The organism is Streptomyces sp. SD31 (assembly GCF_052068475.1).
In the GTDB taxonomy this organism is placed as follows: Bacteria; Actinomycetota; Actinomycetes; order Streptomycetales; family Streptomycetaceae; genus Streptomyces.
In genome coordinates this window covers 111,790-169,460 of record NZ_JBQHCX010000017.1, presented here as the reverse complement: position 1 = coordinate 169,460, position 57,671 = coordinate 111,790, and the positions used below count along the sequence as shown (strand labels likewise).

The 57,671-nt window shown below is 71.7% G+C and carries 44 protein-coding genes and 3 pseudogenes (2 of these 47 only partly in view); 15 read left to right on the top strand and 32 right to left on the bottom strand.

Annotated features, from left to right (window positions below):
• The 3 genes from ACTMVF_RS32125 to ACTMVF_RS32115 form a co-directional block, all read left to right on the top strand.
• On the top strand, positions 1-1,169 hold the 3' portion of the coding sequence (locus ACTMVF_RS32125; protein ID WP_441274591.1) for a sensor histidine kinase. Its footprint begins 1 nt before the window's first position; the window shows 1,169 of its 1,170 coding nt (coding positions 2-1,170); its start codon straddles the left edge of the window (only 2 of its three bases are visible, at positions 1-2); its stop codon occupies positions 1,167-1,169.
• A gap of 14 nt (positions 1,170-1,183) precedes the next feature.
• On the top strand, positions 1,184-1,846 hold the full coding sequence (locus ACTMVF_RS32120) for a response regulator (protein ID WP_274237332.1): 663 nt from the start codon (positions 1,184-1,186) through the stop codon (positions 1,844-1,846).
• A 186-nt stretch (positions 1,847-2,032) separates the two neighbouring features.
• On the top strand, positions 2,033-3,190 hold the full coding sequence (locus ACTMVF_RS32115; RefSeq protein ID WP_441274590.1) for an ROK family protein: 1,158 nt from the start codon (positions 2,033-2,035) through the stop codon (positions 3,188-3,190).
• A gap of 105 nt (positions 3,191-3,295) precedes the next feature.
• On the opposite strand, the gene ACTMVF_RS32110 is transcribed toward ACTMVF_RS32115, so the two are convergent.
• A complete protein-coding gene (locus ACTMVF_RS32110) occupies positions 3,296-4,057 on the bottom strand; it encodes a GntR family transcriptional regulator (RefSeq protein WP_441274589.1) in 762 nt (253 codons plus the stop codon).
• Positions 4,058-4,228: 171 nt separating this feature from the next.
• Positions 4,229-5,113 carry an RNA polymerase sigma-70 factor gene (locus ACTMVF_RS32105; RefSeq protein WP_302002563.1) on the bottom strand — a complete coding sequence of 295 codons (885 nt, stop codon included), beginning with the start codon at positions 5,111-5,113 and terminating at the stop codon, positions 4,229-4,231.
• A gap of 214 nt (positions 5,114-5,327) precedes the next feature.
• Here ACTMVF_RS32105 and ACTMVF_RS32100 point away from each other — a divergent pair, with 214 nt between their 5' ends.
• Positions 5,328-6,158 (top strand): alpha/beta fold hydrolase, encoded by an 831-nt coding sequence (locus ACTMVF_RS32100; protein WP_441274588.1) that lies wholly within the window; start codon positions 5,328-5,330, stop codon positions 6,156-6,158.
• Between the two features lie 93 nt (positions 6,159-6,251).
• On the opposite strand, the pseudogene ACTMVF_RS32095 reads toward ACTMVF_RS32100, so the two are convergent.
• Positions 6,252-7,040, bottom strand: a pseudogene (locus ACTMVF_RS32095) (EamA family transporter); the annotation flags it as partial.
• Between the two features lie 47 nt (positions 7,041-7,087).
• Between ACTMVF_RS32095 and pdxR the strand changes: the two are divergent.
• The 3 genes from pdxR to ACTMVF_RS32080 all read left to right on the top strand — a co-directional run bounded on the left by pdxR (position 7,088) and on the right by ACTMVF_RS32080 (position 11,964).
• A complete protein-coding gene (gene pdxR / locus ACTMVF_RS32090) occupies positions 7,088-8,614 on the top strand; it encodes a MocR-like pyridoxine biosynthesis transcription factor PdxR (protein WP_441274587.1) in 1,527 nt (508 codons plus the stop codon).
• A 149-nt stretch (positions 8,615-8,763) separates the two neighbouring features.
• Entirely contained in the window at positions 8,764-10,338 is a 1,575-nt protein-coding gene (locus ACTMVF_RS32085) for an alkaline phosphatase D family protein (RefSeq protein WP_441274586.1), read from the top strand.
• Between the two features lie 189 nt (positions 10,339-10,527).
• Positions 10,528-11,964 carry a GNAT family N-acetyltransferase gene (locus tag ACTMVF_RS32080; RefSeq protein ID WP_441274585.1) on the top strand — a complete coding sequence of 479 codons (1,437 nt, stop codon included), beginning with the start codon at positions 10,528-10,530 and terminating at the stop codon, positions 11,962-11,964.
• Between the two features lie 12 nt (positions 11,965-11,976).
• Here the strand turns inward: ACTMVF_RS32080 and ACTMVF_RS32075 are convergent, their stop codons facing one another.
• Positions 11,977-13,200 (bottom strand): trans-sulfuration enzyme family protein, encoded by a 1,224-nt coding sequence (locus ACTMVF_RS32075; protein ID WP_441274584.1) that lies wholly within the window; start codon positions 13,198-13,200, stop codon positions 11,977-11,979.
• Between the two features lie 59 nt (positions 13,201-13,259).
• Here ACTMVF_RS32075 and ACTMVF_RS32070 point away from each other — a divergent pair, with 59 nt between their 5' ends.
• The gene (locus ACTMVF_RS32070; protein ID WP_441274583.1) at positions 13,260-13,751 is read left to right on the top strand and encodes an Lrp/AsnC family transcriptional regulator; all 492 of its coding nucleotides are present in this window, start codon (positions 13,260-13,262) and stop codon (positions 13,749-13,751) included.
• 32 nt (positions 13,752-13,783) lie between these two features.
• Entirely contained in the window at positions 13,784-15,472 is a 1,689-nt protein-coding gene (locus tag ACTMVF_RS32065) for a DUF885 domain-containing protein (protein WP_441274582.1), read from the top strand.
• Positions 15,473-15,486: 14 nt separating this feature from the next.
• On the opposite strand, the gene ACTMVF_RS32060 is transcribed toward ACTMVF_RS32065, so the two are convergent.
• From ACTMVF_RS32060 to ACTMVF_RS32050, 3 genes are all read right to left on the bottom strand, one after another.
• On the bottom strand, positions 15,487-16,320 hold the full coding sequence (locus ACTMVF_RS32060) for an SDR family oxidoreductase (protein WP_441274581.1): 834 nt from the start codon (positions 16,318-16,320) through the stop codon (positions 15,487-15,489).
• A gap of 64 nt (positions 16,321-16,384) precedes the next feature.
• Positions 16,385-16,900, bottom strand: a complete 516-nt coding sequence (locus ACTMVF_RS32055; protein ID WP_441274580.1) for an immunity 21 family protein — start codon at positions 16,898-16,900, stop codon at positions 16,385-16,387.
• A gap of 57 nt (positions 16,901-16,957) precedes the next feature.
• On the bottom strand, positions 16,958-17,434 hold the full coding sequence (locus ACTMVF_RS32050; RefSeq protein ID WP_441274579.1) for a rhodanese-like domain-containing protein: 477 nt from the start codon (positions 17,432-17,434) through the stop codon (positions 16,958-16,960).
• Between the two features lie 141 nt (positions 17,435-17,575).
• Between ACTMVF_RS32050 and ACTMVF_RS32045 the strand changes: the two genes are divergently transcribed.
• Positions 17,576-18,022 (top strand): Lrp/AsnC family transcriptional regulator, encoded by a 447-nt coding sequence (locus ACTMVF_RS32045; protein WP_441274578.1) that lies wholly within the window; start codon positions 17,576-17,578, stop codon positions 18,020-18,022.
• A 64-nt stretch (positions 18,023-18,086) separates the two neighbouring features.
• Here ACTMVF_RS32045 and ACTMVF_RS32040 read toward each other — a convergent pair whose 3' ends face one another.
• The 3 genes from ACTMVF_RS32040 to ACTMVF_RS32030 form a co-directional block, all read right to left on the bottom strand.
• Entirely contained in the window at positions 18,087-21,344 is a 3,258-nt protein-coding gene (locus tag ACTMVF_RS32040) for an NB-ARC domain-containing protein (protein ID WP_441274577.1), read from the bottom strand.
• Positions 21,345-21,907: 563 nt separating this feature from the next.
• Positions 21,908-23,233 carry a DUF6777 domain-containing protein gene (locus tag ACTMVF_RS32035; protein ID WP_441274576.1) on the bottom strand — a complete coding sequence of 442 codons (1,326 nt, stop codon included), beginning with the start codon at positions 23,231-23,233 and terminating at the stop codon, positions 21,908-21,910.
• Between the two features lie 29 nt (positions 23,234-23,262).
• Positions 23,263-23,823 (bottom strand): LGFP repeat-containing protein, encoded by a 561-nt coding sequence (locus tag ACTMVF_RS32030; RefSeq protein WP_441274575.1) that lies wholly within the window; start codon positions 23,821-23,823, stop codon positions 23,263-23,265.
• Positions 23,824-24,024: 201 nt separating this feature from the next.
• Here ACTMVF_RS32030 and ACTMVF_RS32025 point away from each other — a divergent pair, with 201 nt between their 5' ends.
• Positions 24,025-25,980: a histidine kinase gene (locus ACTMVF_RS32025; protein ID WP_441274574.1), complete on the top strand. Its 1,956-nt coding sequence runs from the start codon at positions 24,025-24,027 to the stop codon at positions 25,978-25,980.
• Entirely contained in the window at positions 25,968-26,612 is a 645-nt protein-coding gene (locus ACTMVF_RS32020; protein WP_441274573.1) for a response regulator, read from the top strand. The genes ACTMVF_RS32025 and ACTMVF_RS32020 overlap by 13 nt, the downstream gene beginning before the upstream one ends.
• Before the next feature lie 42 nt (positions 26,613-26,654).
• Here ACTMVF_RS32020 and ACTMVF_RS32015 read toward each other — a convergent pair whose 3' ends face one another.
• The 17 genes and pseudogenes from ACTMVF_RS32015 to ACTMVF_RS31935 form a co-directional block, all read right to left on the bottom strand.
• Positions 26,655-29,708, bottom strand: a complete 3,054-nt coding sequence (locus tag ACTMVF_RS32015; protein ID WP_441274572.1) for an AAA family ATPase — start codon at positions 29,706-29,708, stop codon at positions 26,655-26,657.
• Entirely contained in the window at positions 29,705-30,868 is a 1,164-nt protein-coding gene (locus ACTMVF_RS32010) for an exonuclease SbcCD subunit D (RefSeq protein WP_441274571.1), read from the bottom strand. Before ACTMVF_RS32010 ends, ACTMVF_RS32015 begins: the two co-directional genes overlap by 4 nt.
• 140 nt (positions 30,869-31,008) lie before the next feature.
• Complete coding sequence (locus tag ACTMVF_RS32005; protein ID WP_441274570.1) at positions 31,009-31,635, bottom strand: YigZ family protein; 627 nt, start codon at positions 31,633-31,635, stop codon at positions 31,009-31,011.
• A 47-nt stretch (positions 31,636-31,682) separates the two neighbouring features.
• Complete coding sequence (locus ACTMVF_RS32000) at positions 31,683-32,225, bottom strand: SixA phosphatase family protein (RefSeq protein WP_441274569.1); 543 nt, start codon at positions 32,223-32,225, stop codon at positions 31,683-31,685.
• A complete protein-coding gene (locus ACTMVF_RS31995; protein ID WP_441274568.1) occupies positions 32,222-32,980 on the bottom strand; it encodes a hypothetical protein in 759 nt (252 codons plus the stop codon). The genes ACTMVF_RS32000 and ACTMVF_RS31995 overlap by 4 nt, the downstream gene beginning before the upstream one ends.
• 228 nt (positions 32,981-33,208) lie before the next feature.
• A pseudogene (mshA, locus tag ACTMVF_RS31990) lies at positions 33,209-34,595 on the bottom strand (D-inositol-3-phosphate glycosyltransferase).
• Positions 34,592-35,449, bottom strand: a complete 858-nt coding sequence (gene fdhD, locus ACTMVF_RS31985; protein WP_441274567.1) for a formate dehydrogenase accessory sulfurtransferase FdhD — start codon at positions 35,447-35,449, stop codon at positions 34,592-34,594. Before fdhD ends, mshA begins: the two are co-directional and overlap by 4 nt.
• 54 nt (positions 35,450-35,503) lie before the next feature.
• Positions 35,504-36,338: pseudogene (locus ACTMVF_RS31980) on the bottom strand (GTP 3',8-cyclase MoaA).
• A 38-nt stretch (positions 36,339-36,376) separates the two neighbouring features.
• On the bottom strand, positions 36,377-37,759 hold the full coding sequence (locus ACTMVF_RS31975) for an L-serine ammonia-lyase (protein WP_441274566.1): 1,383 nt from the start codon (positions 37,757-37,759) through the stop codon (positions 36,377-36,379).
• A gap of 67 nt (positions 37,760-37,826) precedes the next feature.
• Positions 37,827-39,086, bottom strand: a complete 1,260-nt coding sequence (glyA, locus tag ACTMVF_RS31970) for a serine hydroxymethyltransferase (RefSeq protein WP_441274565.1) — start codon at positions 39,084-39,086, stop codon at positions 37,827-37,829.
• Entirely contained in the window at positions 39,083-39,520 is a 438-nt protein-coding gene (gene gcvH / locus ACTMVF_RS31965; RefSeq protein ID WP_441274564.1) for a glycine cleavage system protein GcvH, read from the bottom strand. The genes glyA and gcvH overlap by 4 nt, the downstream gene beginning before the upstream one ends.
• Positions 39,517-40,698, bottom strand: a complete 1,182-nt coding sequence (locus ACTMVF_RS31960) for an NAD(P)/FAD-dependent oxidoreductase (RefSeq protein WP_441274563.1) — start codon at positions 40,696-40,698, stop codon at positions 39,517-39,519. Before ACTMVF_RS31960 ends, gcvH begins: the two co-directional genes overlap by 4 nt.
• A 221-nt stretch (positions 40,699-40,919) precedes the next feature.
• Complete coding sequence (locus ACTMVF_RS31955) at positions 40,920-42,053, bottom strand: aromatic ring-hydroxylating oxygenase subunit alpha (RefSeq protein ID WP_441274562.1); 1,134 nt, start codon at positions 42,051-42,053, stop codon at positions 40,920-40,922.
• A gap of 139 nt (positions 42,054-42,192) precedes the next feature.
• Positions 42,193-44,640 (bottom strand): GcvT family protein, encoded by a 2,448-nt coding sequence (locus ACTMVF_RS31950; RefSeq protein WP_441274561.1) that lies wholly within the window; start codon positions 44,638-44,640, stop codon positions 42,193-42,195.
• Between the two features lie 59 nt (positions 44,641-44,699).
• A complete protein-coding gene (locus tag ACTMVF_RS31945; RefSeq protein WP_441274560.1) occupies positions 44,700-45,332 on the bottom strand; it encodes an MBL fold metallo-hydrolase in 633 nt (210 codons plus the stop codon).
• Positions 45,329-46,414 carry an S-(hydroxymethyl)mycothiol dehydrogenase gene (locus tag ACTMVF_RS31940; RefSeq protein WP_441274559.1) on the bottom strand — a complete coding sequence of 362 codons (1,086 nt, stop codon included), beginning with the start codon at positions 46,412-46,414 and terminating at the stop codon, positions 45,329-45,331. Before ACTMVF_RS31940 ends, ACTMVF_RS31945 begins: the two co-directional genes overlap by 4 nt.
• A 383-nt stretch (positions 46,415-46,797) precedes the next feature.
• Positions 46,798-48,207 (bottom strand): MFS transporter, encoded by a 1,410-nt coding sequence (locus ACTMVF_RS31935; RefSeq protein WP_441274558.1) that lies wholly within the window; start codon positions 48,205-48,207, stop codon positions 46,798-46,800.
• A 274-nt stretch (positions 48,208-48,481) separates the two neighbouring features.
• On the opposite strand from ACTMVF_RS31935, the gene ACTMVF_RS31930 reads away from it, so the two are divergent.
• The 3 genes from ACTMVF_RS31930 to ACTMVF_RS31920 all read left to right on the top strand — a co-directional run bounded on the left by ACTMVF_RS31930 (position 48,482) and on the right by ACTMVF_RS31920 (position 50,527).
• Positions 48,482-48,652, top strand: a complete 171-nt coding sequence (locus ACTMVF_RS31930) for an IclR family transcriptional regulator domain-containing protein (RefSeq protein ID WP_441274557.1) — start codon at positions 48,482-48,484, stop codon at positions 48,650-48,652.
• Positions 48,653-48,735: 83 nt separating this feature from the next.
• The gene (gene purU / locus ACTMVF_RS31925; RefSeq protein WP_441274556.1) at positions 48,736-49,608 is read left to right on the top strand and encodes a formyltetrahydrofolate deformylase; all 873 of its coding nucleotides are present in this window, start codon (positions 48,736-48,738) and stop codon (positions 49,606-49,608) included.
• 121 nt (positions 49,609-49,729) lie between these two features.
• The gene (locus ACTMVF_RS31920) at positions 49,730-50,527 is read left to right on the top strand and encodes an IclR family transcriptional regulator (RefSeq protein ID WP_441274555.1); all 798 of its coding nucleotides are present in this window, start codon (positions 49,730-49,732) and stop codon (positions 50,525-50,527) included.
• A gap of 143 nt (positions 50,528-50,670) precedes the next feature.
• Here ACTMVF_RS31920 and folP read toward each other — a convergent pair whose 3' ends face one another.
• The 5 genes from folP to ACTMVF_RS31895 all read right to left on the bottom strand — a co-directional run.
• A complete protein-coding gene (gene folP / locus ACTMVF_RS31915; protein WP_441274554.1) occupies positions 50,671-51,612 on the bottom strand; it encodes a dihydropteroate synthase in 942 nt (313 codons plus the stop codon).
• Between the two features lie 110 nt (positions 51,613-51,722).
• Positions 51,723-52,325, bottom strand: coding sequence for a sarcosine oxidase subunit gamma (locus ACTMVF_RS31910; RefSeq protein WP_441274553.1), 603 nt, complete (start codon positions 52,323-52,325; stop codon positions 51,723-51,725).
• On the bottom strand, positions 52,318-55,590 hold the full coding sequence (locus tag ACTMVF_RS31905) for a sarcosine oxidase subunit alpha family protein (RefSeq protein WP_441274552.1): 3,273 nt from the start codon (positions 55,588-55,590) through the stop codon (positions 52,318-52,320). Before ACTMVF_RS31905 ends, ACTMVF_RS31910 begins: the two co-directional genes overlap by 8 nt.
• Positions 55,591-55,602: 12 nt before the next feature.
• Positions 55,603-56,835 (bottom strand): sarcosine oxidase subunit beta family protein, encoded by a 1,233-nt coding sequence (locus ACTMVF_RS31900; RefSeq protein WP_441274551.1) that lies wholly within the window; start codon positions 56,833-56,835, stop codon positions 55,603-55,605.
• 70 nt (positions 56,836-56,905) lie between these two features.
• A protein-coding gene (locus ACTMVF_RS31895) for a bifunctional methylenetetrahydrofolate dehydrogenase/methenyltetrahydrofolate cyclohydrolase (protein WP_441274550.1) crosses the window boundary here: on the bottom strand, positions 56,906-57,671 show its 3' portion. 95 nt of this gene lie beyond the right edge of the window; the window shows 766 of its 861 coding nt (coding positions 96-861); its start codon lies off the right edge, out of view; it ends in the stop codon at positions 56,906-56,908.

Genomic DNA, 57,671 nt, shown 5'->3' with positions numbered 1-57,671 from the left:
TGGTCCGCTTGCTGCGCCCGTTCGGCCGGGCGGTGACGTACACACGATTGCTGCATCTGTTCATCGCCATCGTGTGGCCGTCGATGCTGCTCTTCATCGAGGAAGCGTGGTGGACCTGGGCGCTGGCGGCCGTGCTGCTCGCCCCCGCCGGGCTGGTGCCCGCGATGCGCACCGTGGAGGGGATGCAGGCAAGGCTGCTGCTGACCGGTCACCGGCACGACAGTGCGAGCACCGACATCGTCGTCGCCCCGTCCGCCTCCTGGAGCGACCGGGGGCGGCTCGTCGTGTGGCTGGAGGCGCGGCTCCTGCTCGGCTGCGCGACCTCGATGTTCACCGTCCAACTGCTGCTCGCCTCAGTGGACTTGGTGTTGTCGGCTCTCGGCCTCGGCGGCGAGGGGGGCGTGCTGCTCCACCTCGCCGGCCACCACTGGTGGCACGCCCTGCTCGCGCCCGTGTCACTGGTCGCGCTGGCGCTGACCGTGGTCGGCTCGGGCCGGCTCATCACCGCCTTGGCCCACCGGCTCCTGGGCCCTTCCCCCGCCGAGCGCCTCGCAGCGATGGAGGAGCGCACCGAGCAGCTCCTGGAGCGCACCCGCATCGCCCGCGAACTGCACGACTCCATCGGCCATGCCCTGACGGTGGCCGTGGTGCAGGCGGGTGCCGCGCGCGCGGCGGGCGACCCCGCCTTCACGGACCGGGCCTTGGACGCCATCGAGGAGACCGGCCGGGCCGCGCTGGAGGACCTGGAGCGGGTCCTCGGCATCCTGCGTGAGTCCGAGCGGCCGGTCAGCAGCAGGCCGACACTCACGGACGCCGACCGGCTGCTGGAGTCCGCGCGTGCCTCCGGCGCGAAGGTCGACGTCGACATGAGGGGGCCCTTGGACACCGTGCCGGGCCCGGTCTCCCGGGAGGGCTACCGCATCCTCCAGGAGTCGCTGACCAATGTGCTGCGGCACGCGGGCGCCGTCCCGGTACGGATCCGCATCGAGGTCGCGGACGGCACCCTCGGCCTGGAGGTCCGCAATCCGCTCGGTGCCGACATACCCGGGCCCGGCAGAGGCAGCGGCTTGCGCGGCATACGCGAGCGCGCGGCACTGCTGGGCGGACGCGCGCGGACCGGGCCGGATCAAGGTGACTGGCAGGTGCATGCAGAACTGCCGCTGCGCTGATCTACGCTGACCGGATGCCGGTCACCGTTCTCCTAGTCGACGACGAACCCCTCGTACGCGCCGGTCTGCGGGCCGTGTTGGAGGCGCAGCCCGACATCGAGGTCGTCGGGGAGGCGGCGGACGGGGCAGCGGTGATTCCGCTGGTCCGGCAGCTGCGGCCGGACGTGGTCGCCATGGATGTGCGGATGCCGTTGCTGGACGGGATCGAGGCCACGCGCGCGGTGCTGCGGACGGTCGACGAGCCGCCGAAGATCGTCGTCATCACGACCTTCGAGAACGACGAGTACGTGTACGAGGCGCTGCGGGCCGGTGCCGACGGGTTCCTGCTGAAGCGGGCCCGGCCTGCCGAGATCGTGCACGCGGTGCGGCTGGTAGCCGAGGGCGAGTCGCTGCTGTTCCCCGCCTCGGTGCGACAGCTTGCCGCGCAGTACGGAGACGACGGCGGGAACCGGGCGGCGCGCGCCGTGCTGGAGCGGGCCCGGCTGACCGAGCGGGAGGCCGAGGTGCTGCGGCTGATGGCGCGCGGTCTGTCGAACGCGGAGATCGCCGCCCGCCTGGTCGTCGGGACGGAGACGGTGAAGTCGCATGTGAGCGCCGTCCTGGCGAAACTCGGGGCGCGGGATCGTACGCAGGCGGTGATCACGGCGTACGAGTCGGGGTTCGTGGCGCCGGGGTGAGCCTGGCGGGGGTTCCGGCCGGAGGGATCCGAGCGGGCGGGCGGCCTGGCGGCCTGACCCGGCGGCCGGCCCGGTGGTTGCGGGTAAACGGACCGGTCAGTAGGCCGGCAGGTGCCCACCCCTCGCCCGCGTCCGTCCCGGCGAGTAGCATCCGCCCAACATGCGCACGAGCTGGGAGGACGGACGTTGGGGCGGCTGACCGGCGGGGATCCCTCGCTGCTGCGAAGGATCAATTCCGCGGTGGTGCTGCACGCGCTGCGTGCCACGGACGCCGCGACGCTGACGGAGATCACCCGGGTCACCGGCCTGTCCCGCCCGACCGTGGAGGGCGTCGTCGAGGGCCTCATCGAGGCGGGTTACGTCGTCGAGAAGGCCGCCGACGAGAGTGTCGTCCGGCGTCAGGGGCGCCCGGCGCGGCGGTTCCGGTTCCGGGCGGAGGCGGGGCATCTGCTGGGCCTGGACATCGGGTCGCATCGGGTCGCCGCGCTCCTCGCCGACCTGGACGGCCGGGTGCTCGGCTCCATCGCGAAGGACGTCGACGAGACGGCCCAGGCCGACGAGCGGCTGGAACGGCTGCGTACGGCGGTCGCCGAACTGTTGCGCCGGGCCGGTGTCGCACGTGGCTCGCTGCGGGCCGTGGGTGTGGCGACGCCGGGCATCGTCGATGCGGACGGCACCGTGCGGCTGGGCGCCGCGCTGCCCGAGTGGACGGGGCTGCGGCTGGGCGAGCGGCTGAGCCGGTCCTTCAAGTGCCCGGTCCTGGTGGAGAACGACGCCAACGCGGCGGCGGTCGCCGAGCACTGGAAGGGATCGGCCACCGAGTCCGACGACGTGGTGTTCGTGCTGGCGGGGCTGAGCCCGGGCGCCGGTGCGCTGATCGGCGGGCAGCTGCACCGGGGATTCGGCGGGGCGGCCGGCGAGATCGGCGCGTTGCATCTGCTGGGCCGCGAGGCGACTCCGGAGACCCTGCTGTCCACCACGGACGAGCCCCTGCGGCCCCTCGACGAGCACGCTGTCGCCGAGGTCTTCGCGCAGGCCCGCAAGGGCGACGAGGGGGCCCGCGCGGCCGTCGACCGCTTCATCCAGCGCCTCGTCCACGACGTGGCCGCCCTCGTCCTCGCGCTCGACCCCGAGCTGGTCGTCGTCGGCGGCTGGGCGGCCGGCCTGGACGGCGTGTTGGAGCCGCTCCGGCGCGAGCTGGCCCGCTACTGCCTGCGCCCGCCGAAGGTCGCCCTGTCCCTCCTCGGCGAGGCGGCGGTGGCGACGGGAGCGCTGCGGCTCGCTCTCGACCATGTGGAGGAGCAGCTCTTCGCGGTGGAGGGCACGGTGACGGGGCGGCGCTGACGCTCAGCGGTCCGTCGCCAATCCCTCGCGGTGCAGTGCCGTGTGCCGTGAACGCGTCGCGCCCCGGAGCGGATCCGGGGCGCGGGGTATGTACCGGTACGGCGGTCAGGACGCCCGGCGTTCCGGGTCCTGGTGGATCTCCACGCCGCCGAAGTCGCCGAAGGTCAGCCGGCACGTGTCCGCGCGGTACGTGGCGACGGAGAGCGCCGCGGTGCGGCCCCCGGCGATGTAGCGGGTGGTGACGACGAGGACGGGCGCCCCCGGCAGACGGTCCAGCTCCTTGGCGTCGTCCGCGCGGGCCGAGCCCAGCTCGACGGCGTTCTCCTGGCCCTCGAGGTCCAGGCGCTGCAGCTCGCGCAGCACGGCACGCGCGCGTGCCGCTGCGGACGGGGCGTCGATGGCGGTGAGGTCGGGCACCGACGACTGCGGGACGTAGAGCAGCTCGGCGGCGACGGGCTGGCCGTGCGTCACGCGGGAGCGGCGCACGATGTGCACGGCCTCGTCCCGCCCGCTCCCCAGGGCATCGGCGACGGACGCGGGCGGGACCGCCCGTGTGCAGTCCGCGGGCTGCCAGACGTCGTCGGCCGTACCCGGCCAGGCGTGCTGCTCGGTGCCGACGGCCACACCCACGCGCGGCGGCGCGACGGTCGTACCGACACCGCGGCGGCGCTGCAGCCGGCCTTCCAGTTCGAGCTGTTCCAGTGCCTGGCGGAGCGTGGCCCGGGCGACGCCGAAGCGGGCGGCCAGGTCGCGCTCGTTGGGCAGGATCTCGCCCACGGAGAACTCGGATTCCAATGCCTCACTGAGCACGGTCCTCAGGTGCCAGTACTTCGGTTCCGGCACCGATTCCAGCTGCGTGGTCCCCACCCTGTCCTCCGCAATCGCCGTGGCCCGTCGGCGTTTTAGCGCCCTTGTTTATTAAAGGTTGTTGCACTTCTCTGCGACCATAGGGCGGCCCTCACCCTTGGTCAATACCAATCGCCGGGAACGTTCACGGCACGGGCTGGAGCCGCCACGCCCGCGACCCGGCGGCGGGAGCTACGCCGTCGCCAGGGACGTCAGCTTGTCAGGGTTGCGGATGATGTAGACCGACTGGATCCGCCCGTCCAGGACGTCCAGCTGGAAGACGCTGTCGGGCTTGTCGCCGGACCGCACCAGCACCGCGGGGCCGCCGTTGAGTTCCAGGAACCGGAAGGACACATCGGCGACGCCCTTCTGCGCGGCGCCGATGAGGAAGCGGCCCACCTTGTCGGCCGTCTCCAGGACCCGCACCGGCGCCTTGGCCTTGCCGCCGCTGTCGCCGACGAGGCGGACGTCGGGGGCCAGCAGCGACATGAGCCCCTCCAGGTCGCCCTCGGCCGCCGCGGCCAGGAACCGTTCGGTGAGATCGCGGCGCTGGACGGGGTCGACCTCGTAGCGCGGCCGCCGCTCGTCGACGTGCTTGCGGGCCCGCCCCGCCAGCTGCCGCACCGCCGCCTCGCCGCGGTCGAGCATGGCGGCGATCTCGGCGTACGGGTAGCCGAAGGCCTCCCTGAGGACGAACACCGCCCGCTCCAGGGGCGACAGCGACTCCAGGACGACGAGGACGGCGAGGGAGACGGAGTCGGCGAGCACGGCACGTTCCGCGCTGTCCGGGACGGTGTGCCCGAAGTCGGTGGCGTACGGCTCCGGCAGCCAGGGGCCGATGTAGGTCTCGCCCCGCGCCTTGACCTGGCGCAGCCGGTCGATGGCGAGGCGGGTGGTGATGCGCACCAGGTAGCCGCGCGGTTCGCGCACCTGCGACCGGTCGGCGCCGGACCAGCGCAGCCACGCCTCCTGCACCACGTCCTCCGCGTCGGCCACGCGGCCGAGCATGCGGTAGGCGACCCCCAGGAGAACGGGGCGGTGCTCTTCGAAGACGTCGGTCTCGGTGTCGGTGGTCACCTCACCATCCCAGCCGACGCGTCCGGGTGTGTCCAGGCGAATTCGGCGGTGCCGGGCTGTGGAGTTCAACGCCGGGGCCGACGGGAGGCGTTGAGGGACTTTCCGGCCTCCAGGTCGACGACCGCCAGGGGCTACCCGCCGGTAGCAATTGCTGACAAGGTGTCTACGTCGTCCGTCAGCGTGTCCCAGCCCGTGTCCCAGACGAGGAGCGCCCATGTCCGCCACTGTCTCCTTCAAGGTTTCCTCTCCCCACGGCCCGCAGAGTGTGACCGTCGACTACGCGCGCGTGGGGCGCGGCGAACCGTTGCTCCTGCTGCACGGCATCGGTCACCACCGGCAGGTCTGGGACCCGGTGGTACACATACTGGCGGCCGAGCGGGAGGTGATCTCCGTGGACCTGCCCGGCTTCGGCGCGTCTCCGGGCCTGCCGGACAGCCTCAGCTACGACCTGGCCACGACGACCGCCGTGTTCGCGGCCTTCTGCGAGGCCATGGAGCTCGACCGGCCGCATGTCGTGGGCAACTCCCTGGGCGGGCTCATCGCGCTGGAGCTCGGCCGCGAGAAGCTCGTGCGGTCCGTCACCGCCCTGTCCCCGGCGGGGTTCTGGTCCGAGGCCGAGCGACGCTATGCCTTCGGTGTGCTGCTGGCGATGCGGCACATCTCCCGGCGGCTGCCGGTGCCGCTGGTGGAGCAGCTGTCCCGGTCGGCGGCCGGTCGCACGGTCCTCACGAGCACGATCTACGCCCGCCCCGGCCGCCGTTCACCCGAGGCCGTGGTCGCCGAGACCCTCGCGCTGGCGCGGGCCACGGGCTTCGACCGGACTCTCCGGGCCGGCCGGGCCGTCCGGTTCGCCGACGACATCCCCGGGATCCCGGTCACCGTGGCGTGGGGCACCAGGGACCGGCTGCTGGTGCGCCGGCAAGGGGTGCGCGCCAAGCAGATCATTCCCCGGGCGCGCCTCGTCCGGCTGCCCGGCTGCGGCCACTGCCCGATGAACGACGACCCGGCCCTGGTCGCGCGCGTCATCCTCGACGGCAGCCGCTGACCCGCGCGGGGCACGCGTCAACGCGCCGGAGCCCAGGGCGACTCCGGCGCCGACGAGGGCGCTGCCCAGGGCCTGGACGGCGCCGTAGGAGCCGGTTCCGACGAGCGGGGCGGTGCAGGCGGCGGCGACCGGGATGAGGCCGGAGAAGAGCGTGGCGCGCTCGGCGCCGATCCGTTGCATGCCCATGTACCAGCACACGAAGCCGACGACGGTCACGACCACCGCCTGCCACAGCAGCGCGACGGTCTCCGTGGCGTCGGGACGCCGCAGCCACGCGGTGCCGTCCAGCAGCAGCCCGGCCGCCGCGGACTCGACGGCGGCGACCCCGCACACGGTGGCGGACAGCAACCGCGGTCCCAGCGGCCGCAGCACGGGCACCGCGAGGACCGCGAAACCGACCTCGCCCACCAGCGCGCACGCGGAGAAGGCGATGCCCGCGCCGTCCGTACGCCCCCAGCCCTGGACCGCGAACGCGCCCGCGGCGACGAGCAACGCCCCGTACAGGACGGTGCGTTGGGGTCGGCGTCCGTCCAGCAGAGGAACGACGACGGCCACGACCACGGGCGCACAGCCGACGAAGACACCGGGAACCGCCGGTTCGGCGGTGCGCTCGGCTGCGATGACGGCGAGGTTGAAGCCGACCATGCCGACGGCCGCCAGCACCGCGAGACGGGCCCACTGACCGGCGGCCAGTGCCCGCAGCCGGACCGTGGCGTCCCGTCCCGCCAGCGGGACCAGCAGGAGAAAGGCGAGGCCGTAGCGCAGGAACTGGCCGCCCGCGTAGGGGTAGTCGCCCAGGAGGCTGTTGGCGGTGAAGGACCCTCCGACGAGGACACAGGCGAGCGCGGCGAGCAGGGCACCGCGCGTGGTGGTGGCGTTCATGGCAGCGACGCTAGGAACCGCCGCGGTCCCGATTAAGGTCCACTTTCATGACTCCATCGGAGACCAATTCCGCCGGGCGGCCGACGCGGCCCACCGCGACACCGGGCGCCGCCGAGCCCGCGGGCAACGCCGAGCGTCGGGTCCCCTCCCCCGCCTGGGAGTTGCTGCTGCCCGCCGCGTCGGCACCGGCACGCGCGCGTGGGCGTTCGCTGCAGGCGGCGCTCCGTGAGGCGGTGCGGTCGGGGCGGCTCGCACCGGGTACGCGGCTGCCGTCGAGCCGCGATCTCGCCGCCGACCTCGGTGTGTCGCGCGGGCTGGTCACCGAGGCGTACGAGCAGTTGACGGCGGAGGGCTATCTGCGCAGCGGCCGGGGTGCCGGGACCTGGGTGGGCGATGCGGCACGGGCCGCCGGGCCACGCGCGCGCGACCTCGCACCGCGCGCCACCGACGCCAGGGCCGACTTCGTGCCCGGGACGCCGGACATGTCGCTGTTCCCGCGTGCCGCGTGGGCGGCGGCCCAGCGCGGGGTGCTGGCCGAGCTGCCGCACCACGAGCTCGGCTATCCCGACCCGCGCGGGCTGCCCCGGCTGCGTACGGCGCTCGCCGAGCTGCTCGCTCGCCGCCGCGGCGTGGTCGCGGACCCCGAGCGCATCGTGGTCGTCTCCGGGGTGGCGCAGGCGACGACGCTGCTCGGCTTCGTGCTGCACGCGCGCGGGATGCGCGAAGTCGGCGTCGAGGACCCGGGAAGCCCGCAGCACGACGCCCTGTATGCCGCCGCCGGCGTCACCACCCTGCCGCTGCCGCTGGACGAGGAGGGGCTCGCCATGGGCCCGCTGCGGGAGTCGGACTTACGGTCCGTCGTCACGACCCCGGCCCACCAGTTCCCCACCGGCATCGCCTACTCCGCCCGTCGCCGCACCGAGCTGCTCGACTGGGCGCGGTCCGTCGAGGGCGTCGTCCTCGAGGACGACTACGACGGGGACTTCCGGTACGACCGCGCCCCCGTCGGCGCGCTCCAGGGCCTGGACCCGGAACGCGTCGCCTACACGGGCTCGGTCAGCAAGTCCCTCGCTCCGGGCCTGCGCCTCGGCTGGCTGCTCGTGCCGGAGTCGCTGGCCGAGGACGTCGTCGAGCGCAAACGGACCATGGACCTCGGTCATCCGGCCCTGGACCAGGCGCTGTTCGCCCGGTTCCTGGAGCGTGGCGACTACGACCGCCAGCTGCGCCGCTGCCAGCGGGCGTACCGGGAGCGTCGTGACACCCTCGTCGCCGCTCTGGAGGAGCACTTTCCGGGCGCGGAGGTGACCGGGATCGCCGCGGGGCTGCACGTCATCGCCGCCCTGCCGGAACGGTACGGGCCTCAGGAGCGGTTCCTCGCGCGCGTGGCCGCGGCCGGGGTCGCGGTGCGTCCACTGACGGACTACGCACACGCGCGTGCCGGTGACGGGGACCGGCCGGGCGTGCGGCTGGTCCTGGGATACGCGCACCTGTCCCCCGCGCGGATCCGGGCGGGGGTACGGCTGATGGCCGAGGCGGTCGCCGGCCGCCGGGGGACTGCTTCCACCGGTAGGTGACCGGAACCGTACGTCCGTCTGTCTCCCGCCTGACTGCCCCGTTCCCTTGCCGATGCGGTCAGTTGTTCACTTGTGGTTTCCGTGTGCGCTGCGGCGCACCAGTAGTTGTGGCACTGCACACTGGCCGGATCCCGCCCCTGGAGGCCTCCATGTCACACCGTCCGCTCCCGGGCCGTCGCAGCGTCCTGCGCGGCTCGCTCGCCGCCTCGGCGGCACTCACCCTGCCCACGGCACTCGGCTCGGCACCGGCGTTCGCCCTGTCCGGACGCCCCAAGGCAGGCTGGGGCGTGCAGACGGGAGACGTGACCTGCGACTCGGGGCTGGTGTGGGTGCGGTCGGACCGCCCGGCCCGGATGGTCGTCGAGACGTCCGCGACCGAGTCGTTCCGCAACCCGCGCAGATGGCAGGGCCCGCTGCTCGACGCCGGTACGGACTTCACCGGCACGACCCGGCTGCGCGGTCTGCCGTCCGGCGAGCAGATCCACTACCGCGTACTGCTCGCCGACCCGGACGACCCGCGTCGCACCGGCGAGCCGGTCACCGGCACCTTCCGTACGGCCTCCGCGCGGCGGCGCGACGGGGTGCGCTTCGTCTGGTCGGGCGACCTCGCCGGTCAGGGCTGGGGAATCAACCCGGACTTCGGCGGCTACCGGATCTACAACGCGATGGCCGCGCTGGACCCGGACTTCTTCCTCTGCAGCGGCGACAACGTCTACGCCGACGGCCCGATCTCGGCCTCGGTCGCCCTGCCCGACGGCAGCACCTGGCGGAACATCACCACCGAGGAGAAGTCCAAGGTCGCCGAGACGCTGGCCGAGTTCCGCGGCAACTTCCGCTACAACCTGCTCGACGACAACCTCAAGCGGTTCAACGCCCAGGTCCCGTCCATCATCCAGTGGGACGACCACGAGGTGACCAACAACTGGTACCCCGGCGAGATCCTGGCCGACGCCCGCTACACCGAGAAGAACGTCGACGTCCTCGCTTCTCGCGCCCGGCAGGCGTTCTCGGAGTACTTCCCCATCTCCACGCTGCGCCGCCCCGACGGCCGGGTCTACCGGGTGATCAACCACGGTCCGCTGCTGGACGTGTTCGTACTGGACATGCGCACCTACCGCAACGCCAACTCGACGGACGACCAGGCCACCGACGCGCAGGGCATCCTCGGCGCCGAGCAGCTGGCCTGGCTCAAGCGCGAGCTGTCCCGCTCCCGGGCGGTGTGGAAGGTGATCGCCTCCGACATGCCGCTCGGCCTGGTGGTACCGGACACCGGCGACGGCAAGCCGAACATCGAGGCCGTCGCCCAGGGCGACCCGGGGGCGCCGCTGGGGCGGGAGCTGCAGATCGCCGAGCTGCTGCGGTTCATCAAGCACCGCAGGATCACGGGCACGGTGTGGCTGACCGCGGACGTGCACTACACCTCGGCCCAGCACTACCAGCCGTCGCGGGCGGCCTTCACCGACTTCGAGCCGTTCTGGGAGTTCGTCTCCGGCCCGCTCAACGCGGGCGCGTTCCCGGCGAACACCCTGGACAACACCTTCGGCCCGGAGCGGGTGTTCATCAAGGCGCCGACGACCGCGAACGTCTCGCCCGCCGGGGGCTACCAGTTCTTCGGCGAGGTCGACATCGACGGCGGCAGCGGCGAGCTGACGGTACGCCTGCGCGAGTCGGACGGCACCGTGCTGTTCACGCAGGTGCTGCAGCCGGGCCGGGTCGGTCAGTAGATCCCGTAGCCTGAAATCCGTGCCGCGCACCGGTGTCATCCCCCGGTGCGCGGCACGGTCGTACCGGTCGGACACCGGAACGTAGTTGAAAAACCCACAAATTAGACATAAGCGTTCTTTACCGCCCGGTCACAAAGCGTTCGTGATCACGCAACACCGTTCCTTCACAGTGGGTGCATGAGTCGAGACATGTCTGATGTGACGCGTGCGAAGCACGGACGTCCTGTACACCACTGGCGGCGTGACGTCATCGAACTCGCCGCGCTCTTCACGGCGGTGGCGGTGGCCGACGCCGTGGCGAACCTGATCGGGCACGGGCCCGACGGACCGACGCTGCTGCTGATCTCGGCGGCCGCCCTGATCGCCACGGCGGGGTTCCACACATGGTGGGCACGGCGCCACGGTCACGCACCGCCGACAGGCGATACCAGTGCCCGGCCGCGCTCCGAGGAGCGGGCCGGGCGGTCGGACGCCGGACCGTCGGGCCAGGCGCGGGATGTGGCCGCGACGGTGCCCGGGGACAGTGTGCTGTGGCGGATGCGGACGACGGTGAAGGACGAACCGGGATCGCTGGCCGCGCTGTGCACGGTCCTCGCCGAGCTGCGGGTGGACATCCTGAGCCTGCAGACGCATCCGCTGGCCGAGGGCACGGTGGACGAGTTCCTGCTGCGTGCGCCCGACGGGCTCACGGCGGCCGAGATCACCCGGGCGGTCTCCGTGGCCGGCGGTGCCGAGACCTGGATCGAGCGGGCCGACGCCCATGACCTCGTGGACGCGCCGACCCGGGTGCTCGGCCTCGCCACCCGTACCGCCCTGGACGCGGCGGAACTTCCGCTGGCGCTGCGGCAGTTGCTGGGCCGGTGCACCATCCGGTCGCTGCCCGCCACGCCGGCCGGAGGCGGCCGGGGGCCGGAGCCGGTACCGATGGAAGGGGCCCTGGAGGAGACCGTGATGCGGCTGCGGGCGCCGGAAGGCGGAGTGATCACTGTGGAGCGGCCGTATCTGCCGTTCACGCCGACCGAGTTCGCGCGGGCGCGGACGCTGGTGGAGCTGGACGCGCGGCTCGGCCCGCGCGTGCCGCGCAGCCAGGACGTGTTGACGTTGCCCGAGGGCAACGACATCACCGTGCGCCGGGCGGACACCGGTGATCTTCGGGCCGCCAGGGAGATGCACGAGCGGTGCTCGGCGCGGACGCTCGGGATGCGGTACCACGGTCCGGTCGGTGACGCGGACCGCTATCTCAACCATCTGCTCAGTCCGCGGTTCGGGCGGACGCTCGCCGTGCAGACCGTGTCGGGGCGCGTCGTCGGGCTCGGTCATCTGCTGTGGGACGGTGACGAGACGGAGGTCGCGCTGCTCGTCGAGGACGCGTGGCAGCGGCGCGGCATCGGCAGCGAGTTGCTGCGCAGGCTGGTGGGGATGGCCGTCGAGGCGGGCTGCGAGAGTGTGTACGCCGTGACGCAGTCGGCCAACACCGGGATGGTCGCGGCGATGCGGGGGCTGGGGCTCCCCCTCGACTATCAGATCGAGGAGGGGACCCTCGTCATCACGGCTCGTCTGGATGGTTCGTTGGACAAGCCGGTTACGGAACGGCTTTCGCGTGCGGGTGAGTTGGGTAAGGCCTGAGCGCCATGGAGGCTAGGGCTGTGTGGTGAGTGCGGGCTTGCTGTGGCTTGTCGCGCAGTTCCCCACCCGGGGGCGTCCCAGCGCGGCGTCCAGATCTGACCACAGGTCCTCCACGTCCTCCAGGCCCACCGACATCCGCAGCAACCGGTCACTCACCCCGGCGTCGCGTCGGTCGTCCGCGTCCACGATGCGGTGGCTGATGGACGCCGGGTGCTGAATCAGGGTGTCGACGCTGCCGAGGCTGACGGCGGGGGTGATCAGGCGGACGCCGGCGATGACCTCGTGCGGGTCGCCGTGGACCTCGAAGGCGATCATCGCGCCGCCGATGCGGGGGTAGTGGACGCGGGCGACGCGCGGGTCGGCGGCGAGGCGGCGGACGAGTTCGGCGGCGGTCGCGGAGGCGGCCCGGACGCGTACCGGCAGGGTGGACAGGCCGCGCAGCAGCAGGTATCCGGCCAGCGGGTGCAGGACGCCGCCCGTGGCGAACCGTATCTGCCGCAGCCGCCCTGCGAACTCCTCGTCGCAGGCCACCACGCCCGCCATCACGTCCCCGTGCCCGCCGAGGTACTTGGTGGCGCTGTGCAGCACCAGCCGTGCGCCCTGTTCGGCGGGGCGCTGGAGCACCGGCGTGGCGAAGGTGTTGTCCGCGAGCAGCGGGACCGAGCCGCAGGCATGGGCCACCGCCCGAAGGTCCGCCTCGGCGAGGGTCGGATTCGCCGGGGACTCCACCATCACCAGACCGGTGTCCGGGCGCAGCGCCTCCGCGATCCCGGCCGGGTCGGTCCAGGTCACCTCCGAGCCCAGCAGTCCGGCGGTCAGCAGGTGGTCGCTGCAGCCGTACAGCGGACGTACGGCGACGACGTGGCGCAGGCCCATCGAGGCCCGTACGAGAAGAACCGCGCTCAGTGCCGCCATCCCGCTGGCGAACGCGACCGCCGCCTCGGTGCCCTCGAGGCGGGCGAGGGCGGTCTCGAAGCGGGCGACGGTCGGATTGCCCAGGCGGCCGTAGACGGGCGGGCCGTCCGGCTCCGCGCCGGTCGTGGCGAACGCGTCGATGCGGGCGGCCTCGCCGCGGCTGTCGTAGGACGGGTAGGTGGTCGACAGGTCGATCGGCGGGGCGTGCAGTCCCTGCCGGGCGAGGTCGTCGCGGCCGGCGTGCACGGCCTCGGTGGCGAGTGCTCTGGGTGCGGGGCGGCGTACGGCGTCGTACGCCGGCGTGTCCAGGGGCGTGTCCATGACGGAAGGGTGAACACCGACCGGGCCACAGTGGCGATGCCCCGTGCTACGTTCGGCCAATGGCCGAATCTGTCGTACTGGACCCGGTGGATCTCCAGCTGCTGAGACTTCTGCAGAACGACGCCCGGACCACTTACCGCGACCTCGCCGCGCAGGTCGGGGTCGCGCCGTCGACATGCCTGGACCGGGTGACGCGGCTGCGCCGGTCGGGCGTGATCCTCGGCCACCGGCTTCAGCTCGATCCGGCGAAACTCGGGCGCGGGTTGCAAGCGCTGCTGTCCGTGCAGGTCAGGCCGCACCGACGGGAGTTGGTGGGGCCGTTCGTGGAGCGGATCCGCGCCCTGCCGGAGGCGCTGACCGTCTTCCACCTCACCGGTCCCGACGACTACCTCGTCCATGTCGCGGTGGCGGACATGGCGGATCTGCAGCGCCTGGTCCTGGACGAGTTCACCGCCCGCCGGGAGGTCGCCCGGGTGGAGACCAGGTTGATCTTCCAGCAGTGGGACTGCGGCCCCATGCTGCCGCCTTCGCCCTCAGCTCAATCCGAGTGACGTACCGCGGCCCTCGTATGAGGATGGACCGCATGTCTGAGACCAAGAGCCCGCTGCCCCGTGAGGTCGCCGACGCCTATGTCGACGAACTCATCGCCCTCGACCCGGTCACCGGTACGTATCTCGGCGTGAAGGAGAGTTCGAGCAGGCTTCCCGATCTCTCGCCCGCGGGCCAGGAGGCGCTCGCGGACCTCGCGCGGGCCACGCTCGCGCGGCTCGACGAGGCCGAACGCCGGCCCGGCGCGGACAGTGACATCGAGCGCCGGTGTGCGCGCCTGCTGCGCGAGCGGCTGACCGCTGAACTCGCCGTGCACGAGGCCGACGAGGGCCTGCGCTCGGTCGGCAACATGGCCACCGCCGCGCACTCGGTGCGCGAGGTCTTCACCGTCACACCGAGCCAGTCCGACGAGGACTGGGCGGCGATCGCCGAGCGGCTGCGCGCGGTGCCGGCCGCGTACGCGGGGTACCGCGAGTCCCTCGCGCTGGGTCTGGAGCGCAAGCTGTACGCGGCTCCGCGCCCGACCGCCACCTTCGTCGAGCAGCTCACCGAGTGGTCCGGCTCCGGCGAGGACCGTGGCTGGTTCGAGGACTTCGCCTCGGCCGGTCCCGAGTCGCTGCGCGCGGAGCTGGACGACGCCGCCCGCGGCGCGACGGCCGCCGTGGTGGAGCTGCGGGACTGGATGCGCGAGGTGTACGTACCGGCGATCGAGGGCGCGCCGAACACGGTGGGCCGCGAGCGCTATGCCCGCTCGGCCCGTTTCTTCAACGGCATCGACCTCGACCTCGACGAGGCGTACGCGTACGGCTGGTCCGAATTCCACCGGCTGCTCGGTGAGATGAAGAAGGAGGCCGAGAAGATCCTTCCGGGGGCCGCGACGCCGTGGGTGGCGCTCGCTCACCTCGACGAGCACGGCAAGCACATCGAGGGCGTCGACGAGGTCCGCGACTGGCTCCAGGGCCTGATGGACGAGGCGATCGAGAAGCTGGACGGCACGCACTTCGAACTCGCCGAGCGGGTCCGGAAGGTGGAGTCGTGCATCGCCCCGCCCGGCGGTGCGGCGGCGCCGTACTACACGCCCCCGTCGGAGGACTTCTCGCGTCCGGGCCGCACCTGGCTGCCGACGATGGGCCAGACCCGGTTCCCGGTCTACGACCTCGTCTCGACCTGGTACCACGAGGGCGTCCCCGGCCATCACCTCCAGCTCGCGCAGTGGGCGCACGTCGCACAGGACCTCTCCCGCTACCAGGCCACCGTCGGCCATGTCAGCGCCAACTGCGAGGGCTGGGCGCTGTACGCGGAGCGGCTCATGGACGAGCTCGGTTTCCTCACGGACCCGGAGCACCGGCTCGGTTACCTCGACGCGCAGATGATGCGGGCCGCCCGTGTCATCGTCGACATCGGCATGCATCTGGAGCTGGAGATCCCGGCCGACTCCCCCTTCCACCCCGGCGAGCGCTGGACCCCGGAGCTGGCCCAGGAGTTCTTCGGCTCGCACAGCAGCCGTCCGGCGGACTTCGTGGAGAGCGAGCTGACCCGCTATCTGACGATCCCGGGCCAGGCCATCGGCTACAAGCTCGGCGAGCGGGCATGGCTGTTGGGCCGCGACAAGGCGCGCGAGCGGCACGGCGCCGCCTTCGACCTCAAGGCCTGGCACATGGCGGCGCTGTCGCAGGGTTCTCTGGGCCTGGACGACCTGGTGGACGAGCTGTCCGCGCTCTGACCGTCACCTTGTGATCAGCGCCGGAATCCACCCTCGGAGTCGATGACCTGACCGGTGATCCAGCCCGCCTCGTCCGTCGCCAGCCAGGCGATGAGGCGGGCCGGGTCGTCCGGCATGCCCCACCGGCCGGCGGGAAAGCAGGCCGCCACGGCCTCGTACGCCTCGCCGGTCAGGTAGTCCGTGTCCACGGGACCGGGGTTGACGGTGTTCACCGTGATCCCCTGCTCGGCGAGCGTGGTCGACAGGGAGCGGGTGATCGAGGCGAGGGCGCCCTTCTGGAGGGCGTAGGCGATCTCGCCGGGCATGCCGCCCGCGATGTCCTGGCCGGAGGTCATCATCACGACGCGGCCGCCGGGGCCCGCCGGCCTCAGCCGGGCGTGGGCCTGGACGAGCAACAGCACCGAGCGGGTGTCGACCGCCCAGTGCGCGTCGAGCATCGCGGCGTCGATGTCGTCGAGGGTGCCGTCGGAGCCGCTCAGCGCGTGGTTGGCGATCAGGATGTCGAGCTGTCCGCCGAGCGCCGATGCGGCCGTGGCGACGAGTTCGGCGGGCGCGGCCGGGTCGGAGAGGTCGCCGGGGCCCGCGAGGACCAGGGCATCCGGATCGCCGAGCGCCTCGCGCACGGAGGTGACGACGTCCTCGGGCCGGTCCGCTCCCCACGGCATGGCGGCGTCGTGCGGCACATGGTGGTGCAGATAGACGCTCGCCCCGTACGCGGCGAGCCGCCGGGCCACGGCATGACCGATGCCGGCCCGTCTGCTGGCGCCTGTGACCAGGGCGGTCCGGCCGCGCAGGGGCAGGGGGTCGCGGCGCAGGGCTCCGGGGGCGGGGTGCGGAAGTCGGGGCATGGCAGTTCATGATGGGGAACCGCCAGGTCCGGCGCACCTGGTTATTCGCGCGGGCCCCACAGGGTCAGTGCGGCAGCCGTCGGAGCTGGACGAGACCCAGCCAGGTTTCCGGGCCGGGCTGCACCTGGGCGGCACGGACCGCGTACGGCCCCGGCTCCAGGGCCACCCGCAGGTGTTCGGTCCGTTGCGTCTCCGGTCCCGGCCAGGCCGAGTCGAACAGGATCACCGTTCCCGGCACGTTCCAGCGCACCTCGTGTTCCCAGACCGCCGTGGCGAGGGCGGCCGGAACCCGGGCCAGCAGTTCCTCTTCGGAGTCGGCCGCGCACCAGCGTACGAAGACACCGTGGTCGGGCAGGTAGGAGGTCGAGGCGGGCTCGTCACCGAACACCAGCGCCGCGCTGTCGCCCACGGGCAGGAGTCCGACCGACCCGTCGACCTCGCAGGCCCGGTCGTAGTCCGAGGCCGTCTCGTCGCCGTCGGCGCCCGCCCAGAACGGCAGCACCGTCTCGGGTACGGCTATCAGGGGGCCGCCGCCCGACTCCACCCACTCCACCGCGCCCGGTTCCGCGTATCGCACCATGGCAGCAGAACCTACACGCACCGCGGGCCCGCCCTCTCACCGCGCCCGACCTGCCCCTCAGCAACCGCAGTTGTCGGAGTCCACCGGTGCCGTGAGCGGATCGGCGCTGCGGCCCTCGCGGCCCTGCCAGGTCTCGAACTCGAAGCCCTCGCGCACCCAGTACTCGAAGCCGCCGAGCATCTCCTTGACCTGGTAGCCGAGTTCGGCGAGGGCGAGGGCGGCGCGGGTCGCGCCGTTGCAGCCGGGGCCCCAGCAGTACGTCACGATGGGCACGGACTTGTCGAGGAGCTGCTCGGCCTGCTCGGGGATGAGGGAGGTGGGCAGGTGGATCGCGCCCGGGATGTGGCCCTGGTCCCAGGACTCGGTGGAACGGGAGTCCAGGACCACGAACCCCGGGTCGCCGTCGGCCGCGAGCGCTGCGGCGACGTCGGACACGTCGGCGTGGAAGACGAGGCTCGCACGGAAGTAGGCGGCGGCCTCGGCCGGCGCGGCGGGCGCGACCCGCAGTACGGGGTTCATGGTGGTGGCGGTCATGATCTGGTTCCCTCCCCGGCGGATCTCGATCCCTGGCGGATCTCGATGACCAGAAATCTACGGGCGATGATCCCCTTCCTGAAGGGCCATTCCACTGCCCGAACCTTGATCCACCGGGAATACCCCTGCTATTCCTCGGACATGACCGCGTATTCCCCGGACGCCACCGACTGGCGCATCCTCGACGTCCTCCAGCGCGAAGGCCGCGCCAGCTTCGCCGAGCTGGCCCGTGCCGTGTCCATGTCCGCGAGCGCGGTCACGGAACGGGTGCGGCGGCTGGAGGAAGCGGGCGTCATCCAGGGCTACGCGGCGGTCGTCGACCCCGAGCGGCTGGGCCTGCCGATCCTGGCCTTCGTACGCCTTCGCTATCCGAACGCAAACTACAAGCCGTTCCACGACCTGGTCGCCGCTACACCGGAGATCCTGGAGGCGCACCACGTGACGGGCGACGACTGCTTCGTCATCAAGGTCGCCGCGCGCTCGATGCGGCACCTGGAGGAGGTGTCCGGCAAGATCGGCACGCTGGGCTCGGTGACGACGAGCGTCGTCTACTCGTCCCCGCTGCCCCGCCGGCCGCTGGGGCACTGACGTCACCTGGCGGGCCCTCGCTCAGGAGAGACGGCGCCGGACGCCGACACGGACTTGCCTCGGTTCACAACCGCTGGGCGTCATCCACTGCTCCCAATCGGTTGAGGGCCTCGCGCTGTGCGGCGCTGAGTCCGAGTGCGCCGGTGAGGTTCATGCGCTCGTAGGGGCGGTCGGGGACAAGCATCCCTCTGGACGTGCCGTCGCCGGTGTCCCACAGGCGGACCGTGCCGTCGATCCCGGCCGACACCAGCGTCGTGGTGCCGGCCAGGAAGTCGACCGAGGTCACTGCCCCTGGATGTCCTCGCAGGACGCGGACGCAGCGGCCCTCTTCGAGATCCCACACGTGGACACTGCGGTCCTCGCCGCCACTCGCTGCCAGAAGGCCTGTCGGGTCGACCGCCACGCACGTGACCCGGTTGCCGTGGCCGGCCAGTTGATGTACAAGGCCGGTGGAGATCAAGTCCCATACGTTGACGTACCCGTCGACACCTGCGGTGACGAGGCGCCGACAGTCGGACGTGACGGCGAGCGAGGTGACAGCACCGATGTGGCCGGCCAGCGTCGCCAGATGATCTCCTGTCTGCGCATCCCACAGTTTGACCTGCGCGCGGTGATCGTGCCCACCACTGACCAGCAGCCGGCCGTCCGAGGTGAAGCCCACGGCACCGACACTGGAGTCGTAGGCGTCGATGACCATGATCGACCGGCCGGTCGCGGTGTCCCACACCCGTATTTTGCTGTGGCCACCGCCACTCGCCAGGCGAGTGCCGTCCGCGCTGAAAGCGACATCCGCGACCCAGCTGGTATGCCCGTGCAGCACGTGCAGGCAATGTCCGCTTGCCACGTCCCAGACCCGCACGGTGCGGTCGTCGCCGGTGCTGGCCAGCAGACGCGCGTCCGGGCTGAACGCGAGGGCCTGCACCCAGTGCTGGTGTCCACGGAGCGCACGGGCACGGTGGGTGGGACGGGTCGTCCACAGCCGTATGTCGGTGTCGTCTCCGGCGCTGGCGATCAGTGAGTTGTCGGATGCGCACACCACGGCTCGCACCGGCTGTTCGTGACCGCGGACGACAGTCAGGCACTCGCCCCGCTCCGCGTCCCACACCCGTAGTGTCTGGTCGTCACCGCCGCTGACCAACTGCCGGCTGCCGGGCACGAACGCCGCGCCGGAGACTCCGAGTTCGTGACCGGTCAACACGTGCACCCTGCGTCCCGTGGTGATGTCCCACACGCGCACGGTGCGGTCTCCGCTCGCCGAGGCAAGCAGCCCGTCGTGGGCGCCGAAGGAGAGCGAGAGCACCCGGTCGGTGTGGGCCCGTAAGGTGTGCAGCGGGTGGCCGGTGTGCCAGTCCCAGATGCGGATGATGCCGTCGGCGCCGCCGGCGGCCACGTGCCGGCCGTCGGGTGACATCGCGACGCTTCGGAAACTGTCCGTCCGGTCCTCCAGGACCGTCAGGCATTCGCCGCCGGCGGTGTCCCAGATCCGGACCGTGCCATCCATGCTGCTCGTGGCCAGCACCGAGCCGTCCGGGCTGTACGCCACCCCGGTCACCCAGTTGCCGTGACCGGTCAGCACATGTATCTGATGTCCCGTCAATCCATGCCAGAGGCGGGCGGTGTTGTCGTGGCCCGCGCTGGCAATCAGTGGTTCCGTGGGGTGGCAGGCCACATCGACCACGGCCTCCGTATGGCCGTGGCAGATCTGGACGCACCGATGGGTACGCAGGTCCCACACGCGAATGGTGCGGTCCATGCTGGCGCTGACCAGAATCTCGTCCTGCCGCCCAAAAGCGACCGCCCACACAGCGCCGGCGTGTTCGTGCCAGGCGACGACGGGACGAGTTCCTGCCACCTGCCATACGCGCACATCCCCGCCGGCGGTCCCAGCGGCCACGAGGGTTCCGCCTGCTGACGCGGCCACGGCGCGAATCACGCCGAACGTGTCCGTGAAGACCGTGCGCTCGAACGAGGTGCGGCTGAAGTTCACGTCCCGCAGATCCACCCCGCGCAGATCCGCTTCCCGGACCGTCAGGTCGGAGAAGTCGAAGCGCGCGGGCGTCAGCCCCTGCTGGAGCGCGATCTGCAGAACATTCGCTGCGGTGTAGCCGACGGCCTGAACGCCACTGCCGTGCCGGACCGTCTCCAGGAGATCCGCGAGCAGACGCTCGATCTGCGCGTGCCCGACCGTGCCCGCCAACCGTTCGCACAAGGGGGTCAGCAGGACGCGAATCTGCGCCTCCCTGATGTACTGCTTGGCAGTGGCAAGCGTCAGCGCGTGCTCGGCCAGCAGGTCCGGTTCGCCGTTGACGATCTCGTGGAGGAGACCCTCCAGCACACGCTCCAGGACGAACTCGAGGATCACCGGCTGAGCGGTGAAGAAGCCGGGTCGTGCGCTCACCGCCATCGAGCGTCGGGTCAAGGACTCCAGGGCAGCGATGAGTTCCCGTCGAGTGACGGGAGGCACGACGTCACTCACGAGCTCCGTCAAGGAGACCGGCTCGCGGTGTATGGCGAACCAGTGCATGACAGCCCGCTCCAGGTCGGACATGCGTTCGAACTGCCCGCTGAGCAGGTGATGTGTGTCTCCGACGACACCCGTCTCTTCACGGAGGAAGGCATCCACATCACCCTGGAAAACCCTCAGCACGGTGTCGCAGGCGAGCTTCAGCTCCAGGGGGTTGCCCGAATAGACGTCTATGAGCCGTGACCAGGCCTCGGTCGGTGAGCCGAGTCCGCGATCGGTCATCAACTCACGTCCGGCGTCGGCCGTGAGACCGTCGAGGTTCATCACCCGCACCGGGCCGCTGCGCGACGCATGGCGCACCAGTTCCCTCGGCGTCTCGCGGCTCGTGAGGAGCAGGCAGCTGCTGTGCTCGCTGGTGGCCACCATCTCGAACAGCGCCCCGTAGTCGGCAAGCCCTGGCAGGTAGTTCCCCGCCACACCGCCGCTCTCGAACAGGGACTCGGCGTTGTCCAGGACGATCAGGCAGCGTCGACGCCTCATCAGGTCGCGTACCGCCAGCAGTCGTTCCTCATGCCCGGACGGCAGTTCCGTCTGATCACCGCCCGACGCATGACGGACGAATGCATGCAGGACATCGGAGAGTGGCTGTGCATTGAACAGTGAGCGCCAGACAACGCAGTCGAACCCGCGGGTCACCTCGGCCGCCACATGAGCCGCGAGGGTGGTCTTGCCCATCCCACCACGCCCCAGAATCGCGATGAGGCGGCAGCCGTCGTCGGCGAGCCAACGCCGCAAGATCTGGACTTCCGACGTACGGCCGAAGAGCACGGGGACGTTCGGAGCCTCCCGCAGATCCACCCGTTCCCGTCGATCAGGTTCGTCCAGGCCGGGCGGCAGCGCGCTCCGGGAACCCGGGTCGGCGGAAGCGGACGGACCGCCCGGTCGCGTACTCGAAGGGGCGGGCAAGGCCGTGGAGGATGCCCCGAGTGCTTGATAGAGCGTCAGTGCCGTGCCCAAGGCGGTCAGTACGGCCACTGGGGCCACCGCTGCCGCGCCCTGAACAATCCATACAACGGCAGCGCACGCGATCACCAGGAACGCGGTGATTCCCATCGCTCGGCGGCCGTGCGCGCTGCCGCGAAAGCGTCGACGTCCGCTCATTTCCGCCTCACTCCGTCCCAAGCCGCCCCCGTCGGCAGGCCACGTCGGCGAATCAGCTCCTATGGTGCCGACTGTCCCTGCCGGCTTCGCGGTGATTGTCGAAATCCACCGCGCGGGCAGGACCAGGCGTCCGGCGCGGGAGGTCGTCGCTTCCGGAGCAGCTGGTCAGGTACGCGGCGGCGGCCGGGGGCTGGTGCGGAGGTTCCGCTCCGCACCAGCCCCCGGCCGCTTCCGGCGCTCGTTTCACCACCCGACCCGGCTCAGCACTGGCTGAGTCCCCCCGCGGCCGGATCTTCCTGGAGCGCGGTGGCCGTGACCCAGCCGAACTCCCCCGACCTGAGGTTGAGTTGCACCCATATGTCACTTTCAGAGCCGTGGGCGTCGCTTGGCTCGCCGACGCCGTAGCAGGTCGCCGGATACTGGCCTCCCGCTGCGACGTGGCTGACCTGGGTGCTGGTGGAGGAAGGCGACTCGCGAACCGGTGCGTCCGCGAGGACGATCACCATGGTCGTACCGGTGTCCTCAGTGGGCGAGGGAGTCGGGGACGGCGACTCCGTCACCGCGGGCAGGTCCGCGTCCGGTGCCACAGTGAGCGTCACGACGGTGCCTTTGGCGACTTGCTCGGAGGCGGCCGGGTCCTGCCCGAGGACGGTGCCCAGGGCCGTGGCGGGGGCCGTGCCGGGGGCGGCGCTGCTGGAAGGCTCGTCGTTCGCCTGTACCCGGAGCCCCTGCGCCGAGAGGGTCTGCGTAGCCTCCTGGACGGACATGCCCGTCACCGTCGGAACGACGACCTCGGCGTCCTGGGTGCCGGGGTCGTCCGGAAGCGGTTCATCCCGCGTGCCATCGGTTCCGGGCACACGTACGATTCCGGCGTCCTTCTTGTCGACGTCGACCAGTTGATAGCTCTTCACCTCGTCCTTCACCTCCGGGCGCTCGACCTTGACGATCTTCTCGGGGGCGTACGACCGCCACTTCCTGCTCTTGCCCTTGAACGTCACGTCGACGCGGTCGACATCGTGCTCGAAAGCGTCGAGCGGGTTGCCGCAGCTGCACTGCACGACCGGCTGTCCGTACAGGTCGACCAAGACAGCGATGCCCGCTTCGAGCAGGGCGTCGAAAGGCACTGCCTTGCCCTTCTTGTAGTCGTGGTTCTTCACCAGGGTGTCGTTGCGCAGCACCACGGGCGTGAGCTTCTTCACGAAGCCCTCGATCTCGTCGATGCCTATGCCCTGCGCCCTGGCCCACTCCACGGCCTTCTCCCGGTGAGCGGGGTCCATGAGGAAACGGACGAGTTTGTTCTTGGCGCAGCCCTTGTTGGTCCGGGAGCCGCCGTACAAGCCGGGCTGGTCGCCCTTCTTCGCACCGCCCTCAAGAGCGAGGTCCCCGCCGACCAGTGCGTCTGTCCCCAGGCGGAGCGTCTCTCGGAAGAAGGGCGCGGCGGCCGGCGCTCCGCGGGCAACCGCCTTCACGGCCACCTTGGTCAACACGCCTGTGCAGGCGGTGGTCGTCAGGCCGAGAGAGATCGTGATGAGGATCGCCGCCAAGGCGACGGACGCACGGGTCCCCCGTACAGGTTTCATGGTCATCCCTCTTCTTGTGAGGCTGTGGCCTCGAGTCAGCGGGTGCTGGCCGAGAGCGTCCAGCCCTGGCGGCACGTCGATCCGAAGGTGCCGTCGTCGCAGCCCTCGACGATGAAGCGGTAGCTGCCCGTCGTGTGCTTCCGCACCCACGCGCGGCCAGAGGTGCCGCCGCGCAGTTCGCGCTGTTCTCCCCGGGGCTCGTAGGAGCTGTAGTAGCGCAGGAGGAAACGGTCGTAGCTGTACGGCGCGGTCGTTCCCCAGTCGGCGAAGGCGTAGCCGCGCCATTCCCAGGCGGCGATGACCATCCGCGTGCCCTGACCGGGTGACCAGGTGATCTGGCCGTTCTCGAAGGTCTGGCGCTTGCCCTTCCACACCCCGCCGACGGTGACGTTCTTCGTGGTGTTGATCGGGCATCCGAGCCAGCCGTTCGCGCCTCCGAGGTCCTGCCAGCGGTCGGCGATGTACTCGTTGCGGCTGATGGGCTCGCACACGTCCGCCGACGACGAGTCCGCGGCGGCGGGAACGGTGACGGTGAGCACGGCGGCGAGCGCGACAGCCGCGGCGGCGAGAGAGCGGCGGGCGGTGACAGTACGCATGGTGGTCTCCCAGCTGTGGGTGCGTGAAGGTCCCGGCGAAGGCCGGAGTCAAGGTCCGTCCGGCGGTCCACCCGTCCGAGTGGATGCCGGTCCCTGGACTGTCCCGGAGCAGCCGCTGTCACCGCATCCAAGCTGGCACGGGAGCAACTCTGCGTGTCAGCACGGATACCGAGGGCCCCGCTCCGCCTCTACCGTTGGGCCATGCCCTGGCCCCGTCGCCTCTCCCTGGCAACCGCCCTGCTGACCGCGGTGCTGCTCGTGGCGTGCTGCGCTCTGACGGCCGCCGCCTCGGCCGTCTCGGCCGGGGTCCTGTTCGGGCTGGTCTCGGCCGTGGTCGCGGGCGCGCTCTCTACCGGCCTCGGCGTGTTCGTCTCGCGCCGTCGCCCCGCCAACGTGGTGGGATTCCTGCTCACGTTCATCGGCCTGGTACCGCCGCTGGAAACCCTCCTCGACACCTACGCTCAGGTGAGCCTCACCCGCCCGCTGCCGGGTGCCGAGACGGTCCATCAGCTGTCCGCGGGGCTGTGGACACTCTGGTATGTGCCGGTTCTGCTGCTGATGCTGTTCTTCCCCGCCGGCCGACTGCCCCCGGGCCGTTTCCCGCAGTTGGTGCTGTACGGCGTTCTGGTCGTCACGCCCGTCTTCATCCTCCTGGCCGCCCTCGACCCGACCCCGTACGACCCGCCGTTCGAGGAGTTCGGGCATCCCCTGCCCACCCTGCCCGACTCCGTGATCTGGCTCCTGCTGCTGCCGCTGCTCGGGCTGTTCATGGCTCTGCTGGTCTCGTCGGCGCTGGTGATGCGCCACCGCTACCGCGCGTCCGACCCGGTCCAGCGGGCCCAGCTCAAATGGTTCGGGCTGGGTGTCGTGGCGCTGCCCGGCACGCTGTTGCTGTGCTGGGCCAACTACCTGCTGTTCGGCGAGCTCACCGCTCTGATGTGGGTGGGCCTGGCCGCGCTCGCTCTCGGTGTGCCCTCGCTCACCGCGCTCGCGATCCTGCACCACGACCTGTACGACGTGGACCGTGCCACGAGCGCCGTCGTGACGTGGGGCCTGGTGACCGCCGGGCTGCTCGCGGTCTACAGCGCCGCGTCCTTCACCGGCGGCCTGGCGCTGGGGCGGGGCAGTGCGGTGGTGACGGCCGGCGTGACGGCACTGGTCGCCGTTGTCCTCGTGCCGGCGAAGAACCGGGTGCGCCGGTGGGTGGACCGGCGGTTCTACCCCGTACGGCAGCGGGCGCTGGCGGCTGTCGCGGCGCTGGAGCGTGAGGTGCATGCCGGGCGGGCACGGCCCGAGCAACTGGAGGAAGTGCTGCGGGACGCGCTGCGCGAGCCCCGGCTGCGGGTCGGCTTTCTGCTGCCGGGCGGCACGCGATTCCATGACACGGTCGGCACACTGGTGGCGGGAGGTACCGAGGTACGGCTCGCCGGGCGCCCCATCGGGATCATCGACGGACCCTGCCCACGCGAGGTGGCCGCCGCCAGCGCGCTGCTCGTCGAGACCGTACGGTTGCGGCTCGAACTCCGCCAGGCCCTCAGCGAGGTGGAGGCCAGCCGCGGTCGGCTGCTGCGGACCGGATACCGCGAACGGCGCCGCCTGGAGCGGGACCTGCACGACGGTGCCCAGTCGCGGCTGGTCAGCCTCGGCATGGCGCTACGGCTCGCGCAGCGCCATCTCGACGACGGCAGCGTCGACGTCGACGGACTCCTCGACCAGGCCGTGGCCGAACTGGGTACGGCGGTCGCGGAGTTGCGTGAACTGGCGCACGGGCTGCGGCCCAGCTCCCTCGACGACGGGCTGGGCCCCGCCCTGGAGTCCCTGGCGATCCGCGCCCCGGTGCGGCTCGACTGGCGGCTCGACGGACGCGTGCTGCCCGACGACGTCGCCACCACCGCGTACTACGTCGCGAGCGAGGCCGTCACCAACGCCGTCAAGCATGCCGAGGCCACGAGCATCGGAGTCGTCGTCGGCGAGAACGGCGACGGGGCGCTGCGCGTGGTCATCCGCGACGACGGGCGCGGCGGGGCCGACCCCCGCGGGGGCTCGGGGCTCTCGGGGCTCAAGGACCGAGTCGGCGCGCTCGGCGGACTGCTGCACATCAGGAGCAGCCCCGGCGGCGGGACGACCGTGGAGGCGGTGCTGCCATGCGTATCGTGATCGGTGAGGACTCCGCACTGTTCCGGGAGGGCCTGGCACGGCTGCTCGCGGACGCCGGCCACGACATCGTCGCCCGCGCCGCCGACGCGCCCGCGCTCGTCGCCGCCGTCACCGAGAACCGCCCCGACCTGGCCGTGATCGACATTCGTATGCCGCCGGACCTGACCGACGACGGCGCCCGCGCCGCGCGGCGGATCCGGGAGGGCTTTCCCGAACTCGGCATCGTGCTGCTCTCGCAGCACATCGAGACGCGCAATGCCGTGGAACTGGTGGCCCAGGGCCGTTTCGGCTACCTCCTCAAGGACCGTGTCTTCGATGTCGAGGACTTCCTGGACGCTCTGCTCCGCGTCGCCGGGGGTGGCTCCGCCCTGGACCCGGAAGTCGTCGCCCGCATGATCGGCGCCCACCGCGACCCCCTCGCCGCGCTCACCCCCCGCGAGCTGGAAGTCCTGGCCCTGATGGCCGAAGGCCACACCAACCTGGGCGTCGCACGACGCCTGTGGCTGACCGAGCGGACCGTGGAGACCCATGTCGCCTCGATCATGGCGAAGCTGGGCCTCGGCATCGGTGCGGAACACAACCGCCGCGTCCTGGCAGTCCTCGCCTACCTCACGGCCCGAGGCGGCCGGTAGGCGTGGAGAGCGGCCGGTACGGGATGCTGTCGTTCACGAGCCTTACACACCCCGCTGCCGCAGCACCGACCCCGATCTCCCCTTGACGACCTCCAACTGTGCATGGATCCGCCGCCGCAGATCGGCGACATGGCTGACGATCCCGACGCTGCGGTCGCGCTCGCGCAGGGAGTCGAGGACGTCGAGCACCTCGTCGAGGGTCTGGTCGTCGAGGCTGCCGAAGCCCTCGTCGATGAAGAGGGTGTCGAGGCGGACCCCGCCGGCCTCGTCGGTGACGACGTCCGCGAGGCCGAGGGCCAGGGCGAGGGAGGCGAAGAACGTCTCGCCACCCGACAGCGTCGCCGTGTCCCGCTCGCGCCCGGTCCAGGCGTCGACGACATGCAGCCCGAGCCCGCTGCGGCCGCGGCCGGCCCGGTCGTCGGAGTGGACGAGGGTGTAGCGGCCGGACGACATGCGCTGCAACCGCACGGTCGCGGCGGCGGCGACCTGTTCGAGGCGGGCCGCGAGCACGTACGACTCCAGGCGCATCTTGCGTTCGTTGTCCGCCGAGGTGCCCGCGGTGAGAGACGCCAGGCGGGCCACGCGGTCGTACTCCTCGCGCAGCGGGGCGAGTTGGCGTACGGCGGCGGTCGCGCGCGCGGACAGCCGGTCGAGCTCGGTGCAGCGTCGGGCCGCCGCGTCGCGCGCGGAGGCGACGTCGCGGACGCGCTGCGCCGCCGCGGCGGCGGCCCCCTCCGCGGAAACGAGGTCGGCGGGCGGCTGCTCGGCGGCGGCCGCGGTGTCGGCCTCGGCGAGGACGGCGCGTACGGCGGCCTCCTCGGACTGCCAGGCGTCCAGTCGTCGTTGGAGCTCGCGGTGCGCGGCGTCGTCGAGGAGCGCGGCGGCCGCGGCCTGCGGGGTGTCGAAGCCCGCGCGGAAGGCGGCGTCGGCCAGGCGGGCGTCGGCGTCCTTGAGCCGCTGGGCGGTGTCCTCGGCGGCGCGCGCGGTGTCGGCGGCGTCGGTGAGCAGGGTGACCTGCCGCTCCAGCTGTGCGGCCCGCGCGGCCACGCTGTCGGCGGCGCCACGGGCTTGGTCCAACTCCGCTTCCAGGGCGCCCTTTTCGCGGTCCAGTCGCTCGCGGTGGCCGACCCGGGCGGCGGCGCGGACGGCGGCCTGCTGGTGGGCGGCGGTGCGCCGCTCGTGTTCCGCCTCGGCCCGTCGCAGCTCCTCGTGGACGGAGTGCAGCGCGGAGGCGTCCCTGCGGGCCTGGCTGAACAGCCGCTCCAACTTGTCGGCGGCTTCCGCGAGTTGACTTGTCGGCAGGTCACCGGCCTCGGCACTGGCGGCGGCGAGGGCTTCCCGTACGACGCCCAGGCGCCGTTCGTGCTCGGCGTGCCGTTCCTCTGCCTGCTGGTAGGCGACCAGCGCCTGCTCCTCGGCTTCCCGGTCGACGTGTCCGACGTCCTTGCGGGCGGGTGCGGGGTGGGTGGTGGCGCCGCAGACGGCGCAGGGTGCGCCGTCCTCGAGCTGCGCGGCGAGTTCGGCGGCGATGCCGTTCAGCCGCTGCTCCTTGACGTCCAGCCAGTGCGCCTTGGCCTTCAGCGCCGACTGCTGGGCGTCGGAGGCCTGCCGGGCGGCCGTTTCCGTGTCGCCGGCCAACTGGTCACGCATCCGTGCGGCGGCGAGCCGCTGGCGCGCGGGCTCGCGCTGCACGGCCAGTTGTTCGGCGCGGCTCGCGGCCTCCTGCGCGGACTCGATACGGGCGTGCAGTGTGGTCCGGGTCTCCTCCCACCCGGCGAGCCAGGCCTCCGCCTCCAGCCGGACGTCGTCGTCCGCCCGCTCCTGACGGTCCAGCTCCGCGCGCTCCGCGACGAGTTCGGCCAGCCGCTGCTCGCCGCGACGGGCCGACTCCAGCCCGCCCAGCTCCTCGGCGACCCGACGCGCGGCGGCGGCGAGCCCGGCGGCACCGGCGTCGGCGAGGGTGTCCGGCGTCCGGGCCCCGCCCCGGCCGCCGGTCGTGTCTCCGGCGTCCGTCTCACCGAAGGCGCCTCGCAGCAGCGCACGCGCGCGTGCCTCCGCCACGGCCGCCCGCCGGTGTTCGGCTTCGGTGGCCTCCCGCAGGTCCAGCGCCGGTGCCACGGCCTCGGCCTTGCGGGCCCGCTCCATGCGCGTCTGCGCCTCCCGGTGCGCGTCGGCCCGCTCCTGAAGCAACCGGGCGCGCTCGCGCGCTTCGGCGAACCGCCGCTGCAGTCGGGCCACTTCGCGTACGTCGGCCAGGGCGTGGTCGGCGGCGGCCTGGGCGGACTCGGCGGCCAGGAGGCGGCAGTGGGCGACGGTCAGCTGCTCACGGGCGGTGCTGCGGGCGACGGCGGCGGCGCCGAGGACGGCGTCGGCCAGGCCCGGCTCGCCCGGTGCGAGGTCGGGCAACGGCATGGCATCGCCCGCGGCCTGCTGCATCCGGTGGGCGTCGGCCAGCAGCGCGGCGTCGCCGTCCCGCACCTGGGCCTCGGCCGCTCGCCGGCGCTCGGCGAGGCGCTTTTCGACCTCGGCGAAGCGGTGGGTGTCGAAGAGGCGGCCCAGCAGCTTGCCGCGGGCCTCGGCGTCGGCGCGCAGGAAGCGGGCGAAGTCGCCCTGGGGCAGCAGCACGACCTGGCAGAACTGCTCGCGGCTCATGCCGAGCAGCTGGGTGACCTCCTCGCCGATCTCCTGGTGCGAGCGGCTGAGGTCCTTCCAGGTCCCGGCCTGTGGGTCGTACTCGCGCAGCCAGCTCTGCGCCTTGTCGAGCGTCGTACCCGAGCCGCGCTTCTTGGGGCGCTCCCAGGGCGGCTGTCGCGTAACCTCCAACCGGCGTCCGGCGACGGTGAGTTCGAGGCGGACCTCCGTGCGCGTGCCGGCCGCGGCGTGGTCGCTGCGCAGGGCCATGCCCTGGCCGCTCTGGCGGGCGCCCGGCACGGAGCCGTACAGCGCGTAGCAGACGGCGTCCAGGACGGAGGTCTTGCCTGCGCCGGTCGGTCCGTGCAGCAGGAAGAGCCCGGCCGCCGACAGCGCGTCGAAGTCGACGGTCTGCGAGCCGCCGAAGGGCCCGAAGGCCGTCACATCGAGGCGATGCAGCCTCATCGCGCCACCTCCCGCACGGTCTCGTCGGCCCGCACCGCGTCGAAGGCGTCCCGCAGCACGCCCTGTTCGTCCTCGTCAGGCCCGGCCCCGCGCACATGCGCGACGAAGTCCTCCGCGATCTCCTGCTCGCTGCGGCCCGCGAGCCGCTGCGCATAGGACACCTCGGGATCGTCCGGTGCCCGCTCGGGGTCGAAGACCAGGCTGAGCGTGTGCGGGAAGCGTTCGGCGAGGCGGGCCATGGGGTCCGCGGGGCGCACCGCGTCCGTGAGCGTCGCCTCGACCCACGCCTCCTCGTGCCGCGCGAGATCGGGATCGGCGAGCAGATCCTCCAGCGCCCCGCGGATCCGGGCCAGCGCACGTGGCACCGGGCAGTCGACGCGCTCGGCGGTGACCGCGCCGTCGGCGTCCAGGTCGACGAGCCACATGCTCTTGCGGTGGTCGGCCTCCGAGAAGGAGTACGGCAGCGGCGAGCCCGAGTAGCGGACGCGCTCGGTGATGGTCTGGCAGCCGTGCAGATGACCCAGCGCCGCGTAGTCGACGCCGTCGAAGACGCCGGCGGGTACCGCGGCCACCCCGCCGACGGTGATGTCCCGCTCGCTGTCGCTGGCCTCGCCCCCGGTGACGAAGGCGTGCGCGAGGACGACCGACCGCGTGCCACGCGCGCGTGTGGCGAGGTCGGCGCGCACCCGGTCCATGGCGGCGGCGAGCACGGCCTCGTGGCCGGGCCTGTCGACGCCGAACTCGTCCTTCACCAGGGCGGGTTCGAGATAGGGCAGGCCGTAGAAGGCCACGTCGCCGAAGTCGTCCTGGAGCACGACCGGTGTGCCGCACGCCGACGGGTCGGTCCGCAGATGGATGCCCGCACGCCCGATCAGCCCCGCGCCCACACCGAGCCGGCGGGCCGAGTCGTGGTTCCCGGAGATCATCACCGTCGGCACGCCGAGGTCGGCGAGCCGGTGCAGGGCGTCATCGAACAGCTCGACCGCGGCGAGCGGCGGCACCGCCCGGTCGTACACGTCTCCCGACACGACCACCGCGTCCACGCCGCGCTCGCGCACGGTCGTGACGAGATGGCCGATGAACTCGGACTGGGCGCCGAGCATGGTGACCCGGTGGAACGCCCGGCCGAGATGCCAGTCGGAAGTGTGCAGCAGCCTCATGATCCCCGAGACTAACGGCCGGGTCTGACAGCACGGGCGGTTACTCCCGTATCGCCCCGTCATGACAGGCTCGCCATATGCCCGTTACGGACATTTCACCCCTGCTGCCCGTCTGACCCGGCGCGGCTGTCGCCCGGCCGTCACGCGTCCCCGTACGCCTCTCCCCCGAGCTCGAACCCCGCCGTCCCCGCCGTCACATCCGCGAGCCACGCCCGGAACGCGTCCACATCGGCGTCCGGCAGACCGATCTCGATCGTGACCGCCTCCCCGTACCGCACGTCCCGCACCTCGCGGCCGGTCGACCTCAGGTCGTTCTGCACCTTGCCCGCGCGCTGGTGGTCGACGGTCACCGTGGCCAGCCGGAAGCGGCGCCGGGTGATCGTGCCGAGCGTGTCCAGGGCCTCGCCGACCGCTCCGCCGTACGCCCGGATCAGCCCGCCCGCGCCGAGCTTGACGCCGCCGTAGTAGCGGGTGACGACGGCGACGACGTACCGCATGTCGCGGCGCAGCAGCATCTGGAGCATGGGGACGCCGGCCGTGCCGCCCGGTTCGCCGTCGTCGCTGGCCTTCTGGATCGCGGCGTCGGCGCCGATGACGTAGGCCCAGCAGTTGTGGGTGGCGTCCGCGTACTCCTTGCGGCGGGCGGCGACGAAGGCCTGGGCCTCCTGTTCGGTGGCCGCCGGGGCGAGCGCACAGATGAAGCGTGAGCGGTTGACCTCGGTCTCGTGCACGCCCGCGTGGGCGACCGTGCGGTACTCGTCCTGCATCCGGCCAGCCTATGCGCAGCCCCTTCGGCCGCCCGCGCGGGAGGCACTCACGTCTTCTTGCCCCGCGCCACCATCACGCCCGTCAGCAGCGCCGTGCCGGGCGCGAGGGCCCGCCAGGTGGTGCCGTGCCAGGCCAGGACGGCGATGGCCGATGTGGGGAACTTCGTACGGACCCGGTCCAGGGCGTCGTCGAGACCGTCCCCGGCGAGTTCGAGGACGAGCTCCTCCAGGCCGGGGTTGTGCCCGACCAGCAGCAGCGTCTCGACCTCGGAGGGGACCTCCCGCACGACCTCCAGCAGGTCGGGGACGTCCGCCGCGTACAGCCGCGGCTCGTGGCGCACCGGCGGCGGCGTGCCCCACTGGGCGGCGGCCAGTTCCCAGGTTTCACGCGCGCGTACCGCGGTCGAGCACAGGGCGAGGTCCGGCAGACAGTCGGCCTCGGCCAGCGTCCGGCCCACGACCGGGGCGTCCCGGCGGCCGCGCGGGGCAAGTGGGCGTTCGTGGTCGGCGACACCGTCCGGCCAGGCGGACTTGGCGTGCCGCAGGACGACCAGACGGCGCAGCGGGCCCGCTCCGATGCGCGCGCTCATGCCGGGGTTCCCAGGTCGCGGGTCAGTTCGAGGCCGAGGAGGCGGTCGGCGTAGGCGTACGTCTCGAAGCGGGCGCCCTCCGGCAGGTCCGGCGAGGTCTCCACCCGGCGCAGGACTCCCAGCACCCCGGGCACGTCGAGGTCGTCCTCCCAGGCGGTGCGGAGGTCGGCCCGCACCTCGTCGGGGATGGGCCGCGACGGCCCCTGCGCCCAGGCGGCGACGGCAGCGCGCCAGCGCACGAGCGTGTCGTGGGCGTCGGTGAGTGCGGCCATGTCGAGCCGTACGGGCACGCCGGTGCGCCGGGAGAGCAGCGCGAGACGCAGGGCGGCGGGGTCGGCCTCCTCGGGAGGCGCCTGCGCGTGCACGGGCGCGACGGCGACCCGTACTCCGTCGGGCTCCGGGCCTGCCTCCCGCACGACGTGGATGACCTGTGCCTCGCCCAGTCCCGACGCGGCGTCCCGGCCGTCCTCGAAGGGCCGGATGCCGAGCGCCGCGGCCCCGGCCCGCAGCTCCGCCTGCTGCCGCTCCTCGTCGAGCAGCGCCCAGACCGGAGTACCGCCGAGTTCCAGGGCACGGACGAGGAGATCGGCGACCAGCAGGATCCGCAGGGCGGTGATGTCGAAGCCTTCCGTATGCGCCTCGATCCGGGTCAGGCCCCGGCGGGCGGGGGCGGCGTCGACAGGCTCGCCGGTTCGGGCGTCGGTGATGCGCAGCACGGAGCGAGCGTAGGCGGACGGACCGCCGTGCGCAGCCATCCGGCCCGCTTTCCGGACATCGTGGCGGACCTCGCGGCTACCGTGAGTTCGCTGGTCATCCATGGTTGTACGGCCCACTCACCCGCGGGTACGGGCCGCCCACGCGCGCGTAGCGCCCACTCACGCGCCCGGCGCGCATGTCGTACCCCGGCATCGCCACCCCCTGCCGTGCGGACTGCCCGCACGGTACTGCGCAGCGGCCCGCCCGGACAGCAGTTCGGGCCGCGGCTACTGGAGTTGTCCCTCGCCGACCGTGCGGGAAGCGCGGCCTCGCCGCAGCAGGGCCGCCGTGTAGACGTCCGCCGTCGCCGTCGCGGCCGTGGCCCAGCCGAAGGACCGGGCGTGCCGGACCGCGACCTCGCTCATCCGGGCCGAGCGGGCCGGGTCGTCGACGAAGCCGTAGAGCGCCCGCGCGTAGTCCGCCGGGTCGTGCCCGGGTACGAGAACGCCGCTCACGCCGTCTCGTACGGCCACCGGCAGCCCGCCGACCTTGGCGGCGATCACCGGGGTGCCGCAGGCCTGTGCCTCGACGGCCACCAGTCCGAAGGACTCACTGTGGGACGGCATGACCAGGACGGAGGCCGCCCGATACCAATCGGCGAGCCGGTCCTGCCCGACCGGCGGCCGGAACAGCACGACGTCACCGATGCCGAGCCGGGCCGCCAGCTTCTGCAGCCCCTCCGGCTTGGCCAGGCCGCTGCCGCTGGGCCCGCCCACGACCGGCACCACGATCCGCTCCCGCAGCCACGGCCGCTCCGCCAGCAGCCGGGCCACCGCGCGCAGCAGGACATCGGGCGCCTTCAGCGGCTGTATGCGCCCTACGAACAGCGGGATCAGCGCGTCCTGCGGGAGGCCGAGGCGGGACCGGGCGGCGGCACGTCCGGCCTCGACACCCCGGGCGTCGGGGCGGAAGCACTCGAGGTTGACACCGGGATGGACGACGGCGACCCGGGCGGTGTCGGCGTCGTAGTGACGGAGAAGTTCGTCCGCCTCCTTGTCGGTGTTGGCTATCAACCGGTCGGCGGCCCGTACGACTTGGGTCTCGCCGAGCACACGGGCGGCGGGCTCGGGGGGGGTCGCCGTCGGCCAGGTTGGCGTTCTTGACCTTGGCCATGGTGTGCATGGCGTGGACGAGCGGGACGCCCCAGCGCTCGGCGGCGAGCCGGCCGACGTGGCCGGAGAGCCAGTAGTGGGAGTGGACGAGGTCGTAGTGGCCTGGACGGTGGTCGGCCCAGGCCTGCGTGACGCCGTGCGTGAAGGCGCAGAGCTGCGCCGGGAGGTCCTCCTTGGCCAGGCCTTCGTAGGGTCCGGCGGCCACGTGCCGTACGAGGACCCCGGGCGCGAGTTCGACGGTGGGCGGGAGTGCGGCGGAGGTGGCCCGGGTGAAGATCTCCACCTCGATGTCGATGGCGGCGAGGCGCTTGGCCAGTTCGACGATGTAGACGTTCATGCCGCCCGCGTCGCCGGTTCCGGGCTGGTGCAGCGGCGAGGTGTGCACGCTGAGCATGGCGACGCGGCGGGGGCGGTCGTGGGCGCCGGGGCGCCGCGGGCGGGGCGGGGCGACGAGAGTGCTGCCGTGGGTGCGGCTGCGCTGGATCCCCTCGAGCCGGGTCACGTATCGGCCCCTGCCGTTGCCCGCGCACGCAGGTCGAGGCGCTGCTCGCCCGCGTACACGTTCATGGAACTGCCACGCAGGAAGCCGACGAGGGTGAGCCCCGTCTCCGCCGCCAGGTCCACGGCGAGGGAGGACGGCGCCGAGACCGCCGCCAGCACCGGGATGCCCGCCATGACCGCCTTCTGCGCCAGCTCGAAGGACGCCCGCCCGGACACGAGCAGGATGGCGTGGGACAGCGGCAGTTCGCCGTTCCGCAGCGCGCGGCCGATCAGCTTGTCGACGGCGTTGTGCCGGCCGACGTCCTCGCGCAGGTCGAGGAGCTCGCCCTCGGGCGAGAACAGCGCGGCGGCGTGCAGACCGCCCGTGCGGTCGAACACCCGCTGCGCCGCCCGGAGTTGACCGGGCAGCTCGGCCAGCAGTTCCGGGGTGACCCGGACCGGGGGTGTATCGGCGATCGGCCAGCGTGCCGTGGTGCGTACGGCGTCCAGGCTGGCCTTTCCGCACAGGCCGCACGACGATGTGGTGTACACGTTGCGTTCGAGCGTGATGTCGGGCAGCGGTACGCCGGGGGCGAGTTGCACGTCGACGACGTTGTACGTGTTCGAGCCGTCCTGGGTGGCGCCCGCGCAGTACACGATGTTCGCCACGTCCTCGGCGCGGCTCACGACGCCCTCGCTGACCAGGAAGCCGGCGGCGAGCGCGAAGTCGTCCCCGGGAGTGCGCATGGTGATCGCCAGGGGCTTGCCGCCGAGCCGGATCTCCAGTGGCTCCTCCGCCACCAGCGTGTCCGGGCGCGTGTTCAGCGCGCCGTCCCGGATGCGCACCACGCGCCGTCGCTCGGTGACCCGTCCCATGGCCTCACTCCCAGTTCTGTCGGTGGACGTCGTTCCCCCCTGCGGGCTCGGGCGTCAGCCCCCGATGGCCGACATGGGCCGGTCGGGCTGCCGGAAGGAGGGCTCGTCGAGTCCGGAGCCGGCCTTCTTCCCCCACATCGCGCGCTTCCACAGCCCCGCGATCTCCTCGTCCGCCGCCCCGGAGCGCAGTGCCGCGCGCAGGTCGGACTCCTCCCGGGCGAACAGACAGTCACGCACCTGACCGTCGGCGGTGAGCCGGGTGCGGTCGCAGGCGCGGCAGAAGGGGCGGGTCACGGAGGCGATGACGCCGACCCGGGCCGGGCCGCCGTCGACGAGCCGGCGCTCGGCGGGTGCGGAGCCGCGAGCCTCGTCCGGCTCGGGGGTGAGCGTGAAACGGGTGCGCGGGCTCTCCAGGACGGCCCCGGCGGTGATCATGCCGTCGCTGCCAGCCGTGCTGGGCGTCGAGCGGCATCTGCTCGATGAACCGGAGTTCGTAGTCGTTGTGCAGGGCCCAGGCGAGCAGTTCGGGCGCTTCGTCGTCGTTGAGGCCGGGCATCAGGACGGCGTTGACCTTCGCCGGGGTGAGCCCGGCGGCGCGGGCCGCCGCAAGGCCCGCCAGCACGTCTCGGTGGCGGTCGCGCCGGGTCAGGGCCTTGAAGACGGCGGGGCGCAGCAGCGGCTCACCGCCGGTGAACCGGACCTCGTCCACGCCGAGTTCGGTGACCGCGATCCGGACGAGCCGTACGACCTCGTCGTCCGTGAGCAGGTCGGGCCCGGCCAGCCGGCGCAGGCCCTCCTCCGGCATGCAGTACGTGCAGCGCAGGTTGCACCGGTCGGTGAACGAGACCCGCAGGTCGGTGGCGACTCGGCCGTAGGTGTCGATGAGCATGGCTGCGGCCCTTTCCCCTGTTCCGTCCGTCTCTCTCCTCAGCACTCGATGACGTTGACGGCGAGGCCGCCGCGAGCGGTCTCCTTGTACTTGACCTTCATGTCGGCGCCGGTCTCCTTCATGGTCTTGATGACCTTGTCGAGGGAGACGTGGTGGCGGCCGTCGCCGCGCAGGGCCATGCGGGCGGCGGTGACGGCCTTGACCGCGGCCATGCCGTTGCGCTCGATGCACGGGATCTGGACGAGGCCGCCGACCGGGTCGCAGGTGAGGCCGAGGTTGTGTTCCATGCCGATCTCGGCGGCGTTCTCGACCTGTTCGGGGCTGCCACCGAGGACCTCGGCGAGAGCACCGGCGGCCATCGAGCAGGCCGAGCCGACCTCGCCCTGGCAGCCGACCTCGGCGCCGGAGATGGACGCGTTCTCCTTGAAGAGCAGGCCGATGGCGCCCGCCGCGAGGAGGAAGCGCACGATGCCGTCCTCGTCGGCACCCGGCACGAAGTCGAGGAAGTACTGCAGGACGGCGGGAATGATGCCGGCCGCACCGTTCGTCGGGGCGGTGACGACCCGGCCCCCGGCCGCGTTCTCCTCGTTCACGGCCATCGCGTAAAGGGTCACCCACTCCATGGCGCGGCCCGCCGGGTCGCCCTCGCTGCGCAGTGCCCGGGCTGCCGCCGCGGCCCGCCGACGGACCTTCAGACCGCCGGGGAGGATGCCCTCGCGGCCCAGCCCGCGTGCCACACAGGCCTCCATGACCCGCCAGATCTCCAGCAGGCCCGCGCGGATCTCCTCCTCGGTGCGCCAGGCCTTCTCGTTCTCCAGCATCAGCGCGGAGATCGACAGACCGGTCTCCCTCGTCAGACGCAGCAGTTCGTCGCCGGTGCTGAACGAGTGGGTCAGCACCGTGTCGTCGGGCTTGATCCGGTCCGCGCCGACCGCGTCCTCGTCGACCACGAAACCGCCGCCGACCGAGTAGTACGTCTTCTCCAGCAGCGGTACGCCGTCGCCGTCGTAAGCGAAGAGGATCATGCCGTTGGCGTGGTACGGCAGCGACCGTCGGCGGTGCAGGACCAGTTGCGTCGAGGCGTCGAAGTCGATCTCGTGGGCCGGGCCGATCTCGGCACCGAGGAGGCGGATGCGTCCGGTGCTGCGGATCCGCTCGACGTCCAGGTCGGCCTGGGCGACGTCGACCGTGTGCGGCTCGTAGCCCTCCAGGCCGAGCAGTACCGCCTTGGGGGTGCCGTGGCCGTGGCCGGTCGCGCCGAGGGAGCCGAACAACTCGGCCCGTACGGCGGCGGTCTGGGCGAGCACGCCGTCCTGCTTCAGCCGGGCCACGAACATCCCCGCGGCGCGCATCGGACCGACGGTGTGCGAACTGGACGGGCCGATGCCTATGGAGAACAGGTCGAAGACGCTGATTGCCACGCCATACTCCGTGGGATTGGAGGGGCGTGCCGAGCGGTCACGGCACGCCCCTGCGGGAGGGGGTCGGTTACAGGCCGGGGTACAGCGGGTGCTTGTCGGCCAGCGCCTTGACCCGGGCCTTGAGGGCGACCGTGTCGTACGACGGCTTCAGCGCTTCGGCGATGACGTCGGCGACCTCGGCGAAGTCCTCGGCCGCAAAGCCGCGGGTGGCCAGGGCCGGGGTGCCGATGCGCAGACCCGAGGTCACCATCGGCGGGCGCGGGTCGTTCGGGACGGCGTTGCGGTTGACCGTGATGCCGACCTCGTGGAGCCGGTCCTCGGCCTGCTGCCCGTCCAGCTCGGAGTTGCGCAGGTCGACCAGGATCAGGTGCACGTCCGTGCCGCCGGAGAGCACGTTCACCCCGGCCTCACGGGCGTCGTCGGCCGTCAGCCGCTCGGCGAGGATCTTCGCACCCTCGACCGTACGACGCTGACGCTCCTTGAACTCCTCGCTGGCGGCGACCTTGAAGGAGACCGCCTTGGCCGCGATCACATGCTCCAGCGGACCGCCCTGGAAGCCCGGGAAGACGGACGAGTTCAGCTTCTTCGTGAAGGCCTGCCTGGCGAGGATGATGCCGCCGCGCGGCCCGCCCAGCGTCTTGTGCGTCGTGGACGTGACGACATCCGCGTACTCGACGGGGTTCGGGTGCAGGCCCGCCGCGACCAGACCGGCGAAGTGCGCCATGTCCACCCACAGGTACGCCTCGACCTCGTCCGCGATCCGCCGGAACTCGGCGAAGTCCAGCTGCCGCGGGTACGCCGACCACCCGGCGATGATCACCTTCGGCCGGTGCTCCTTGGCGAGCCGCTCCAGCTCCGCCATGTCCACGAGACCTGACTCGGAGTCCACGTGGTACGGGACGACGTTGAACTGCTTGCCCGAGAAGTTGATCTTCATGCCGTGGGTGAGGTGGCCACCGTGCGCCAGGTCCAGACCCAGGATCGTGTCGCCGGGCTGGGCCAGCGCGAACAGCGCGGCCTGGTTGGCCGAAGCACCGGAATGAGGCTGCACGTTGGCGTACTCGGCGCCGAACAGCTCCTTGACCCGGTCGATGGCGATCTGCTCGGCGACGTCGACGTGCTCACAGCCACCGTAGTAACGACGGCCCGGATAGCCCTCGGCGTACTTGTTGGTCAGAACCGAACCCTGCGCCTCCAGCACTGCGACCGGCGCGAAGTTCTCGGAGGCGATCATCTCCAGGGTCGACTGCTGGCGCTCCAGCTCGGCGCCGACCGCGGCGGCTACCTCCGGGTCGAGCTCGTGCAGGGGCTGGTTGAACAGGGTCATCGGCGGTCTCCTTGGGTGTGGGCACAGTGGGCGGCGTAGGCATCGGCGGACAGCGCGCCGGCGATGTTCTCGACGCGCAGCCGGAACAGCCAGCCGCCGGTGTAGGGGGCGGCATTGACGACGCCGGGGTCGTCGGCCAGCGCGGTGTTGACTTCCAGGACCCGGCCCGAGGCGGGTGCGTACAGGCCGCTGACGGCGGTCCGTGACGAGATCCGCCCGCAGCTCTCCCCCGCCTCGACCCAGGAACCGACCGCGGGCAGCCGGAGGTCGACCACGTCACCGAGGGCCTTCGCCGCGAACGCGGTGATGCCGACGGTGGCGTTGCCCTCGTCCACGACCAGCCACTCGTGGTCCCAGGTGTAACGCAGGTGGCGCGGAATGCTCGGGGCGGTCTCCCCTGCGGATTCCAGGGAGAGGCGGGGCGCGGAGGTCATGACACGACGGCCGCGGCGGCGGGGACGAGAGTGCGGCGGAGCCGGTTGAAGAACTTCGGCTGGTTGAGGGAGAGCACGGCGACGGGGGTGCCCTCGCGCCGGTAGACGGCCGTGAAGGTACGGCTGCCGAGGTCGCCCTCGACGACCTCGGGCTCGGCGCCGGGGGCGACGTATCCGGCGACCTGGATGCGCGACTGGTACTGGTCGGACCAGAAGTACGGCGCGGTGAGCGGGGCGGGGGCCGACAAACCGGTCAGCAGGGTGCGGGCGGCGGTCTTCGCCTGCTCGGTGGCGCTGCTCCAGTGCTCGATGCGGGCGTGCCGTCCGGTGAACGGGTTGGGGCAGCGGGCGACGTCACCGACGGCGACCACGCCCGGGACGCCGGTCGAGCAGCCGGCGTCGCACACCACGCCGTCGTCCACCTGCACACCGGAGCCGGCGAGCCAGTCGGTGTTGGGCCGCACGCCCACGCCGGCCACGACGATGTCGGCGGGCAGCACCCGCCCGTCCGTCAGCCGTACGCCCGTGACCCGGCCCTCGCCGATCAGTTCCGCCACGCCGGTTCCGCACAGCAGCTGAACCCCGTGATCACTGTGGAGCGAGGAGACCACCAGCCCCATCTCGCGGCCGAGTTGGCGCTCCAGGGGTACGGGGAGTGCCTCGACGACGGTGACGTGGAGCCCGAGCCGGTGCGCGGTGGAGGCCACCTCGGCGCCGATGAACCCGGCGCCGATGACGACGACCCTGGGCAGGCCGTCGAGCAGTTCGGCGCGCAGGGCCTGGGCGTCGTCCAGGGTGCGCAGGGTGTGGACACCGGCCAGCCCGTCGGCGCCGGGGAGGGTGCGGGGGCTGGCGCCGGTCGCGATGACGATGCCGTCGGTGCGCACATGGCGTCCTTTGGCCAGGGTCACGGTGCGGGCGACGGGGTCGAGCCGCACGGCGCGCTCGCCGAGCAGCCACTGCGCGTCCAGGACCTCGTACTCGTCGGCGTCGCCGAGCGCGAGCCCCTCGGCGTCGATGTCTCCCTTGAGGAAGTCCTTGGACAGCGGGGGCCGGTCATAGGGGGTGTGGCGCTCCTCCCCCACGACGACGATCTCGCCGTCATAGCCCTCTGCGCGCAGCGCGCGGACCGTGCTCAGTCCTGCCAGCGACGCTCCGACGACGGTGATGCTCCTCATGCCGACTCCAGACGGGAGTTGTCTCGCATAACACAACGATATTCGCTATACGCAACATGCTTTCCGCGCGGTGCGGGCGTTGTCAAGGGAGGCGTCGCATATCAATTTCCGATGACGCTCAATGTTGCACTATGCGCAACCCGTACAGCGGGGCAGCCCAATGGCCCGCCCACCTGCCGGAGGGGCCGCAACAGCAGGTGGGCGGGCGTTCTGGGGTGGGGTCAGTGCGTGGGACGCACCTCGAGCTTGTTCTGCAGCCAGGTGTGGAACTCGCCGATGTGGTGCTCGCTGGGCACCAGCACGCCGCCCTTGGAGTACGCCTTCGAGCTCATCGCCGGCTGGGTGCGCTCACAGGCGTCGAAGTCCTGCTGGTTGACCCGGTGGAACAGCTCCACCGAACGCTCCACGTCCTTGCCGCTCTCTACGACGTGCGGCAGGTACAGCCAGTCGCACTCGACGACCGTGCGGTCGGGTGCCAGCGGGTACATCCGGTGGAAGATCACGTGGTCGGGCACGAGATTGATGAAGACCTGCGGCCGGACGGTGATGGCGTAGTAGCGGCGGTCCTGGTCCTCGGCGACGCCCGGGATGCGGTCCAGGCCCTCGGAGCCGTCCACCGTGAAGCCCTGGACGTCCTCGCCGAACTCGGCGCCGTGGCCGACGTAGTACTGGGCGGCGTAGCCGTCCGCGAACTCCGGGAGCACCTCGGTGAGTTCGGGGTGGATCGTGGCGCAGTGGTAGCACTCCATGAAGTTCTCGATGATGAGCTTCCAGTTGGCCTTCACGTCGTAGGTGATACGGCGGCCCACCTTCAGATCGTCGATGCCGTAGCGCTCGATCGACTCGACGTCGCCGAGCCGCTCGACGACCGCGCCCATCACCTCGGCCTCGAAGGACGGCGGCTCGTCGGCGAGGCACACCCACACATAGCCGAGCCACTCCCGCACATGGACGTTGATCAGGCCGTACTCGGTCCGGTCGATGTCCGGCATGGACGTCAGGTTGGGGGCGGCGACCAGCTTGCCGTCCAGGCCGTAGGTCCAGGCGTGGTAAGGGCACTGGAAGGCGCGCTTGACCTCGCCGGACTCCTCGGTGCACAGCTTGGCGCCGCGGTGCCGGCAGATGTTGAGGAACGCCTTGATCGAGCCGTCCCGCGAGCGGGAGACGAGCACGCTCTCACGTCCGACCTGGTACGTGCCGAAGGCGCCGGGCTTGGCCAGCTCGGGGGCTCGGGCCACGCAGAACCACATGGCCTCGAAGACCCGCTCCTGCTCCTGGGCGAAGACCTCGGGGTCGGTGTAGTACTCGCCGGACAGCGTGGGGATCAGGCTGGGCGGCAGGTTCGTGATGGTCATCGTGTCACCTTCGGAAGATGCAGATTCGGAAGATTCGGATTCGGGAGACTCGGATTCGGGAGACTCGGACGCGCACGCGGCGGGCGGTCACGGGCACGAACTTCGATGAGGTGGCGTTCGGTCCGCGCTCGTCGCCGGTTCAGCGCCGGATGCGGGACATCTCGGGGTCGAAGAGCGGCTCGGCGGCGGTGACGGCCGGGACCTTGGCGCCGAAGTACTCAATCTCCACCGGGGTTCCGGGGGCGGCGTGTTCGGCGGGCAGCCAGGCGTAGGCGATAGGCGCACCGATGGTGTAGCCGTAGGCGGCGCTGGTCACGTAGCCGACCGGGCGACCGGCCACGTACACCGGTTCGTGCCCCATGACCACGGACTGCTCGTCCTGGACGACCAGCGGGGTGAGCCGGCGAGTGACCGTCTCGTCGCTGGTGCCCTCCAGGGCGGCCTTGCCGGTGAAGTGGTCCTTGTCGCGGCGGACGGCGAAGCCGAGTCCGGCCTCGTAGGGGTTGTGCTCGGTGGTCATGTCATGACCCCAGGAGCGGTAACCCTTCTCCAGGCGCAGGCTGTTGAAGGCGCCGCGGCCGGCGGCGATGATGCCCAGCTCCTGCCCGGCCTCCCACAGGGTGTCCCACAGTCTGGCGCCGAGGTCGGCGGTGGTGTAGATCTCCCAGCCCAGCTCCCCGACGTAGCTCAGCCGCATCGCCGTGACCGGGACGTCGCCCAGGTAGGCCTGCTTGGCCTTGAAGTAGCCGAAGCCCTTGTGCGAGAAGTCGGTGTCGGTGAGCGGCTGGACGAGGTCGCGGGCGCGCGGGCCCCAGAGGCCGAGGCAGCAGGTGCCGGCGGTGATGTCCCGTACCTGCACGGAGCCGTCACTCGGCAGTCGCCGGAGCAGCCAGTCCAGGTCGAGGTTGCCGTTGGCGCCGATCTGGAAGCGCTCGGTCTCCAGGCGGGCGATGGTCAGGTCGCTGCGGACACCGCCGGCGGCATCGAGCAGCAGGGTATAGGTGACCGAGCCGACCGGCTTGTCCAGCTGATTGGTGGTCAGTCTCTGGAGGAAGGCGAGCGCTTCGGGGCCCGTGACCTCCAGCCGCTTCAGCGGGGTCATGTCGTACAGGGCCACGCGCTCACGCGTGACCAGGGCCTCGGCACCGGCGATCGGCGACCAGTAGCGGGACGCCCAGTCGTTACGGCCGGGGACGCGGGCCACCTCGGGCAGGTCGGCGTTGGCCTCGTACCAGTGCGGGCGTTCCCAGCCGCCGCCCTCCAGGAACACCGCGCCGAGGGCCTCCTGACGGGCGTGGAAGGGGCTGGTCCGCAGCGGGCGTGGGCGCTGCGCGGGCTGCAGCGGGTGCAGGATGTCGTACACCTCGGCGAAGCTCTGGCAGCTGCGCTCCATGACGTACGACGGGGCCAGTTGGACCTCCTCGAAGCGGTTGACGTCGCACTCGTGGACGTCGGTGCCGGGGCGGCCGTCGACCAGCCACTCGGCCATCGCCTTGGCCACGCCGGCCGAGTGGGTGACCCAGACGGCCTCCGCGAGCCAGAAACCCTGCACCTTCGGCGACTCGCCCATCAGCGGCATGCCGTCGGAGGTGAAGGAGAAGATGCCGTTGAAGCCCTCCTCGATCTTCGTGTCGGCGAGGGAGGGCAGCAGCGCGAGGGAGTCGGCCCAGGCGCCCTCGAAGTCGGCCTCGGTGAAGTGCAGGGACGAGGGCATCGCGGATTCGCTGGGGTGCGCCACCTCGTCCAGGGAGACGGGCATGGGGCGGTGGGCGTAGGAGCCGATGCCGATGCGGTCGACGAGTTCGCGGTAGTAGAGGCCGGCGTCCTGGTTGCGCAGGATCGGCAGGGAGGCCTCCGTGCGCTCGTCGTTGCGGACGGCGAGCAGCGGGAGTTCGGTGGTGCGGGCGTACTGGTGGGCCATGGGCACCAGGGGCACCGGCTGCCCGGCCATCCGCCCGATCCTCGGCCCCCAGAACCCGGCGCACGAGACCACGATGTCGGCCGGGAAGGTGCCCTGGTCGGTGACGACCGCGCTGACCCGGTCGCCGGTCGTCTCGATGCCGGTCACCGTGTGGTGGGGGTGGAAGCGGGCGCCGCGGGCCGCGGCCAGGCGGGCCTGGGCCTCGCTCGCCCGGAGCGCCTTGGCCAGGCCGTCGCTGGGGATGTGGAAGCCGCCGAGGATTCGCTCGGGGTCCAGCAGGGGGTGCAGTGCGGCGGACTCCTCGGGCGTGAGCAGGCGGCTTTCCACGCCCCAGGAGTTCAGCCAGCCGTGCCGGCGCTGGATCTCCGCGAGGCGCTCGGGGCTGGTGGCCACCTCCAGGCCGCCGACCTGGTTGAAGCACCACTGCCCGTCCAGGGTCAGCGCGCTGTACTTCTCGACCGTGTACCGGGCGAACTCGGTCATCGTCTTGGAGCCGTTGGTCTGGAACACCAGACCGGGGGCGTGTGAGGTGGAGCCGCCCGTGGCGAAGAGCGGGCCCTGCTCCAGAACGGTGACGTCCGTCCAGCCCCGTGCGGCCAGTTCGTCGCTGAGGGCGCACCCGACGATGCCGGCGCCGATGATGACCACCTTCGGCTGTGCCGCCATGGTCTTCCTCCAGGTTCGTAGTGCGGTGACAGGCCTTGGTACTGAGGCGACGGACGGGATCAGTGGCCGCGGGCGATCCACTCGTCGAGGTGGGGTGCCTCGACCCCGATCGTGGTGGTGGGGCCGTGGCCGGTATGGACGGTGGTGTCGGCGGGGAGCGTGAGCAGCCGTTCCTGGAGGGAGGCGATGATCGTGTCGAAGTCGGAGAAGGAGCGGCCGGTGGCTCCGGGGCCGCCCTGGAAGAGGGTGTCGCCGGAGAACAGGGCGCCCAGTTCCGGCGCGTACAGGCAGACGGAGCCGGGCGAGTGGCCGGGGGTGTGCAGCACCTGGAGTGCGGTGCCGGCGACGGTCAGCTCCTCGCCGTCGATCAGCTCCCAGAAGTCGGGCACCCGCATGCCGTGCACCGTCTTCCACAGCACCGCGTCGGCCGGGTGCAGCAGGATGGGCGCGCCGTAGCGGGCGGCCAGGGCGGGAGCGGCGCCCACGTGGTCGTTGTGGGCGTGGGTGCACACGACGGCGACCAGGCGGCGGTCGCCGACGGCGGCGGCGATCACGTCGGAGTCGTGCGCGGCGTCGATGACGAGGACTTCGTCGTCGTTGCCGATCAGCCAGACGTTGTTGTCCACCTCCCAGCTGCCGCCGTCCAGTTCGAAGGTGCCGGAGGTGACGAGTCGTTCGATGCGCGCGGTCACAGGAGCACCACCGAGCGCAGGACGTCGCCGTGGTGCATCTTGGCGAACGCGGCCTCGACGTCGTTCAGGGCGATGGTCTCGGTGACGAACTCGCCCAGGTCGAAGCGGCCCTGGAGGTAGAGGTCGATCAGGGCGGGGAAGTCCCGGGAGGGCAGGCAGTCGCCGTACCAGGACGACTTCAGCGCCCCGCCGCGGCCGAAGACGTCCAGCAGGGGCAGCTCGAGGGTCAGCTCCGGAGTGGGGACGCCGACCAGGACGGCGGTGCCGGCCAGGTCGCGGGCGTAGAAGGCCTGCTTGAAGGTCTCGGGGCGGCCCACCGCGTCCACCACGACGTCGGCGCCGAAGCCACCGGTCAGCTCACGGATCGCCTCGACGGCGTCGGTCCGGGAGGAGTCGACGGTGTCGGTGGCGCCGAACTGCTCGGCCCACTTCAGCTTCCGCTCGTCGAGGTCCACTGCGATGATCCGGCTCGCACCGGCCACCTTGGCGCCCGCGATCGCGGCCATGCCCACGCCGCCGCAGCCAATCACCGCGATCGAGTCACCGCGGCCCACGCCGCCGGTGTTGACCGCGGCGCCGAACCCGGCCATCACCCCGCAGCCGAGCAGGCCGGCCGCGGCGGGCCGGGCGGCCGGGTCGACCTTGGTGCACTGGCCGGCGGCAACCAGGGTCTTCTCGGCGAAGGCGCCGACGCCGAGGGCTGGGGAGAGCGGGGTGCCGTCGGCCAGGGTCATCGGCTGGGTGGCGTTGTGCGTGGCGAAGCAGTACCACGGCTCGCCCTTGCCGCACGCCCGGCAAGTGCCGCAGACGGCACGCCAGTTGAGGACGACGAAGTCGCCGGGCGCGACGTCGGTGACGCCCTCGCCGACCGACTCGACGACACCGGCCGCCTCGTGGCCGAGCAGGAAGGGGAACTCGTCGTTGATCCCGCCCTCCCGGTAGTGCAGATCGGTGTGGCAGACGCCGCAGGCCTGCACCCGCACCAGGGCCTCACCGGGGCCGGGGTCCGGCACCAGGATGGTCTCCAACGAGACCGGTGCGCCCTTCTGCCGGGCGACGACGGCGCGTACCTCGTGTGTCACGGTCGATCTCCTCGTCGAGGGGACGGCCGAATGCGATCTTCGGGATCTTCGGGATCTTCGGCCTGATGTTCTGGATGGCGGGAGGACGTCGATCGCTCCCCGGAGCGATCGACGAGGGAGGGAGGGAGGGAGGGAACTTCACCCCAGCCCGGGCGAGACCCGGGGGGCCAAGCCGCCACTTGAGTTGCGCATTACGCAACTCTCTTCGCTATAAGCAACGACCGACCAAACTGTCTCCCTGCGGACACCCACTGTCAAGAGGTTGGTCGCGCGAAGTTGCCATCCCGCCGGAAAACGGACTCCGGGCGCCCACAGACATGCAGCCGGCCGGCCTCCGAGAAGGCCGGCCGGCTGCATGTCGCCCGGTGCTGTGCGCTATCCGGTCAGAACCGCCCGAGACCGCTTTCGCGCAGGCTGTCGTGCCGCTCCCCGCCTGCCGTCGCGGGCCGCACGGAGCCGGGCAGGGCGCTGGTCTCCGCCAGGGTGCGGCCCCGCGTCTCCTCGGCCCAGGCGAAGGACACCAGCCACCCCACCCCGGTGATGCCGGCGCCGATCAACATGGTCGTACCGATGCCCAGCCGGTCCAGGGAGATCGGCAGCAGATAGGTACCGGCAGCGGCACCGATACGGCTGATCGAGGTCGCCACGCCTCCCGCGGTGGCCCGGATGCCGGTGGGGAACAGCTCGTTGGGATACGTCCACTCCAGCACCGTCGGGCCGCCCGACAGGAGCGCGTAGGCACAGAAGCACACGACGACCACCGCGATGGGCAGCGCGTTGCCGCCGCCGAGCACCGCGAGCGGCACCACCATCAGGGCGAATGACCACACGATGACGGGACGGCGTCCCACCCGGTCCACCAGACGGAGCGCGGGGATACAGCCCAGCACGAAGACGACGCTGATCAGCGCCGAGCCCAGGTTGCTCTCATTGCCCTCCCCGAGCCCGAAGGAGCCCAGGATGGAGGGGCCGAAGGTGTAGAGGGCGAACATCGGCGTGATCTGACACATGTAGAACAGGCCGCAGAACAGGGTTCGCCTCAGATAGGTGCCCTGGAACAGGTCACGGACCCGGCTCTGCTCCACCGACTGTTCGACCGCCGAGGCCGCCAACAGTTCTTCGACGGGGACGGTGCGGTCGAGCGCTTTCTTGATCGCTTTCTGGGCATCGGCGGTACGGCCCTTGTTGACCAGCCAGAGCGGCGACTCCGGCGTACCGATGCGCATCAGCAGGATCAGGGCGCTCAGTACGGCACCCGAGGCGAGCATCCACCGCCAGGAGCCGTTGCCCGCGATCTCGGCCATCACATAGCCGACCACATAGGCGGCCGCCGCACCGACGTACCAGGCCAGGATGAGGATGCCCAGCAGTCGGCCCCGGTGTTTGTTCGGCACCCATTCGGCGAGCAGCGACGTCGCGATCGGATAGTCGGCCCCGATGGCCATGCCCAGCACGAAGCGCAGGACGACGAACTGCCAGGTCTCGGTGGCGAACACCGACAGCACCGAGCCGACGACGAGCACCGCCAGGTCGATGGTGTACATCGCCTCACGGCCGAGCCTGTCGGTGACGGGTCCGAAGAACAGACCTCCCACGAAGATGCCGACCAGGGCGGCGGCACCGATGAGGCTCTCGTCCCCGGTGCTCAGGTTCAGCTCGTTGCTCATGCCGATGAGCGCGACGCCGATGATGCTGAGCAGGTAACCGTCCAGGAACGGGCCGCCGGCGCAGGCCCAGGTGAGTTTTCGGTGGAACTTGTTCAGGGGTGCCTCGTCGACGGCACGGATGGACATCTGAGCTCCCGGAATGGGGGACAGGGGGCCTTGAGCGCGTTGCGTTTGAAAGAACGCGTTTCTTCATACGCAACCGAACATCGATAGCGTGTCGACGTCAAGACGGGGCACTGAACCTCTTACGACTTCCACGTGCGCCACCCAGCACCCTCATCTCGCGGCCACCTCCGCCCCCTTGACGATGCCTCACCTCGTCCACATGATGTTGCACATTGCGAAGAATGTTTTACATAGGGAAACTTCGCATCGATAAGGTGCTCAGCCCCTCGACGCGGTGGCGGCGCCGGTCTTCACCTTCGACGGAGAGGTGGCGGCGGAGCTCAGCACCTGCGGGCCGCCCTTCCGGCTGTCCGAGCAGCGGCCACCGGAGGCCTCCGCCGCGGTTCGGGCCGCCGCCGACAAGATCTCGGGGCGCCTGGGCCACTTCCGCCGGACCACCCCTTGACCACTTGGTCACCCGCGCTCAATCATGTTGCGCATAGCTCACCGTGTTGCGTAATTCGCACCACCCGACGACGGAGGAAGGCAATGTCTCCTCGACCGCAGCCCGGCCGTGAGTTCATCCTCACCCTTTCCTGCCCTGACCAGGCCGGTCTCGTCCACGCCGTGACCACCTTTCTCATCAGCCACTCCGGCAACATCCTGGAGAGCCGGCAGTTCGACGACCGCCTGCAGGACCGCTTCTTCATGCGGGTCCACTTCGACGTCACGGACCCCGGCATCTCCCTGGAGGACCTGCGCACCGGCTTCGGCCCCGTCGGCCAGGCGTACGGGATCACCTGGCAGCTGCACGACGCCTCTACCCCGACGCGCGCGCTGATCATGGTGTCGAAGTTCGGCCACTGCCTGAACGACCTGCTCTTCCGCAAGTCCACCGGCGCGCTCAACATCGAGATCCCGGCGATCGTCTCCAACCACCGTGACTTCGAGCCCCTGGCGCAGAGCTACGGCATCCCCTTCCACCATGTCCCGGTGACCAAGGAGACCAAGGACCAGGCCGAGGCACGGCTGCTGGAGCTCGTGCGCGAGCTGGACATCGACCTGGTGGTACTGGCCCGCTACATGCAGATCCTCTCCGACGACCTGTGCAAGCAGCTCGACGGCAAGGCCATCAACATCCACCACTCGTTCCTGCCGAGCTTCAAGGGGGCCCGGCCGTACGTCCAGGCGCACCGGCGCGGTGTGAAGCTCGTCGGGGCCACGGCCCACTACGTCACGCCCGACCTCGACGAAGGCCCGATCATCGAGCAGGCCGTCGTCCGCGTGGACCACTCGCGCGACCCCGACGAGCTGGTCACCATCGGCCGCGACGTCGAGGCCCAGGTGCTCGCCCGCGCCGTGGAGTGGCACAGCGAGAGCCGGGTGCTGGTGAACGGGAACTGCACAGTGGTCTTCCGTTGACGAGGCGGGCCGTGCGAGCATGCGGGCGGCCGGATCCGGCCATTCCCGCCGTCTTCCACGGCCTCCGCGGGATGCACAAAGGCCCATGGAACCCGTGAAGACCCATGCGTATAGTTGCGCCATGAGCAACTACACCGCAGATAGCGAAACAGCGGGTCCCGCGGTGAACGGGGTGCAGTCCGTCGACCGCGCCGTCAGCGTCCTGGAGATCCTCGCCCAGCGCGGCGAGGCGGGCGTCAGCGAGGTGGCCGCCGAGATCGACGTGCACAAGTCCACCGCGTTCCGTCTGCTCGGGGCCCTGGAAGCGCGCGGCCTGGTCGAGCAGACGGCCGAGCGGGGCAAGTACCGGCTGGGCTTCGGGATCGTACGGCTGGCCGGCGCCGTCACGGGCCGCCTCGACATCACCCAGCAAGGCCGCACCGTGTGCGAGCGGCTCAGCGAGGAGGTCGGCGAGACGGTCAACATCGCCGTCCTCCAGGAGCACTACGCGGTCAACCTGTATCAGGTACGCGGCCCGGGCGCGGTCGGCACCCACAACTGGGTCGGCCAGCTCACCCCGGTGCACGCCACGTCGAGCGGCAAGATCCTGCTGGCCCACCTGACGGAGAAGGAGCGCGCCGACGTGCTCGCGGCGTCGGGGACGCAGAAGCTGACACCGCACACCCTGACCTCGCGGGCCAAGCTGGAGAAGAACCTGGCCGAGGCGCGCGAGCGCGGATACGCCGTGGCACTGGAGGAACTCGAGATCGGGCTGCACGCCATGGCGGCCCCCATCCGCTCCCGCGACGGCGAAGTGATCGCCGCCCTCAGCGCCTCCGGCCCCACATACCGCTTCACCGAGGAACGCATCCACGAGCTCGCACCCGCGCTGATCAGCGGCGCGGACGAGATCAGCCGCCGCATGGGCTACCTCGGCTGAGGCCTCACAGGGGCGCCCGGCCCGACGGCACTTCGGCCATTGCGGCACTCGGCCCGACGGCGCTCGGCCACTGCGGCACTCGGCCGCTGCGGCGCCCGGCCCGACGGCGTTCGGCTGCTGAGGCGCACGGCCCGCCGTGGTGCTCAGTCCCGCGGCGACCGTGCCGACGGCGCCGCCTCGACGCCCCAGCGGGCCGTCACGCGCACCGCGTCCGCCGTGGACGCGACATCGTGTACGCGCAGGCACCAGACGCCCTGTGCGGCGGCGAGCACGGACACGGCGGTGGTCGCGGCATCGCGCAGCCGCGCGGGACGGGGCTGTCCCGTCGTCCGGTCCGCCAGCAGGCTGCCCAGGAACGACTTGCGTGACGCGCCCACGAGGACGGGATGTCCCAGGGCCATGACGTCCCCTAGGCGGCCGAGCAGCGCCCAGTTGTGGTCGGGCGTCTTGGCGAAGCCCAGCCCGGGGTCGACGACCAGGCAGCCCGGCGGTATCCCCGCCTCCAGCGCGGCGTCGATCCTCAGCCGCAGCTCGTCGAGCACATCGGTGACGACGTCGTCGTAGACGGCGTTCGCCTGCATGCGGGCGGAGTGTCCACGCCAGTGCATCAGCACGTACGGCATGCCCGCCCGGGCCATCAGCGGCAGCATCCCGGGGTCGGCGAGCCCCCCCGAGACGTCGTTGACCAGCCGCGCACCCGCGTCCAGCGCACGTGCGGCGACCTCCGCCCGCATGGTGTCGACGCTCACGATCGCGCCCGCCGCGGAGAGATCCCGGACGACGGGCAGGACGCGCCGCAGCTCCTCCTCGACCGTCGGGCGTGCCGCGCCGGGGCGGGTCGACTCGCCGCCCACGTCCACGATGTCCGCGCCCTGTTCGAGCAGCGCGAGCCCGTGTGCGACGGCGGCGTCGGCGGCGAACGCCAGCCCGCCGTCGGAGAACGAGTCCGGCGTCACGTTCACGACACCCATGACCAGCGTCCGTCCGGGGCCCGGCAGGCCGTGCGCGTGGAGTACCGGTGTTCCCGGCTGCCGTACCGGTGTTCGCGGGTCGAGTGGTGTGGTGGCGTGGGCGGTGGCGGTCACAGGCGTTCGACTTTCGATGCGTATGACGGAACATGCTGCGCAAAGCCCTGTGGGAGCTCCTGAGCGGAGCTCCCACAGGGGCCGGCGGGGTGCGGGCCCGCCGGGCTTTCTCAGAGGTACTCGGTCGCCGCGTCGAGCAGCCAGTCCGCCAGATAGCCGGCGAACGTCGAGCGCACCAGGACCCAGAATCCGGCCCTGGGTTCGTCCCGGGCGACCAGGACGACCTGGGTGCGGCCCAGGGTCGTCTGGGCACAGCGGCCGGAGCCGAAGGCCCTCGGATGCAGGTCCAGCGGACAGCCGTGGGCCAGCAGGTCATGGGCGCGCGGGCCCGTGACCAGGAGCGTGGTGCGCTGTGCGGAGACATCGGTGACGGAGACGTGCTCGTCGCCGGCGGCCTCCCGGATCCGGCTCTCCAGGTCCCGCTCGCTCCCCGGCGGTCCCACCAGCAGCCACTCGTCCGGGCCGAGCCACAGCGCGGTCAACTCCCCCGCGCGGACGGCGGTGTTCGGCTGGAGCGGCAGCTGGAGGTCCAGTGCGAGCCCGACGGCCGCCGCCGCCGCTCCCTTGGCGTCCAGGCGCACGTTGAGCTGGGCCAGGAAGGGGAGTTCGGACAGCCGGATCGCACCCCCGGACGAGCGAGTCGCGGCGGCCAGGCGGTCCGCGACCTGCGACAGCGGGCTGCGGAGCGGGACGGTAAGGGCGGTGTCAGCCATCGCGGCGAGCTCCCTCGGGGTCGTAGAGGACGGGGCCGGCGACGGTCACCGGCACCAGTTGGTCGCCGACGGGGGCGTACAGCCGCTCACCGATGCGGTCCCGGCCGCCCTTGATCAGGGCGAGCGCGAACGTCCGGCCGAGGGCGGCGCTGCGGTAGCTGGAGGTGACATGGCCGAGCATGGGGACGGGCGGGGCCGGCAGCACACCGTCGGCGACGAGGTGGGTGCCCTCCGGGAGGAAGGTGCCGGGGTCCTCGGGGAGCAGGCCGACCAGGTGCTTGCGGTCGGGGCGGGAGGTGTCCGCGCGGGCGTAGGACCGCTTGCCGACGAAGTCCGGCTTCTTCTTCGACACCACCCAGCTCATGCCGAGGTCCTGCGGGGTGACGGTGCCGTCGGTGTCCTGGCCGATGATCGGGTAGCCCTTCTCGGCACGCAGGACGTGCATGGTCTCCGTGCCGTACGGGGTGATGCCGTACGGGGCACCGGCCTCGTACACGGCCTCCCACAGGGCGAGGCCCTGCCACGGGGACACGTTGATCTCGAAGGCGAGTTCGCCGGAGAAGCTGATCCGGCAGACCCGGGCCTCGATGCCCGCGACGGTCGTCTCCCGCCACGCCATGAACGGGAAGTCGTCGTTGGCGACGGCCAGTTGGGGCGCGAGCGAGGCGAGGACCTCACGGGACTTCGGACCGACGAGCGCGACCGTCGACCACTGCTCGGTCACGGAGGTGCAGTGCACCTTCAGCTCGGGCCACTCGGTCTGGTGCCACTCCTCCATCCAGTCGAGTACGGCGGCGGCGTTGCCCGTCGTCGTGGTGACCAGGAAGCGTTCCGGGGCCACGCGGATGACCGTGCCGTCGTCGAAGACCATGCCGTCCGGGCGGCACATGACGCCGTAGCGGATCATGCCGACCTTCAGGGTGCTCATCATGTTGGTGTAGAGCCGGTCGAGGAACACGCCGGCGTCCGGGCCCTGCACGTCGATCTTGCCGAGGGTGGAGGCGTCCATGAAGCCGACGCTCTCGCGGGTGGCGGCGCACTCGCGCAGCACGGCGGCCTCCATGTCCTCGCCGCCTCGCGGGTAGTACCAGGGGCGCTTCCACTGGCCGACGTTCTCGAACAGGGCGCCGTGCGCGACATGCCACTCGTGGATGGCGGTCGTGCGCACCGGGTCGCTCAGCACGCCCCGGTCGCGGCCCGCGAGGGCGGCGAAGGAGACCGGCGTGTACGGCGGGCGGAACGTGGTCGTGCCGAGCGCCGAGATGTCCACGCCGAGCAGTTCGGCGACGACGCCGCTGGCCAGGATGCCGGAGGTCTTGCCCTGGTCGTTGGCGGTGCCGGCCGTGGTGTAGCGCTTGGTGTGCTCGACCGAGCGCAGACCGGCGCCGGTCGCGCGGGCCAGGTCGTCGACGGTGACGTCGCGTTGGAGGTCGACGAAACGGGGGGCTTCGTCCGTGCCACCCGGGACGACGTATACGTGCATGGGGGGCGTCTGCCGTGGCTGTGCGGCCACCTGCGGCAGGCGCGGCGCCTCGGGTGTGTAGCCCTCGGCCTCGACGGCACGGGCACCGGCGGCCGCGCCCTGTGCCAGCACCGTTGCCGGGTCGAGGACACCGCTCGCGCTGCCCGCGACCTCGACCTGCTGGTGGCAGGTGTCGGGGACGAAGGAGCCCAGCGTCTCGTCGTGGCGCAGCTTGCCGCCGGACTGGCTGAACAGGTGCGCCACCGGGTTCCAGCCGCCGGAGACCAGCAGCAGGTCGGCGGCGAACTCGCGCCGCCCCGCGGACTCTCCGTACGGTGCGACGGTCACGGCGGTGAGGCGTGCCTCGCCGCCTTCCGTGCCGGTGACGGCGTGACCGGGCAGGACTTCGATACCCGCCGCCCTCGCGCGCTCGGCCCACTCCCCCGGTTCGGGCCGGGTGTCGACGATCGCCGTGATGGCGAGGCCCGCCGAGGCGAGGTCCAGGGCCGCCTCGTACGCGCTGTCGTTGGTCGTGAAGACGACCGCGTGGCGGCCGGGCAGGGCGCCGTGGCGGTTGACGTGGGTGCGGGCCGAGGAGGCCAGCATCACGCCGGGGCGGTCGTTGTTCGCGAAGGCCAGCGAGCGCTCGTGGGCGCCGGTGGCGAGGACGACCCGGCGGGCGCGGATGCGCCAGACGCGTTCGCGGGAGACGTTCTCGGGGGCGGCGGCGCCGAGGTGGTTGGTGCGGCGCTCGACGGCGAGGAGGTGGTTGTCGTCGTAGTAGCCGAAGACGGTGGTGCGGGGCAGGACGCGAACCTCGGGGGCGGCGTCGAGCTGCTCCGTCACCTCCCCTACCCAGTCGAGGTGTTGGGCCGTGCCGAGGAGGCTGCCGCCGAGTTCCGGCTGGTCGTCGGCGAGGATGACGCGGGCGCCGCTCTTCGCTGCCGCCGCGGCTGCCGCGAGGCCGGCCGGGCCGGCGCCGACGATCAGCAGATCGCAGTGGGCGTGTACGGCGTCGTAGCGGGCGGGGTCCGGGTCGGTGGCGAGGCGGCCCTGGCCGGGGAGGCTGGTCGCGACCAGGCCGTCGTAGAGCTCGACGGTCGTGGCGGGGAGCATGGGCTCCGGGAAGGGTTCCTCGATCTGGATGACCGCGTTGGGTTCTTCGACGCCGGCGGAGAAGATGCCCCGGGGGCGGCCGAGCTTGATGCTGGTGCCGGCCTGGATGACGCCGTTGGCGAGGAGGGCGGAGGCGAGGGTGTCGCCTCGGTAGCCCTGGTATTCGGTGCCGTCGAAGGTGAAGGTGAGGGGGGTGTCGCGGTCCACTCGGCCGCGCGTGGTGTGGCGGAACGGCTGGCCCGCGGCGGAGCCGCTGATGGATGCAGCGCCCCCGCCGCCCCTACCCGTCCCATCCTGAAGAGGCTCCGCCCCTTCGACCCCGCCAGGGGGCTCCGCCCCCTGGACCCCCGTCGGCCCTGAACGGGCCTCGTCCTCAAACGCCGGACAGGCTGAAAACACTGGCCTCGGCTCAACAGGTGCCGGGCGTTCCTCTCCCGTCCTGTACACCGTCAGGATCTCGTTCGTCGACGTGTCCCGTACCGCGTTGAACCAGCGGCGGCAGCCCGCCGCGTGGCTCCAGCGTTCGGCGAAGGGGCCCTTGGGGTTGTCGCGGAAGAAGAGGTAGCGGGCCCAGTCCTCGTCGGAGAGGGACGCCGGGTCCTCCGGGTACGGCACATGGGCCTGGCCGCCGTAGTGGAACTCGGCCTCGTCGCGGGGCCCGCACCACGGGCAGGGGATGAGCAGCATGGGTTCGGCTCCCTAGTGGGCCACCGCGGCAGCGCCGTGCTCGTCGACGAGCGCGCCGGTGGTGAAACGGTCGAGCGAGAAGGGGGCGTTGAGGGCGTGCGGGGTGTCGTGGGCGATGGTGTGGGCGTAGACCCAGCCGACGCCCGGGGTGGCCTTGAAACCGCCCGTTCCCCAGCCGCAGTTGAGATAGAGGTTGTCGACGGGGCTGAGCCCGATGATCGGTGAGGCGTCGGGGCTGGTGTCGACGATGCCGCCCCAGGTGCGCAGCACATGGGCGCGGGCGAAGACGGGGAACAGCTCCAGGGCCGCCGCCATCTGCTCCTCGATGATGTGGAAGGCACCGCGCTGGGTGTACGAGTTGTACGCGTCGATGCCCGCGCCCATCACCAGCTCGCCCTTGTGCGCCTGGCTGACGTACACGTGGACGGCGTTGGACATGACGACCGTGGGGTGCACCGGCTCCAGCAGCTCGGAGACCAGGGCCTGCAACGGGTGGCTCTGGATGGGGAGTTCGATGCCCGCCATCGCCGCGAGGACCGAGGTGTGGCCCGCCGAGCAGAGCGCAACCTTGCCGGCCGCGATGGGGCCCAGGTTCGTCTGGACGCCGACCACCCGGCCACCGATCACGTCGAGGCCCGTGACCTCGCAGTTCTGGATGATGTCGATGCCTGCCGCATCCGCCGAGCGGGCCAGGCCCCAGGCGACGTAGTCGTGCTTGGCGATGCCCGCGCGCGGCTGGTACGTCGCGCCCAGGACCGGGTAGCGCACGTCCTGCGAGATGTTGACGATCGGGCAGACTTCCTTGACGCCGTCCGCGTCGAGCCACTCCGCGTCCACGCCGTTGAGGCGGTTCGCCTCGACGCGGCGGACGCTGTCGCGGACGTCCTGGAGGCTGTGGGCCAGGTTCAGCACGCCGCGCTGTGAGAAGAGGATCGGGTAGTCGAGCTCCTCCGCCAGGCCCTCCCAGAGCTTGAGGGCGTGCTCGTAGATGCCGGCGCTCTCGTCCCACAGGTAGTTGGAGCGGATGATCGTGGTGTTGCGGGCCATGTTGCCGCCCGCGAGCCAGCCCTTCTCCAGCACCGCGACATTGGTGATGCCGTGGTTCCTGGCGAGGTAGTGCGCGGTGGCCAGGCCGTGTCCGCCGCCTCCGACGATCACCACGTCGTACGACTTCTTGGGCTCGGGGTTGCGCCACAGGAAGTCGGGGTGGTCGGGGAGGTCGGCGCCTGGGGTACGGGAGCTCATCGGACGTCTCCGTCTTCTGAAAGGGCTTCTGCGAGGTGCGAGTACTGCGGGTGCTTGGGGACGTTCGCGTTCATACGGCGGTGGCGTTCCTCTCGGCGGCCTCGACGACGTTGGCCAGCAACATCGCTCGGGTCATGGGGCCCACGCCGCCGGGCATCGGCGCGATCCAGCCGGCGATCTGGGCGGCGTCCGGGTGGATGTCGCCGACCAGGCCCTCGTCGGTGCGGGTGATGCCGACGTCCAGAACCGCGGCGCCGGGGCGCAGCATGTCCTTGGTGACCAGTCCGGGCGAGCCGGCGGCGGCGATGACGATGTCGGCCTCGCGGGTGTGCCAGGCCAGACCCTTGGTTCCGGTGTGGCACAGGGTGACGGTGGCGTTCTCGGAGCGGCGGGTGAGCAGGAGGCCGATCGGGCGGCCCACCGTGATGCCCCGGCCGATCACACAGACGCGTGCTCCGGCGAGCGGTACGTCGTGGCGGCGGAGCAGCTCCACGATGCCGCGTGGGGTGCACGGCAGCGGTGCCTCGACGCCCAGGGTGAGCCGGCCGAGGTTGACGGGGTGCAGGCCGTCGGCGTCCTTGGCCGGGTCCATGCGTTCCAGTACGGCGTTGGCGTCCAGGTGGCGCGGCAGCGGGAGCTGGACGATGTAGCCGGTGCAGGCCGGGTCGGCGTTGAGCTCGTCGATCGTCTCCTCGACCTGCTCCTGTGAGGCGTCGGCGGGCAGGTCCCGGCGGATGGAGGCGATGCCGACCTGGGCGCAGTCGCGGTGCTTTCCGCCGACGTAGGCACGGCTGCCCGGGTCGTCGCCGACCAGGACCGTGCCGAGGCCCGGCGGG

What these genes read in the sequence shown, in the direction of transcription:
- ACTMVF_RS32120 (WP_274237332.1), top strand. Translation starts at nt 1,184, where the DNA reads ATGCCGGTCACCGTTCTCCTAGTCGACGACGAACCCCTCGTACGCGCC.
- ACTMVF_RS32100 (WP_441274588.1), top strand. Translation starts at nt 5,328, where the DNA reads ATGTCCGCCACTGTCTCCTTCAAGGTTTCCTCTCCCCACGGCCCGCAG.
- pdxR (WP_441274587.1), top strand. Translation starts at nt 7,088, where the DNA reads ATGACTCCATCGGAGACCAATTCCGCCGGGCGGCCGACGCGGCCCACC.
- ACTMVF_RS32085 (WP_441274586.1), top strand. Translation starts at nt 8,764, where the DNA reads ATGTCACACCGTCCGCTCCCGGGCCGTCGCAGCGTCCTGCGCGGCTCG.
- ACTMVF_RS32080 (WP_441274585.1), top strand. Translation starts at nt 10,528, where the DNA reads ATGTCTGATGTGACGCGTGCGAAGCACGGACGTCCTGTACACCACTGG.
- ACTMVF_RS32075 (WP_441274584.1), bottom strand. Translation starts at nt 13,200, where the DNA reads ATGGACACGCCCCTGGACACGCCGGCGTACGACGCCGTACGCCGCCCC.
- ACTMVF_RS32070 (WP_441274583.1), top strand. Translation starts at nt 13,260, where the DNA reads ATGGCCGAATCTGTCGTACTGGACCCGGTGGATCTCCAGCTGCTGAGA.
- ACTMVF_RS32065 (WP_441274582.1), top strand. Translation starts at nt 13,784, where the DNA reads ATGTCTGAGACCAAGAGCCCGCTGCCCCGTGAGGTCGCCGACGCCTAT.
- ACTMVF_RS32060 (WP_441274581.1), bottom strand. Translation starts at nt 16,320, where the DNA reads ATGCCCCGACTTCCGCACCCCGCCCCCGGAGCCCTGCGCCGCGACCCC.
- ACTMVF_RS32055 (WP_441274580.1), bottom strand. Translation starts at nt 16,900, where the DNA reads ATGGTGCGATACGCGGAACCGGGCGCGGTGGAGTGGGTGGAGTCGGGC.
- ACTMVF_RS32050 (WP_441274579.1), bottom strand. Translation starts at nt 17,434, where the DNA reads ATGACCGCCACCACCATGAACCCCGTACTGCGGGTCGCGCCCGCCGCG.
- ACTMVF_RS32045 (WP_441274578.1), top strand. Translation starts at nt 17,576, where the DNA reads ATGACCGCGTATTCCCCGGACGCCACCGACTGGCGCATCCTCGACGTC.
- ACTMVF_RS32035 (WP_441274576.1), bottom strand. Translation starts at nt 23,233, where the DNA reads ATGACCATGAAACCTGTACGGGGGACCCGTGCGTCCGTCGCCTTGGCG.
- ACTMVF_RS32030 (WP_441274575.1), bottom strand. Translation starts at nt 23,823, where the DNA reads ATGCGTACTGTCACCGCCCGCCGCTCTCTCGCCGCCGCGGCTGTCGCG.
- ACTMVF_RS32025 (WP_441274574.1), top strand. Translation starts at nt 24,025, where the DNA reads ATGCCCTGGCCCCGTCGCCTCTCCCTGGCAACCGCCCTGCTGACCGCG.
- ACTMVF_RS32020 (WP_441274573.1), top strand. Translation starts at nt 25,968, where the DNA reads ATGCGTATCGTGATCGGTGAGGACTCCGCACTGTTCCGGGAGGGCCTG.
- ACTMVF_RS32015 (WP_441274572.1), bottom strand. Translation starts at nt 29,708, where the DNA reads ATGAGGCTGCATCGCCTCGATGTGACGGCCTTCGGGCCCTTCGGCGGC.
- ACTMVF_RS32010 (WP_441274571.1), bottom strand. Translation starts at nt 30,868, where the DNA reads ATGAGGCTGCTGCACACTTCCGACTGGCATCTCGGCCGGGCGTTCCAC.
- ACTMVF_RS32005 (WP_441274570.1), bottom strand. Translation starts at nt 31,635, where the DNA reads ATGCAGGACGAGTACCGCACGGTCGCCCACGCGGGCGTGCACGAGACC.
- ACTMVF_RS32000 (WP_441274569.1), bottom strand. Translation starts at nt 32,225, where the DNA reads ATGAGCGCGCGCATCGGAGCGGGCCCGCTGCGCCGTCTGGTCGTCCTG.
- ACTMVF_RS31995 (WP_441274568.1), bottom strand. Translation starts at nt 32,980, where the DNA reads ATGGCTGCGCACGGCGGTCCGTCCGCCTACGCTCGCTCCGTGCTGCGC.
- fdhD (WP_441274567.1), bottom strand. Translation starts at nt 35,449, where the DNA reads ATGGGACGGGTCACCGAGCGACGGCGCGTGGTGCGCATCCGGGACGGC.
- glyA (WP_441274565.1), bottom strand. Translation starts at nt 39,086, where the DNA reads ATGACCCTGTTCAACCAGCCCCTGCACGAGCTCGACCCGGAGGTAGCC.
- gcvH (WP_441274564.1), bottom strand. Translation starts at nt 39,520, where the DNA reads ATGACCTCCGCGCCCCGCCTCTCCCTGGAATCCGCAGGGGAGACCGCC.
- ACTMVF_RS31960 (WP_441274563.1), bottom strand. Translation starts at nt 40,698, where the DNA reads ATGAGGAGCATCACCGTCGTCGGAGCGTCGCTGGCAGGACTGAGCACG.
- ACTMVF_RS31955 (WP_441274562.1), bottom strand. Translation starts at nt 42,053, where the DNA reads ATGACCATCACGAACCTGCCGCCCAGCCTGATCCCCACGCTGTCCGGC.
- ACTMVF_RS31950 (WP_441274561.1), bottom strand. Translation starts at nt 44,640, where the DNA reads ATGGCGGCACAGCCGAAGGTGGTCATCATCGGCGCCGGCATCGTCGGG.
- ACTMVF_RS31935 (WP_441274558.1), bottom strand. Translation starts at nt 48,207, where the DNA reads ATGTCCATCCGTGCCGTCGACGAGGCACCCCTGAACAAGTTCCACCGA.
- purU (WP_441274556.1), top strand. Translation starts at nt 48,736, where the DNA reads ATGTCTCCTCGACCGCAGCCCGGCCGTGAGTTCATCCTCACCCTTTCC.
- ACTMVF_RS31920 (WP_441274555.1), top strand. Translation starts at nt 49,730, where the DNA reads ATGAGCAACTACACCGCAGATAGCGAAACAGCGGGTCCCGCGGTGAAC.
- ACTMVF_RS31910 (WP_441274553.1), bottom strand. Translation starts at nt 52,325, where the DNA reads ATGGCTGACACCGCCCTTACCGTCCCGCTCCGCAGCCCGCTGTCGCAG.
- ACTMVF_RS31905 (WP_441274552.1), bottom strand. Translation starts at nt 55,590, where the DNA reads ATGCTGCTCATCCCCTGCCCGTGGTGCGGGCCCCGCGACGAGGCCGAG.
- ACTMVF_RS31900 (WP_441274551.1), bottom strand. Translation starts at nt 56,835, where the DNA reads ATGAGCTCCCGTACCCCAGGCGCCGACCTCCCCGACCACCCCGACTTC.